This window comes from Herbiconiux sp. VKM Ac-1786 (assembly GCF_015350805.1).
Classification (GTDB): Bacteria; Actinomycetota; Actinomycetes; order Actinomycetales; family Microbacteriaceae; genus Herbiconiux.
Genome location: NZ_JADKSG010000001.1, coordinates 1,700,563 through 1,756,714 on the forward strand (window position 1 = coordinate 1,700,563; position 56,152 = coordinate 1,756,714).

Annotated in this window: 48 protein-coding genes (2 of these 48 running past the window's edge); 26 read left to right on the forward strand and 22 right to left on the reverse strand. The window is 72.8% G+C overall.

Annotated elements, in window-relative coordinates; genetic code table 11:
• The 3 genes in view from ITJ64_RS08400 to ITJ64_RS08410 are tightly spaced (at most 29 nt apart) and all read right to left on the reverse strand, a layout consistent with a single transcriptional unit that may run on beyond the window.
• Positions 1–907 carry the 5' portion of a DUF4190 domain-containing protein gene (locus ITJ64_RS08400; protein ID WP_194680199.1) on the reverse strand. Its footprint begins 20 nt before the window's first position, so 907 of the gene's 927 nt are visible here — the first part of the coding sequence; the start codon lies at positions 905–907; its stop codon lies off the left edge, out of view.
• A 29-nt stretch (positions 908–936) separates the two neighbouring features.
• Positions 937–1,959, reverse strand: a complete 1,023-nt coding sequence (locus ITJ64_RS08405) for an LLM class flavin-dependent oxidoreductase (protein WP_194680200.1) — start codon at positions 1,957–1,959, stop codon at positions 937–939.
• 9 nt (positions 1,960–1,968) lie between these two features.
• Entirely contained in the window at positions 1,969–3,252 is a 1,284-nt protein-coding gene (locus ITJ64_RS08410; RefSeq protein ID WP_194680201.1) for a polysaccharide pyruvyl transferase family protein, read from the reverse strand.
• A 153-nt stretch (positions 3,253–3,405) separates the two neighbouring features.
• On the opposite strand from ITJ64_RS08410, the gene ITJ64_RS08415 reads away from it, so the two are divergent.
• The 4 genes from ITJ64_RS08415 to ITJ64_RS08430 are packed head-to-tail and all read left to right on the forward strand — an operon-like array spanning position 3,406 to position 8,442.
• Positions 3,406–5,559, forward strand: a complete 2,154-nt coding sequence (locus tag ITJ64_RS08415; RefSeq protein WP_194680202.1) for a glycosyltransferase — start codon at positions 3,406–3,408, stop codon at positions 5,557–5,559.
• Positions 5,556–6,911 carry a glycosyltransferase gene (locus ITJ64_RS08420; RefSeq protein WP_194680203.1) on the forward strand — a complete coding sequence of 452 codons (1,356 nt, stop codon included), beginning with the start codon at positions 5,556–5,558 and terminating at the stop codon, positions 6,909–6,911. Before ITJ64_RS08415 ends, ITJ64_RS08420 begins: the two co-directional genes overlap by 4 nt.
• A gap of 18 nt (positions 6,912–6,929) precedes the next feature.
• On the forward strand, positions 6,930–7,478 hold the full coding sequence (locus ITJ64_RS08425) for a hypothetical protein (RefSeq protein WP_194680204.1): 549 nt from the start codon (positions 6,930–6,932) through the stop codon (positions 7,476–7,478).
• A 46-nt stretch (positions 7,479–7,524) separates the two neighbouring features.
• Entirely contained in the window at positions 7,525–8,442 is a 918-nt protein-coding gene (locus tag ITJ64_RS08430) for an SDR family oxidoreductase (protein ID WP_194680205.1), read from the forward strand.
• Positions 8,443–8,522: 80 nt separating this feature from the next.
• Here ITJ64_RS08430 and ITJ64_RS08435 read toward each other — a convergent pair whose 3' ends face one another.
• From ITJ64_RS08435 to ITJ64_RS08460, 6 genes are all read right to left on the reverse strand, one after another.
• The gene (locus tag ITJ64_RS08435) at positions 8,523–9,887 is read right to left on the reverse strand and encodes an MFS transporter (RefSeq protein WP_194680206.1); all 1,365 of its coding nucleotides are present in this window, start codon (positions 9,885–9,887) and stop codon (positions 8,523–8,525) included.
• Positions 9,874–11,448 (reverse strand): sugar ABC transporter ATP-binding protein, encoded by a 1,575-nt coding sequence (locus ITJ64_RS08440; RefSeq protein WP_194680207.1) that lies wholly within the window; start codon positions 11,446–11,448, stop codon positions 9,874–9,876. Before ITJ64_RS08440 ends, ITJ64_RS08435 begins: the two co-directional genes overlap by 14 nt.
• Positions 11,445–12,476: an ABC transporter permease gene (locus ITJ64_RS08445; protein WP_194680208.1), complete on the reverse strand. Its 1,032-nt coding sequence runs from the start codon at positions 12,474–12,476 to the stop codon at positions 11,445–11,447. Before ITJ64_RS08445 ends, ITJ64_RS08440 begins: the two co-directional genes overlap by 4 nt.
• On the reverse strand, positions 12,473–13,513 hold the full coding sequence (locus ITJ64_RS08450; RefSeq protein WP_370545099.1) for an ABC transporter permease: 1,041 nt from the start codon (positions 13,511–13,513) through the stop codon (positions 12,473–12,475). The genes ITJ64_RS08445 and ITJ64_RS08450 overlap by 4 nt, the downstream gene beginning before the upstream one ends.
• Positions 13,510–14,598, reverse strand: a complete 1,089-nt coding sequence (locus ITJ64_RS08455; protein WP_194680209.1) for a mandelate racemase/muconate lactonizing enzyme family protein — start codon at positions 14,596–14,598, stop codon at positions 13,510–13,512. Before ITJ64_RS08455 ends, ITJ64_RS08450 begins: the two co-directional genes overlap by 4 nt.
• A 108-nt stretch (positions 14,599–14,706) precedes the next feature.
• On the reverse strand, positions 14,707–15,801 hold the full coding sequence (locus ITJ64_RS08460) for a substrate-binding domain-containing protein (protein ID WP_228507754.1): 1,095 nt from the start codon (positions 15,799–15,801) through the stop codon (positions 14,707–14,709).
• Between the two features lie 69 nt (positions 15,802–15,870).
• Between ITJ64_RS08460 and ITJ64_RS08465 the strand changes: the two genes are divergently transcribed.
• Positions 15,871–16,551, forward strand: coding sequence for a GntR family transcriptional regulator (locus tag ITJ64_RS08465; RefSeq protein ID WP_194680210.1), 681 nt, complete (start codon positions 15,871–15,873; stop codon positions 16,549–16,551).
• Here the strand turns inward: ITJ64_RS08465 and ITJ64_RS08470 are convergent.
• Both ITJ64_RS08470 and ITJ64_RS08475 read right to left on the reverse strand, forming a co-directional pair.
• The gene (locus ITJ64_RS08470; RefSeq protein ID WP_194680211.1) at positions 16,548–17,759 is read right to left on the reverse strand and encodes an ROK family transcriptional regulator; all 1,212 of its coding nucleotides are present in this window, start codon (positions 17,757–17,759) and stop codon (positions 16,548–16,550) included. The two genes, ITJ64_RS08465 and ITJ64_RS08470, sit on opposite strands and share 4 nt — an antisense overlap.
• A 54-nt stretch (positions 17,760–17,813) precedes the next feature.
• Positions 17,814–19,997: an alpha-galactosidase gene (locus ITJ64_RS08475; RefSeq protein WP_194680212.1), complete on the reverse strand. Its 2,184-nt coding sequence runs from the start codon at positions 19,995–19,997 to the stop codon at positions 17,814–17,816.
• A 95-nt stretch (positions 19,998–20,092) separates the two neighbouring features.
• Here ITJ64_RS08475 and ITJ64_RS08480 point away from each other — a divergent pair, with 95 nt between their 5' ends.
• From ITJ64_RS08480 to ITJ64_RS08505, 6 genes are read left to right on the forward strand one after another with little or no spacing between them, the layout of a single operon-like run.
• Positions 20,093–21,046, forward strand: coding sequence for a carbohydrate ABC transporter permease (locus ITJ64_RS08480; protein ID WP_194680213.1), 954 nt, complete (start codon positions 20,093–20,095; stop codon positions 21,044–21,046).
• Positions 21,046–22,011 carry a carbohydrate ABC transporter permease gene (locus ITJ64_RS08485; protein WP_194680214.1) on the forward strand — a complete coding sequence of 322 codons (966 nt, stop codon included), beginning with the start codon at positions 21,046–21,048 and terminating at the stop codon, positions 22,009–22,011. The genes ITJ64_RS08480 and ITJ64_RS08485 overlap by 1 nt, the downstream gene beginning before the upstream one ends.
• Positions 22,008–24,548, forward strand: coding sequence for a glycoside hydrolase N-terminal domain-containing protein (locus ITJ64_RS08490; protein ID WP_194680215.1), 2,541 nt, complete (start codon positions 22,008–22,010; stop codon positions 24,546–24,548). The genes ITJ64_RS08485 and ITJ64_RS08490 overlap by 4 nt, the downstream gene beginning before the upstream one ends.
• Positions 24,548–25,504, forward strand: coding sequence for an acetylxylan esterase (locus ITJ64_RS08495; protein ID WP_194680216.1), 957 nt, complete (start codon positions 24,548–24,550; stop codon positions 25,502–25,504). Before ITJ64_RS08490 ends, ITJ64_RS08495 begins: the two co-directional genes overlap by 1 nt.
• Positions 25,505–25,542: 38 nt before the next feature.
• Positions 25,543–26,889 carry a sugar ABC transporter substrate-binding protein gene (locus ITJ64_RS08500; RefSeq protein WP_194680217.1) on the forward strand — a complete coding sequence of 449 codons (1,347 nt, stop codon included), beginning with the start codon at positions 25,543–25,545 and terminating at the stop codon, positions 26,887–26,889.
• Entirely contained in the window at positions 26,886–28,076 is a 1,191-nt protein-coding gene (locus ITJ64_RS08505) for an ROK family protein (protein ID WP_370545100.1), read from the forward strand. Before ITJ64_RS08500 ends, ITJ64_RS08505 begins: the two co-directional genes overlap by 4 nt.
• Positions 28,077–28,088: 12 nt before the next feature.
• Here the strand turns inward: ITJ64_RS08505 and ITJ64_RS08510 are convergent, their stop codons facing one another.
• Together ITJ64_RS08510 and ITJ64_RS08515 are read right to left on the reverse strand one after the other, a co-directional pair.
• Entirely contained in the window at positions 28,089–28,607 is a 519-nt protein-coding gene (locus ITJ64_RS08510) for a LysM domain-containing protein (protein WP_194680218.1), read from the reverse strand.
• Between the two features lie 29 nt (positions 28,608–28,636).
• Entirely contained in the window at positions 28,637–29,335 is a 699-nt protein-coding gene (locus tag ITJ64_RS08515; RefSeq protein WP_194680219.1) for a hypothetical protein, read from the reverse strand.
• Positions 29,336–29,573: 238 nt separating this feature from the next.
• Between ITJ64_RS08515 and ITJ64_RS18895 the strand changes: the two genes are divergently transcribed.
• Positions 29,574–29,882: a hypothetical protein gene (locus ITJ64_RS18895; RefSeq protein ID WP_228507756.1), complete on the forward strand. Its 309-nt coding sequence runs from the start codon at positions 29,574–29,576 to the stop codon at positions 29,880–29,882.
• A 2-nt stretch (positions 29,883–29,884) separates the two neighbouring features.
• Here the strand turns inward: ITJ64_RS18895 and ITJ64_RS08525 are convergent, their stop codons facing one another.
• Entirely contained in the window at positions 29,885–30,226 is a 342-nt protein-coding gene (locus tag ITJ64_RS08525; RefSeq protein WP_194680221.1) for a DNA-binding protein, read from the reverse strand.
• Between the two features lie 61 nt (positions 30,227–30,287).
• On the opposite strand from ITJ64_RS08525, the gene ITJ64_RS08530 reads away from it, so the two are divergent.
• The 5 genes from ITJ64_RS08530 to ITJ64_RS08550 all read left to right on the forward strand — a co-directional run bounded on the left by ITJ64_RS08530 (position 30,288) and on the right by ITJ64_RS08550 (position 34,260).
• A complete protein-coding gene (locus ITJ64_RS08530) occupies positions 30,288–30,857 on the forward strand; it encodes a 2'-5' RNA ligase family protein (protein ID WP_194680222.1) in 570 nt (189 codons plus the stop codon).
• Positions 30,858–30,880: 23 nt separating this feature from the next.
• Positions 30,881–31,168: a hypothetical protein gene (locus tag ITJ64_RS08535; protein ID WP_194680223.1), complete on the forward strand. Its 288-nt coding sequence runs from the start codon at positions 30,881–30,883 to the stop codon at positions 31,166–31,168.
• Positions 31,169–31,275: 107 nt separating this feature from the next.
• The gene (locus ITJ64_RS08540; protein ID WP_194680224.1) at positions 31,276–32,427 is read left to right on the forward strand and encodes an outer membrane lipoprotein carrier protein LolA; all 1,152 of its coding nucleotides are present in this window, start codon (positions 31,276–31,278) and stop codon (positions 32,425–32,427) included.
• Positions 32,424–33,416 carry an ATP-binding cassette domain-containing protein gene (locus ITJ64_RS08545; RefSeq protein WP_194680225.1) on the forward strand — a complete coding sequence of 331 codons (993 nt, stop codon included), beginning with the start codon at positions 32,424–32,426 and terminating at the stop codon, positions 33,414–33,416. Before ITJ64_RS08540 ends, ITJ64_RS08545 begins: the two co-directional genes overlap by 4 nt.
• Positions 33,403–34,260, forward strand: a complete 858-nt coding sequence (locus tag ITJ64_RS08550) for an ABC transporter permease (RefSeq protein ID WP_194680226.1) — start codon at positions 33,403–33,405, stop codon at positions 34,258–34,260. Before ITJ64_RS08545 ends, ITJ64_RS08550 begins: the two co-directional genes overlap by 14 nt.
• Positions 34,261–34,308: 48 nt before the next feature.
• Here the strand turns inward: ITJ64_RS08550 and ITJ64_RS08555 are convergent, their stop codons facing one another.
• Positions 34,309–35,301, reverse strand: a complete 993-nt coding sequence (locus ITJ64_RS08555; RefSeq protein WP_194680227.1) for a glutathione S-transferase family protein — start codon at positions 35,299–35,301, stop codon at positions 34,309–34,311.
• Between the two features lie 389 nt (positions 35,302–35,690).
• On the opposite strand from ITJ64_RS08555, the gene ITJ64_RS08560 reads away from it, so the two are divergent.
• Positions 35,691–36,878, forward strand: coding sequence for an MFS transporter (locus tag ITJ64_RS08560; protein ID WP_370545101.1), 1,188 nt, complete (start codon positions 35,691–35,693; stop codon positions 36,876–36,878).
• Positions 36,879–36,915: 37 nt separating this feature from the next.
• On the opposite strand, the gene ITJ64_RS08565 is transcribed toward ITJ64_RS08560, so the two are convergent.
• From ITJ64_RS08565 to ITJ64_RS08575, 3 genes are read right to left on the reverse strand one after another with little or no spacing between them, the layout of a single operon-like run.
• The gene (locus ITJ64_RS08565; RefSeq protein WP_194680229.1) at positions 36,916–38,808 is read right to left on the reverse strand and encodes a prolyl oligopeptidase family serine peptidase; all 1,893 of its coding nucleotides are present in this window, start codon (positions 38,806–38,808) and stop codon (positions 36,916–36,918) included.
• Positions 38,805–40,595, reverse strand: a complete 1,791-nt coding sequence (locus ITJ64_RS08570) for an N-acetylglutaminylglutamine amidotransferase (protein ID WP_194680230.1) — start codon at positions 40,593–40,595, stop codon at positions 38,805–38,807. Before ITJ64_RS08570 ends, ITJ64_RS08565 begins: the two co-directional genes overlap by 4 nt.
• Position 40,596: 1 nt before the next feature.
• Positions 40,597–43,200: a carboxylate--amine ligase/circularly permuted type 2 ATP-grasp protein gene (locus ITJ64_RS08575; protein WP_194680231.1), complete on the reverse strand. Its 2,604-nt coding sequence runs from the start codon at positions 43,198–43,200 to the stop codon at positions 40,597–40,599.
• 132 nt (positions 43,201–43,332) lie between these two features.
• Between ITJ64_RS08575 and ITJ64_RS08580 the strand changes: the two genes are divergently transcribed.
• Both ITJ64_RS08580 and ITJ64_RS08585 read left to right on the forward strand, forming a co-directional pair.
• Positions 43,333–44,358 (forward strand): ketopantoate reductase family protein, encoded by a 1,026-nt coding sequence (locus tag ITJ64_RS08580; RefSeq protein WP_228507758.1) that lies wholly within the window; start codon positions 43,333–43,335, stop codon positions 44,356–44,358.
• A gap of 61 nt (positions 44,359–44,419) precedes the next feature.
• On the forward strand, positions 44,420–46,129 hold the full coding sequence (locus ITJ64_RS08585) for an AMP-binding protein (RefSeq protein WP_194680232.1): 1,710 nt from the start codon (positions 44,420–44,422) through the stop codon (positions 46,127–46,129).
• Here the strand turns inward: ITJ64_RS08585 and ITJ64_RS08590 are convergent.
• From ITJ64_RS08590 to ITJ64_RS08600, 3 genes are read right to left on the reverse strand one after another with little or no spacing between them, the layout of a single operon-like run.
• Positions 46,126–46,572: a MarR family transcriptional regulator gene (locus ITJ64_RS08590; RefSeq protein ID WP_194680233.1), complete on the reverse strand. Its 447-nt coding sequence runs from the start codon at positions 46,570–46,572 to the stop codon at positions 46,126–46,128. The genes ITJ64_RS08585 and ITJ64_RS08590 overlap by 4 nt on opposite strands.
• Positions 46,569–47,246 (reverse strand): GntR family transcriptional regulator, encoded by a 678-nt coding sequence (locus ITJ64_RS08595; protein ID WP_194680234.1) that lies wholly within the window; start codon positions 47,244–47,246, stop codon positions 46,569–46,571. Before ITJ64_RS08595 ends, ITJ64_RS08590 begins: the two co-directional genes overlap by 4 nt.
• A gap of 22 nt (positions 47,247–47,268) precedes the next feature.
• Positions 47,269–47,793: a VOC family protein gene (locus ITJ64_RS08600; protein ID WP_370545102.1), complete on the reverse strand. Its 525-nt coding sequence runs from the start codon at positions 47,791–47,793 to the stop codon at positions 47,269–47,271.
• 137 nt (positions 47,794–47,930) lie between these two features.
• Here ITJ64_RS08600 and ITJ64_RS08605 point away from each other — a divergent pair, with 137 nt between their 5' ends.
• Entirely contained in the window at positions 47,931–50,171 is a 2,241-nt protein-coding gene (locus ITJ64_RS08605; protein WP_194680236.1) for a thiamine pyrophosphate-dependent enzyme, read from the forward strand.
• A gap of 19 nt (positions 50,172–50,190) precedes the next feature.
• Complete coding sequence (locus tag ITJ64_RS08610; RefSeq protein ID WP_228507760.1) at positions 50,191–51,546, forward strand: dihydrolipoamide acetyltransferase family protein; 1,356 nt, start codon at positions 50,191–50,193, stop codon at positions 51,544–51,546.
• 60 nt (positions 51,547–51,606) lie between these two features.
• Here ITJ64_RS08610 and ITJ64_RS08615 read toward each other — a convergent pair whose 3' ends face one another.
• Positions 51,607–52,365, reverse strand: coding sequence for a helix-turn-helix domain-containing protein (locus tag ITJ64_RS08615; RefSeq protein WP_370545152.1), 759 nt, complete (start codon positions 52,363–52,365; stop codon positions 51,607–51,609).
• 148 nt (positions 52,366–52,513) lie between these two features.
• Here ITJ64_RS08615 and ITJ64_RS08620 point away from each other — a divergent pair, with 148 nt between their 5' ends.
• The 4 genes in view from ITJ64_RS08620 to ITJ64_RS08635 are tightly spaced (at most 59 nt apart) and all read left to right on the forward strand, a layout consistent with a single transcriptional unit that may run on beyond the window.
• The gene (locus tag ITJ64_RS08620) at positions 52,514–53,302 is read left to right on the forward strand and encodes an SDR family NAD(P)-dependent oxidoreductase (protein WP_194680239.1); all 789 of its coding nucleotides are present in this window, start codon (positions 52,514–52,516) and stop codon (positions 53,300–53,302) included.
• A complete protein-coding gene (locus ITJ64_RS08625) occupies positions 53,299–54,774 on the forward strand; it encodes a Xaa-Pro peptidase family protein (RefSeq protein WP_194680240.1) in 1,476 nt (491 codons plus the stop codon). The genes ITJ64_RS08620 and ITJ64_RS08625 overlap by 4 nt, the downstream gene beginning before the upstream one ends.
• Positions 54,771–55,691 (forward strand): NAD(P)-dependent oxidoreductase, encoded by a 921-nt coding sequence (locus ITJ64_RS08630; protein WP_370545103.1) that lies wholly within the window; start codon positions 54,771–54,773, stop codon positions 55,689–55,691. Before ITJ64_RS08625 ends, ITJ64_RS08630 begins: the two co-directional genes overlap by 4 nt.
• 59 nt (positions 55,692–55,750) lie before the next feature.
• Positions 55,751–56,152: the 5' portion of an alpha/beta hydrolase gene (locus ITJ64_RS08635; protein WP_194680241.1), read on the forward strand. The gene runs 294 nt beyond the window's last position; the window shows 402 of its 696 coding nt (coding positions 1–402); it begins with the start codon at positions 55,751–55,753; its stop codon lies beyond the right edge, outside the window.

Below are 56,152 nucleotides of genomic sequence, written 5' to 3' on the forward strand. Positions count from 1 at the left end.
TGCTGTCGGCGCCTCCACCGGTGCCCGCGCCGGCCCCCTCGAGCGACCCCGTGGTCTTGCCCGCCGGGTCGGTGATGATGCAGGTGATCAGGCGGTCGTCCGACTCGGTCCAGGAGTCGGCGGTGGGCACGAGGTAGCTGTAGTCGTAGACCGTGTCGGCGTAGGAGGCGCCGAGGAAGGTCTCGAAGGCGGTCAGGCAGCCGTCGTCGGCGGCGACGTCGACCTTGTCCTCACCGGGGAAGGCGCCGTCGGCGGTGTCGGGCACCTCGAAGTCGCTGTAGACCTCCCAGTCGTGCGGGGTGGCGCAGTCGACGACCGGCACCTCGTAGACGGTGTCGCCCGACCACTCGTCGAAGCAGTCGCCGACGACCAGGTCGAAGACGTCGGTGCCGGTGCCGTCGCCCGGCTCGCCCGACTCGCTCGGCGTGGGCTCGGGGCTCGCGAACGGCTCCGATGTGGAAAGAGGCTCGTCGAGGGGGTCGTCGGATGCTCCGCCGCCCGCCCCCGCGGCCACACCGATCACGGCGAGACTGGTGGTGACGCTGATGATGATCGACACCACGACGAAGATCACCACGAGGCCCGAGAGCACCGAGCCGATGATCACGCCGGCCAGCGCCGGACCGTTCTTGTAGCCGGCCTTCTTGGACTGGCTGAGCGCGATGGCCGAGATGATCAGGCCGACCAGGGTCGTGAAGAACGACAGGATGAGGCCGACGATGCCGAGCGTGCGGCCCGGGAAGTCGCCGTTCTGCGGCGGACCGTAGTACGGAGGCTGGCCGGGGGACTGCGGCGGCTGGCCACCGTACGGCGGCTGCGGCGGCTGGCCGTAAGGAGGCTGGGGCGGCGGCGTGCCGTACCCACCGGTCGGGGGCACCGGGGGTGGGGTGCTGCCGCTGTCGCTCATGGTCCTCCTCGTTCAGCCGTGCTCCGACGCTACCGCGCCGCGGGCTCCCACCCCAGTGCGGGCCCGAGCCGTTCCGCCATGTCGGTGATGATCTGCGCGTAGTCCTCGGGTTCGAACGAGAACGGCAGCGCGAAAGCCACCTCGTCGACGAGCTGGAAGGCCGGGTCGGCGTGCAGGGCGTCGGCGAGCTCGGCGGAGGTGCCGACCAGATCGGCGGCGAAGAGCATCCGCTTCGGACCCATCGGCACGCCCACACGCCCGGCCCGGCTCGCGGCGTAGGCCTCGTAGCGCGCTCGCTGCGAGGCGCTCGCCGAGTCGGTGGGGATGACGACGAGCCCCTGCGAGACCCGTGCGGCAGAGCCCAGCGGATGCGCGGCCCGGTACGCGAGGATCTGAGCACGCTGGTTCGTGGCGAAGTCGTCGCCCTCCTCGCCCTGCACCACGCTCGAGGTGAGGAAGTGGAACCCGTTCTCGCCCGCCCAGGACGCCGACCGGCTGCTGCCCCCGCCGTACCAGAGCCGGTCGGCGAGCCCCTCGGCGTGCGGCTGCACGGTGTCGGCGAACTCCTCGATGCCCTGGCGGCCCGAGAAGTCGCTGACGACGTCGCCCCGCACGAAGTCGCGGAAGCGCAGCAGGCGCTCGTAGCCGAAGTCCTCCTGCTCGCTCGTGTGCGGGTAGATCGCGTCGCGGTAGTGGTCGAGGTTCATCGGCACCCCCGCCGAGAAGCCGGGGTTCAGCCGACCTCGGGTGAGCACGTCGACGGTCGCGAGGTCTTCGGCGAGCCGGAACGGGTTCTCGGCCCCGATCGGGATGACCGCCGTGCCGAGCTCGATGCGGCTGGTGCGCTGCGAGGCGGCCGCGAGCACCGCCGTGGGCGAGGAGATGCCGTGCTGCAGGTGCCGCTGCCGAAGCCAGGCGCTGTCGAAGCCGAGCTGCTCGCCGCGCTCGATGATGCGCAGCGTGGTCTCGTGGCCGCCGGCGGGATCGGCCGGGTCGAACAGGCCGATGGTGAGGAAGCCGAGGCGCTTCAGCGGGGTTCCGGATGCGGGCATGCGTCGAGGCTACGCGGTGCGTCCGACGTCGGGCTGCTTCGTGACGCCGCCGAGCAGGGCCGCGAGCTCGTCCCACCAGGCGGCCGACGACGCGCGGGCGACCTCGGCCCGGGCGAGGCCGCGCGAGCGGATGCCCGCCCGGTCGGCCCACACGGCAGCCACCCGGTCGGCGGCCACCCGCGAGGCGCCGCCCGCCCCGTCGAGCACCGCGCCGCCCGCCCCTCCGAGCACCTCCCCGAGCTGCAGCACCGCGTCCTGCCCCAGGTTGCCGAGCGCCCCCGTCAGCTTCACGGTCGTGTAGTCGTCGACCGCGATCCCGATCGTGGGCACCCCGCCCGACACCGCGAACACGGCGGGGTGGTAGCGGCTCGTGACGACGAGCGAGGCCTGCCGCGCGAGGCCGGCGGCGGCCACCGAGTCGGGGGGCACGACGGCGGAGGAGGGCACGCGCATCCGCTCGGCCACCGCCTCGTGCAGCACCGAGTCGCCCCGTACCTCGTCGGCCAGGAGGCTGCCGAAGTGGGCGACGAACACGATCGCGAGTCCGGTCGACAGCGCGACCTCGTCGAGCAGCCGGGCCGCGGCGTCGGCGAACAGGTCGCGGGAGGCGCCGTTCAGGTGCGTCGAGAAGGTCACCGCGCAGTACGGGGCGGCTGCCGAGTCGACGGATGCCCGGTCCCCCACGAAGCTCGCGTCGTCGACGGTCGCCCGCAGCAGCCGCTCGGGCACCCCGAGCTCGCGGCAGAGCCCGTAGGACGACGGCTCCCGCAGCCCGGTCACGGCCGTGGACGACAGCAGCGAGGCCACGAGCGACGCGTCGGCCGCCGTGAGCTCGGGCCCGATCGTCTGCCCGCTCACCACGAGCGGCCGGCCGAGCGCCTCGGCCACCGCGCCGAGCGTCGCGCGTTCGAAGATGTGCAGCGGCCAGGTCGAGGCCATGTTGCCGCCGCCGCAGACCAGCACGCCGTCGCTCGCGCGCACGGCCTCGATCACCGCGTGGGCGGGGTCGCCGGGGGCGAGGAGGCCGCCCTGCCCGCGGGCCGTGTCGAGGACCCGGCGCATCCGCTCGCCGTCGGCGGCCCGGTCGAGGGAGGCGCCCGCGCTGAAGCCGATGCGCGCGACCGCGTCGACACCGTAGCGCGAGGAGGTCTCGGCCGGGTTCGCCGAGATCGCGGTGACGGCGGTCGCGCCGCGCTGCCGCAGCTGGTGCAGCGCCTCGTCGAACATCGCCTCGTCGCCGATGTGGATCATGTCGTCGACGACGCCGACGTCTCCGATCAGGACGAGACGCATCGAGGCTCCTAGGGGTCGGTGAGGGCGGCGGGAACGCCGGATTCACGCTAGCGGAATCGCGCCCTGCTCCCAGCCGCCGCGGCCTAGGATCAAGGGTGGTCCACCGCCCCGTCGGGCGGATCCTGCCCGGGCCGCCCGACCGAGGGAGGCCCCATGGGAATCCAGACTTCGCTGGACGCCGTCCGCGACGCCGAGCACATCGTCGACGCGCTGCGCCTGGCCGACGACCTGGCCTTCGAGGCCAATCGCGACCAGGGTGCGCGCACCATCCGCATCCTGTCCGCGGCCCTCCGCGACGACGACCAGCTCGTCGCCATCGCCGCCACGCACGCCCTCGCGCAGGTCTTCGACGAGCAGGCCGACCGGGCCCTGTCGCAGCTGCTCTCGAGCGAGCGCCCCTTCCTGCGCGAGCACGCGGCGTGGGCGATCGGCTCGCGCATCCCCCGGCTCGACGCCATCGGCCGGCTGATCGCCATGGTGGTCGGCGGCGGCTTCGGTGGGATGCTCGCCCAGCGCACCCTCGAGCAGTGGGCGTTCCCCGTCCCCGAGAACATCGCCATCGGTCTCGAGGGCGCCCTGCTCGGGGTGCGCGGCAGCGAGGAGCGCTACCGCCTCGTCGAGACCCTCGGCCTCGTGCGCGGACGGATCGCCACGCGCCCCCTGCTCACCATCGCGGCCGACGAGACCGAGGACGAGCAGGTGCGCGTCGCCGCCGTCTCCGCCCTCGGGCAGCGCCGCGACGAGGCCGCGACGGCCGAGATCCGCGCCTTCCTCGACGGCCTGACCGCGGGCGGCGGTTACCTCGCCGACGTCGCGCGGCTCGGCCTCGTCGACCTCGCGGGCGGCACCGCCGTGCGCGAGGAGCCGCACGACGACCTCACCGTCGCCCAGCTCTTCCTGCACGCCGACATCGACGCAGACCTCAGCCACGCCGGTTCCGGCGACAACGGCGGCATCGCGACCCTGCTCGTGCGCCTCGGCGACGCCCTCGTCGACGAGGGCTCCGAGCGGCGGGTCGAGCGGGTCATCACGATGTCGCGCGGTTCGGTGCAGGGCGCGGTCGAGAGCGTGGCCTCGATCCGGGCGACCACCGAGGGGCACGTCTACGGCCGCATCCCGCTGCTCAGCGCCCCCGTGAACAGCGCCTCGGCGTGGCCGCTGCGGGTGGCGGCCCGGCGGGGCATCCGTCGCATGCTGCGTGCCGCCGGCGGGGTCGACCTGCTGCACCTGCGCATGGCCGACGTGGGCTCGCTGGCCGCGGCCGACGTGGCGCGCGAGCTCGACGTGCCGGTGGTGTTCACGGTCGCGCCCGACCCGCACGCCGTCATCCGCTCGATGGACCTCGCGGGCCAGCTGACCCGCGCCAACTTCGGCGAGGTCGACGAGAACGAGCACTTCTGGTTCCGCACCCGGCTGGTGCAGCGGCTCGCCTCGAACGCCGCGCACAGCGTGCTCTTCCCGCGGCCGCAGCTCGAGAAGGACATGCGGGAGCTCGTCGGCATCGACGTCACCTCGCACCCCGAGCGCCACACGGTCGTGCCCGAGGGCATCGACCTCGGCGTGGTCGACCGCGGGGTCGCCGAGGCCGCCGCGCTCGCCTCCGGGCTGCCGGCCTCGCCCGCGCTGGCCGAGCTCTCGGCGCTGCTCGAGGGGCTTCCGGATGCGCGGCGGGGCCTGCCCCTGCTGGTGAGCGTCGGGCGCTTCCACCGGGTGAAGGGCATGGCGTCGATCGTCGAGGCGTGGGCCACCGGTCCGCTCCGCGACCAGGCGAACCTGCTGCTGATCGGCGGCGACCTCGAGAACCCCTCGGTCGACGAGCGGGAGCAGCTCGCACTGATGGACGAGCTGGTGCCGGCCGCGCTGCGGCTGGAGCACGGGCTGCTGCTGCCGGGGCACCGGCCGAACGACACCGTGGCCCGCTGGGTCGCGGCGGCGCGCTTCGGCGTGCCGGGGCTCGCCACCCCGCGCGGCGTCTACGTCTGCGGCAGCGTGAAGGAGGAGTTCGGCATCGCGCTGCTGGAGGCGATGGCCTCCGGGCTCCTCGTCGTGGCACCCGACGGCGGCGGGCCGGCGACCTACGTGGAGCGCGGGGTCACGGGCATCCTGACGCAGACCTGGAACGTCTCGTCGCTCGCCCTGGCGATGTGGGACGCGTTCGCGCTCGCGCAGTCGGGCACGAACCCCGGGCAGGCGGAGGCCTCGCGGGCGACCGTCGAACGCAGCTTCACGGTCGAGGCGATGGCCGACTCGCTGGTCGGGGTCTACGACGGCGTGCACGTCGAGTACTCGGCGGCGGGCGTCGCATGACGCTGCTGATCATCAGCCCCGACTACGCCTCGCACCTGCTGCCGCTCGCGACCCTCGGCACCGCGTGGCAGGCGGCCGGCGAACGGGTCGTCGTCGCGACCGGGCCGGCGACGGATGCGATCGTGCGCTCGTTCGGCTTCGAGCGCGTCGAGCTGCAGCTCGGCAAGGGGTCGAACCCGGGCGTGATCCGGGCGGAGGAGCAGCCTGCGGGGGAGGATGACGCGCTGCGCGGCTTCTTCGACGCGACTCGGCGCGGCATGGTCGCCGCGCTGTCGTTCCAGGCCTCGGCGCGGCTGTCGGATCTGATGTGGGAGCCGGTGCGCACCGCGCGGCGGGTGCAGGAGGTGGTCGCGGCCGTGGCGCCCGACCGCATCCTCGTCGACCATCTCGCGTTCAGCGCCCGGCTGGCGCTGGTGGCGGCGGGGATCCCGCACGTGGACGTGGTGCTCGGGCATCCGTCGGCCCTGCCCGTGCCCGGATCGGGAGAGGTGTACGGGTTCCCGCCGGCCTGGCCTTCCGTGTTCTCGTCGTCGCTGCTGTCTTCTGAGCTGCAGGATCTGCGGGCGCTCTGCGAGCAGGTCGACGCGAACTTCACCGCCGAGTGGAACGCCGCGCTGCGGGAGCTGAACCCGTCGGCACCGCCCGCGTCGAGCGCCTTCGAGGAGCACGGCCAGACGCTGCTGTTCAACTACCCCGTCGAGCTGGCGGACGCCGGCCGCCGGGCCCTCTACCCCGCCTCGTCGTTCATCGGCTCGTCCGTGCGCTCGGAGGACGCGGACGAGGTCAGGGCGGTGGAGGCGTGGATCGCGTCGTCGCCCGAGCCGATCGTGTACGTCAGCTTCGGCAGCTTCCTCTCGGTGCGCGACGACGTGCTGGCGCGGGTCGTCTCGGCGCTGCGGTCGCTCGCCGCCACGACCCCGCTGCGGGTCGCGCTGGCCGTCGGCTCGGCCGACCGCGCGGTGCTCGGGGAGCTGCCGTCGTCGTGGCTGGTGCAGGAGTTCCTGCCGCAGGTCGCGCTGCTCGGGGCGGCCGCCGCCGCCGTCACCCACGGCGGCAACAACAGCGTCACCGAGGCGATGACCGCCGGGGTGCCCTTGCTCGTGCTGCCGTTCTCGACCGACCAGTTCGCGGGGGCCGCCGCCCTCGTCGACGCGGGGTTCGCGCGGGCGCTCGACCCGAACGCGGCGACGCCGTCCGCGCTCGCGGAGGCGCTCGCCGCGCTGCTGCCGCTCGCCCCCGAACCCGCCGCGCGCCTCGCTGCGCTGTCGGCGTCGCTCCGCGCGGCGCCGGGCCCGGCGCGGGCGAGGGCGGCAGCATCCGCCGCCCCGCCCCTCGTGACCCCGCCGCACTGATCGACTAGCGTCGAGCCCATGATCGACGTGACCTTCCCGCGCGACCTCCTCTTCACCGGCGCGCTGTTCGGCCTGGTCGCCTTCGTCTGGGCGGGGTGGGCGCACGAACGCCCGCCGCGGGGCGTGCTCTGGCGGGTCGTGCTGGTCGTGATCCAGGCCGCGGGGCTCGCGCTCCTCGGCATCGGCCTGCCGCCGCTCCTCCGGAACTGGGACGCGCCCTCGGCGCTCGTCTCGGGCTCGCCCGCCCTCGTCTGGTACATCGTCGTCGCGTGGATCGAGGTCGTCGTCATCGCCGCCGTCGCCGTGTGGCTGATGCGCACGAAGCGCGCCGAGCTGGTCGCGGCCCCGGCGATGGTCGTCGTCGGGATCCATTTCGTGCCGCTCGCCGTCGTGTTCGGTCAGCCGATCCTGATCGTCGCCGCCGTGCTGCTCACCGCAGTCGGCGTGGTCGCGTTCTTCCTGCCGCGTCGGGTCGCGGCCCCCAGCTTCTGGTGCGGCGTGCTGGGCGGCCCGGTCTTCCTCGCGGTCGGCGCGACGCCCCTCGTGGCCGGGCTGGGCGCGATCTGACGGGAGCCCGTCGCCGGGGTGGGGCGGGCGGCGTACGGTGGGCCACATGAGCCCCACCAGCAGCGACGACGCCCGCGACCAGTACAGCTTCGACAACCCCGTGACGCGGTACGCGCGGGTCGAGCCGCCGCTGCAGCACCAGCCCGAGCCCGGCGTGCAGGGCCCGATGCAGCCGGTGCCCGACCTCGGCGAGGAGAGCTACCGCGGGCTCGGCCGGCTCGTCGGCCGCAAGGCGCTGATCACGGGCGGCGACTCGGGCATCGGCGGCGCCGTGGCGATCGCGTTCGCGCGCGAGGGCGCCGACGTCGCCATCTCCTACCTCCCCGACGAAGAAGCGGATGCCCGCCACGTCCTCGAGCTCGTCGAGGCCGCCGGGCGCCGCGGTGTCGGCCTGCCGGGCGACATCACCGACGCGGCGCACTGCCGGCAGCTCGTCGCGGACGCGGTGGAGCAGCTCGGCGGCCTCGACATCCTGGTCAACAACGCGGGCAAGCAGATCGCGGTCGACCGGCTCGAGGACCTCTCCGACGAGCAGTTCGAGCAGACCTTCCGCACCAACGTCTTCGCCAACTTCTGGATCACCAAGGCCGCCCTGCCGCACCTGCCGGCCGGAGCATCCATCATCAGCACCGCGTCGCTCGAGGCCTACCAGCCCTCACCCGAGCGGGTCGACTACGCCGCCACGAAGGCCGCCATCAACAACCTCTCGAAGGGGCTGGCGCAGCAGCTGGCGCCGCGGGGCATCCGCGTGAACGTCGTGGCACCGGGCCCGACCTGGACCGCACTGCAGGTCTCGGGCGGCGTCAGCGACGAGCAGATGACGGCCTTCGACGACGAGAGCACCTACCAGCGCGCCGGTCAGCCGGCCGAGCTCGCGCCCGCCTACGTCTTCCTCGCCTCGGCCGAGTCGAGCTACGTCTCGGGCGAGACCCTCAACGTCAACGGCGCGATGCCCACCCCCTGAGCGGATGCTCCCCGCACTCCTCGGGGCCTTCGAGCCCGTGACGAGGTCGGCGCCCGCGAGGCGTGCGCGAACCGGCCGGGTCAGCGGGGGAGGGGGCCGCGGGGCGGGGTCGAGGCCGCCAGCTCGACCGGCGTGAGCGCCTCGAGCGAGCGGCCGCGCGTCTCGGGGCCGAGCGCGGTGGCCGCGAAGCCGACGGCGCAGGCCGCGATGACGAACAGCGCCACGAGCCACGACGCCCCCGAGGCCGCCGCCACCAGCGCCACCGCGATCAGCGGTGTGAGGCCGCCCGAGAGCGCGCCGGCGACCTCGCGGCTGAACGCGAGGCCGGTGAAGCGGGCCCGGGCGGTGAACAGCTCGGAGAAGTAGGCGCCCTGCGGCCCGAACATCGCACCGACGCCCACGCCGAGACTGACGACGACGGCGAGGGTGATGCCGAGCGGCGATCGGGTGCCGTCGATGATCGCGAAGTAGGGGAAGACGAACAGGGCCGAGAAGCCGATGCCGAACAGCACCACGGGCTTCCGGCCGACGCGGTCGGAGAGCGCGCCGAACAGCGGCAGCGTGATCATCGTCGCGAAGGTGGCCGCCGTCACGGCGATCGGGCCGACGGAGTTCGCCAGCTTCAGGGTGCCGACGAGGTACGCGGTGAGGAAGGTGAGGTTCACGTAGGCGAGCACGTTCTGCGGCGTCTGCGCCCCGATGAGCACGAGCGCCGCCTTCTTCTCGAAGCGGAAGACCGAGCCGATCGGCGCCGCCTTGACGGTCGGCTGGGCGGCCGCCCGCTCCTGCGCCTCGAGGAAGGCCGGGCTCTCGGCGAGCTTCAGCCGGATGAACAGCGCCACCGCGATCACCACGACGCTCGCCGCGAACGGGATGCGCCAGCCCCAGCTGAGGAAGTCGTCCTCGGGCAGCTGCGTCACGAGCGCGAACGCCCCCGACGCGAGCAGCAGTCCGAGGTAGACGCCGACCGCCGGCCACGCCCCCTGCAGCCCGCGCGAGCGCGCCGGGGCGCTCTCGACCGAGAGGATCGCGGCCCCGCCGAACTCGGCGCCCGCCCCGATGCCCTGCACCGCCCGCAGCAGCACGAGGATGATCGGCGCCCAGACGCCCACCTGCTCGTAGGTCGGCACGAACGCCATGGCGACCGTCGACACCCCCATCACCAGCAGCGTGATGACGAGCACGTTCTTGCGGCCGACCGTGTCGCCCAGCCGTCCGAAGATCAGCCCGCCGAGCGGCCGGATGAAGTAGCCCACGGCGAGCGTCGCGAAGGCCGCGAGGGTCGCCACCGTCGGATCGGCGTCGGTGAAGATGATCCGGTTGAACACCAGCGCGGCGGCCGTGCCGTAGAGGTAGAAGTCGTACCACTCCAGCGCCGACCCCACGAGCGCGGCGGCCGCCACCCGCCGGTTCACGCCCGTCGTCGTCACCTCAGCCCGCGACATCGATGCCCTCCTCCTCGCCGACCGGCCCCGCCTCCGCCCCGTGCGAATGGATCAGCCGGATGATCTCCTGGCTCATGCTGTCGTACTCGTGGGTGTTCGTGCGCTCACCGGTGATGGCGAAGCGGTCCATCACGGCGATCCGGTCGGCCAGGGTGATCATCTCGGCGAGGTCGCTCGAGATCAGCAGGATCGCCATGCCCTCGTCGGCGAGCCGCCAGATCAGCTCGTAGAACGACCGCTTCGTGCGCAGGTCGATGCCGATCGTCGGTTCGTCGATGATCAGGATGCGCGGCGAGGCCGCGAGCCACTTCGCCAGCGAGACCTTCTGCTGGTTGCCGCCCGAGAGCCGCCCGGCCAGCTGGCTCTGCGACGAGATGCGGATGTCGAGGTCGTCGACGAAGCGCGCCACCAGCTCGCGTTCGCGCCGGGCGCTGATCAGCCCCGGCCCGCGCTGCAGCTCGGGCCACACCGTCACGGCGATGTTCCGCGTGATGCTCTGCTCGAGGAAGACGCCCTCCTCCTTGCGGTTCTCGGTCACGTAGCCGATGCGATGCCGGTGCAGCGCCTGACGCACCGAGCGGATGCGCGCCGGCACCCCCTCGACCCGCAGCTCTCCCGCGGTGATCCGCTCCAGGCCCACGATCGCGCGGGCGAGCTCGGTGCGGCCGGCGCCGACCAGGCCGTACAGGCCGACGATCTCGCCGGGACGCACGCTGAGCGACACCCCGTGGTGCCCGGCGGTCGTCGTCACCGACGACAGCTCCAGCGCGGGGGCCTCGCTCCGGGGTGCCGGCCGCGAGGGCACGGTGAGCGAGCCGAGCGCCCGCCCCACCATCGTGTCGACGATCTCGTCGTGCGAGTGCGCCGACAGCGGCTGGGACTCCAGCACCGAGCGGCCGTCGCGGAGCACGGTGACCGTGTCGCAGTGCGCGTAGACCTCCTCGAGCTTGTGGCTGACGAACAGGATCGCGGCCCCCTCGTCGCGCAGCCGGTCGACCACGCGGAACAGCCGGTCGCTCTCGGCGCCGCTGATCGACGCGGTCGGCTCGTCGAGCAGCAGCACCCGGGTCTCGGTGAACAGCGCCCGGGCGATCTCGACGAGCTGCATCTGGGCCGACGAGAGCTCGGCGATCGGCGTCGCGGGGTCGAGGTCGACCTCGAGCTGCGCGAGGCAGGCCGCCGCCTCGTCATGGGCGCGGGCCCAGTCGATGCGGCCCGCCCGCCGGGGCATGCGGCCGAGCACGATGTTCTCGGCCACGGTGAACCCGCGGATGACGTTCCGCTCCTGATGCACCACGCCGATCCCGGCGTCGCGGGCGGCGGCCGGATCGGTGAGCTGGACCTCGGCGAGGCGGCCGTCGGCGCCCGGCAGCAGGATGCGTCCGCCGTCGGGCCGGTGCACGCCCGTGAGCGCCTTGATCAGCGTCGACTTGCCGGCGCCGTTCTCGCCGAGCAGCGCGTGCACCGAGCCGGGCAGCATCGTCAGCGACACCTCGTCGAGCGCCTTCACGCCGGGGAAGGACTTCGAGATCGTGCGGGCCTCGAGGGCGGGGACGGTCATCGGGCGGCCTCCAGGGTGTCGGTGGCGGGAGCATCCTGAGCCCGGGCGGCGCCGCGCCGCCGCTCGGCGCGCACCTGCCGCACGCGGTCGAGGGCGACGGTGCCGAGCACCACGGCGCCGATCACGAAGTTGACCCAGGCGGGCGCGAGCTGGAACTCGGCGCGCGCGGTGTCGACGAGCCGCACGACCGTGGCGGCGAGCACCGTGCCGAGCACGGCGACCGTGCCACCGGTCAGCGCGACGCCGCCGATGATCGGGGCGGCGAAGCTCGGCAGCAGCCAGTCGCCGCCGACGCTCTGGTTCACCCCGGGCAGAGCGGCGAGGCTGACCAGCGCGGCGACGCCGCAGAGCAGGCCGGAGGCGGTGTGGGCGAGCACGACGCTGCGGTCGTTGGAGATGCCGAGCAGCCGGGCCGCCTCGGGGTTGTCGCCGCTCGCGAGCAGCCGGCGGCCCGACCGGGTGTACCGGAACGCCAAGGCGACGACCACCGCGACCGCGACGGCGGCGAGGAAGATCAGCGGAACGCCGAGCACGGTGGCCCGGCCCACGGCGGCGAGCGGCTGCCAGTTGTCGGCCGAGACGGTGCGCGTGCCGACGAGGGCGTACTGGGCGCCGAGCAGGATGGTCATGGTCGCCAGCGTCACGATGAAGCCGTTGATGCGGGTGAGCACCACGAGCCAGCCGTTGGCGAGTCCGGCCAGGGCGCCCACCACGAGCGGCACGAGCGCCCCGATCAGCGGCGGCACGCCGACGTCGGCCATCAGCACGGCCGCGAGGGCCGCGGCCACCCCGCCGATGGCGCCGACCGCGAGGTTCAGCTGGCCGACGGCGACCGTGATCATCTGCGCCAGGCCGATCAGGATGGGCACGGCCAGGAACTGGAAGAAGGTGCGGATGCCGACGGGGGAGAAGAGGTCTCCGCCCGAGGCGATGCCGAGCAGCACGGTGCCGGCGACGACGATGGCGATCAGGGTGATGCTCTGCGACCGCAGCACCGGGCGGCGGCCGGAGCGGCGCACGCGGCTCATGCCGGCACCTCCTCGGCGTCGGGGGTGCGGCCCCGCCGGAGCCGGATCTCCCGCACCCGGTCGGCCGACAGCGCGACGAGCAGGATGACCCCGAGCAGCACGTTCAGCGTCTCGATGCCGACCCCGAACAGCTCGAGCCCCTTGCGGATGACGAGCGTCAGCGTGATGCCGAGGAAGGTGCCGACCACCGAGACGTAGCCGCCGGCCAGCAGCGTGCCGCCGAGGATCGGCCCGACGAACGACTGCAGCATGAACTCGTCGCCGATCGAGGGCGTGAACGAGCCGATGCTGGTGGCCAGCAGGATGCCCGCCAGCGCCGCGAGCGTGCCCGAGAGCGTGTGGGCCAGCACGATCCGCCGCGAGGTCGGGATGCCCGACAGCTCCGCGGCGGTGACGTTGCTGCCCGTCAGCAGCAGCTCCCGGCCGTAGCGCGTGCGCTGGTAGAGCAGCCCGATCAGGGCCATCACCACGAGCACCGGCACGACCATCAGTGGGATGGCGGCCGGCCCGCACCAGCCGGCGAGGCAGACGGAGGCGAAGGAGCTGCGCCCGAGCAGGTCGAAGCCCTCGGGCTTCACCACGAAGGCGGAGCCGGTGCTGAGCGCCGAGTAGACCGTGGGCACGAGGCCGAGCAGCGCGAAGCTCATGGCGAGCGTGACGATGAAGGAGTTGACGCCGGTGCGGGCGATGATCCAGCCGGTCAGCGCCCCGATGGCGGCGCCGGCGACGAGGCCGAGCAGGATGCCGGCCACCAGCGGCAGGGCGAGCAGGTCGAACGAGATGCCCGAGACCATCGCCCCGAACGCCGCCATCTGGCCGACCGCGATGTTCATGTGGCCGATCGAGAGCACCGTCATCTGGGCGAGCCCGACGACCGTGAAGACCGCGATCGAGGTGATCAGGGGGGCGAGCACGAAGGCGCCGTTCAGGAACGACGGCTTGAGGACGATCAGCACCGCGACCAGCACGACGATGATGGCGATCAGCACGAAGCGCGGGGTCGCCAGCCAGCGCAGCACGGCGGGGCGGGATCTCACGCGACGATCCGGTCGTCGATCGCGTCGAGGTCCCAGCAGATGCCGAGACCGGGCTGCAGCGGGGCGAGCGCCCGCCCGTCGACGATCTCCAGCTCCCCGTGGGTGATGGCGCGCAGCTGGGGGATGTACTCGACGTAGCGGCCGTTCGGCACCGCTCCGACGAGGCTCACGTGCAGCTCCATCAGGAAGTGCGGGCAGACCGCGACGTTGAAGGCCTCGGCGAGGTGCGCGACCTTCAGCCACGGGGTGATGCCCCCGACCCGGGCGACGTCGACCTGCACCACTCCGGCCGCACCGCGCTCGAGGTACTCGCGGAACTGGGCCACCGAGTACATCGACTCGCCCACCGCGATCGGGATGCTCGTGCTGCGCGCCAGCCGGGCGTGCCCCTCGATGTCGTCCGCCGGCAGCGGCTCCTCGAGCCAGAACAGGTCGAGCGGCTCGAAGGCCCGCGCCCGCCGCGCGGCCTCGGCTCCCGTCATCGACTGGTTCGCGTCGACCATCAGGTCCATCCGGTCGCCCACGGCGTCGCGCACGGCCCGCAGCCGCTCGACGTCGTCGGCCACGTGGGGCATGCCCACCTTGATCTTCAGCCCCGCCCAGCCGGCCGCGCGGGATCGCCGCGCGCCCTCGACGAGCTCGTCGGTCGAGAGGTGCAGCCATCCGCCCTCGGTGTCGTAGAGCGGGACGTCGCGGCGGAACCCGCCGGCCGTCTGCCAGAGCGGCGCACCGGCTCGGAGCGACTTGAGGTCCCAGAGCGCCGTATCGACCGCGGCGAGGGCGAGCGAGGTGATCGCCCCCGTCGTGGTCGCGCGGGTCGAGGCGAAGAGGCGGTGCCAGATCGCCTCGACGTTCGCCGCGTCCTGGCCGGGCAGGAGGTCGAGCAGGTGGTCGCGCAGCATCGACAGCACCGCCCGGCCGCCCGTGCCGATCGTGTACGAGTAACCGGTTCCGGTCAGGCCGTCGTCGGTGTCGATCTCGACGAAGACCGTCTCCTGCTTGACGAAGCTCTGCACGGCGTCGGTGCGCACGGTCTCGACCTCGAGGTCGACGAGGCGGGCGCGGGCGGTGGTGATGGTCGGCATCGGTGCCTCCGGGACGGCGGCCGCGGGCGGCCGGAAGGACGGGCCGCGAGCGCGGCGGGTCAGTAGGTGCGGCGGGTCAGTGGGTGCGGCGGGTCACGGTGCGGCGGGTCAGGAGCAGGCGAGGTGGTCGGCGTCGAAGTCCTTCATCAGCTGCTCGCTCGCGGCGGTGCGCTCGTCGTCGTAGCTCGCCACGTTCTCCTTCGTCACCACGAACGAGCCGGAGTCGATGATCGCGCCCGGGTCGGACATCGTGCACTCCTTGCTGGCCAGCTTCGCCAGGGCGTAGCTGCCGACGTAGGCCTGCCCGGTCGGGTTCTGCGCGATGGTGGCGTAGACCGAGCCGTCCTCGATCGCGGCCAGGATCGTCTCGTCGTCGTCGATGGCGACGAGCGTGATCGGCAGGCCCGACTCCTTCACCGCGGTGGCCGCGGCGACCGCCGGGTTGTAGGCGGTCGAGACGATGCCGGTGATCTCGCTGCCCTTCGAGGCGAGCAGGTCGGCGACGGCCTTCTGGGCGGTGGTGATGTCGGTGTCGATGTCGGTCACGTCGGGCAGCAGCGTGACCGCGCCGTTCGTCTCCTCGACCGCCTTCTTCACGCCCGCGATGCGGCGCTGGGTGTTGGAGTCGACGTTGACCCCGGTGAGGTGCGCGAGCACCCCGCTGCCGCCCATCGCCTCGATGGTGGCCTGGGCCGCCTTGTAGGCGGCCGCCTCGGTGTCGGTCGAGAGGCAGAAGTCGGCGTCGTTGGTGTCGCCGGCCGGGCACGAGCCGAGAGCGGCGGTCGCGATGCCGTTCTGCTTCAGGTTCTGGAACGTCGAGTTGATGTCGGTCGGCGAGACGCCGAACACGCCGAAGGCGTTGTAGCCGTTGGCCACGAGGGAGTTGATGACGTCGTTCTCCTTCGTCTGGTCCCACCCGGCGGTTTCGTTGAAGGTCGCGTCGCCCAGGCCGAAGTCGGTCTTGGCCTGGTCGGCCGCCGCGATCCACGGCTGGAAGTAGGGGTGCGGGCCGCCCGGCACGAGCGCGACCTTCACGGTGTCGAGTCCGGCGGCCTCGCCGCCGCCGCCCGTCGACGCCTGGGGGGTGCAGCCGGACAGCAGCAGCGCCGCGGCCGTGATCGCCGTGACGGCGAGGGGAAGGGTGGTGCGTCTCATCGTTGAGCCTCCATCGGTGCGGGCCATCAGGTCATCATCGGTCGTCATTCGAATCCTATAGGATTTCCGCCATGCTCCACGATAGATTGGGTCCTGTCAAGCAGGAGGGAGCGACGGATGCTCGAGGGGCAGTATCTCGACTCGCTCGGCGCCGTGCCCGGCGCTCCGCGGCCGACCGAGGTGCATCAGCACCTGCGCGGGCTGATCATGTCCGGCGCCATCCCGCCCGGTGCGCGCATCAACATCGACGACGCCGCCCGGCAGCTCTCCGTCTCGCCCACCCCGGTGCGCGAGGCGCTCGCCGGGCTGGAGTCGGAGGGGCTCGTCGTGAAGGTGCCGTTGCGGGGCTACCGCACCACCGAGCTGCTCACCCGCGACGAGCTGATCGAGCTCTACGAGCTGCGCATGCTGCTCGAGCCGGCGGCCGCGGCCTCGGCGGCCCGGCGCCGCGACGACGCGGCGCTCCAGGCCTTCGACGCGGAGCTGGCGACGCTCAACGGGCATCCCGCCGCCCTGCCGGCCGGGGCGCTGTCGGCGCACGACGAGCGGCTGCACGGCCTGGTCTTCGACACCGCGGGCAATCGGCTGATCAGTCGCACCTACGCGCGCACCCACTGCCACCTGCACATCTTCCGGCTGTCGTACGCGGGCAGCTACGGGCACGGCACGCTCGACGAGCACGTCGAGATCGTGCGGGCGATCCGCGACTCCGATCCGGAGCGGGCCGCCGAGGCGATGCGCGAGCACCTCGACCTCTCGCTCGGCCGGGTGCTGGGTACGGAGGCCGCGGCTCACTAGACCCTCGGGTGCCGCTGCTGCACGATGCCCTGCAGCACCGCGGCCGCCGCGCCACGCGCCCAGTCCTCGAAGGCGTGCGGGCGCAGCACGATCCGGCAGCGCCCCGCTGCGCCGAACGCGTGGGCCTCGAAGGCGGCGCGCAGCCGCTGGTCGTAGAGGTCGTAGTCGGCGACGGCCTCGCCCGTGATCAGCACGATCTCGGGCCCCGTCAGGTTCGCGACCGTCGCGATGGCCGTGCCGATGACGGTGCCGGCCCGGTCGAACACCTCGACGGCCGCGGGGTCGCCCTCGTGGGCGAGCGCCACGGCCTCGTCGATCGAGGCGACCGGATGCCCGTCCCGCACCCCGCCCGCCTCGGCCACCGCGCGCACGATCGCGCCGGTCGACGCCACCGCCTCGACGCAGCCGCGCCGGCCGCAGGTGCAGACGAACCGCTCGGACGTCAGCGGCAGGTGCCCGATCTCGCCCGCCACCCCGAAGGCGCCCTCCACGACCTCGCCGTTGACGTGCAGGCCGCAGCCGATGCCGCTGCCGATCGTGATGATGGCGAACGAGCTCGTGCCGACGCCCTCGCCGAACCAGTGCTCGGCGACGGTCAGCGCCCGCACGTCGTTCTCGATCAGCACGGGCAGGCCGAGCCGCTCGGTGAGAGCGGCGCCGAGGGGCTCCCCGGTCCAGCCGAGCAGGGCCGACTCCCGCACGACGCCGTTCCGGGAGTCGACGTCGCCCGACACCGAGACGCCCACCCCGGCCAGCCGCTCGCGCCGGTCGCCGAGCAGGGCGCAGAGCCGCTCGGCGATCTCGGCGACGCCCTCGACCACGGCGTCGAAGGAGCGGCCGACCGGCTGATGGGCCGAGACGAGCAGCCGTGCCCCCAGGTCGGTGGCGACCCCGATCACCTCGCCGGGGTTCACCTTGATGCCGAGCACCACGAGCGACGCCGGGTCGACCTTGATCGGGTTCGCCGGCCGGCCGCGGGGGCCGCCCCGCGGTGCCGGGTCGTGGTCGACGATCAGCCCGGCCGCGATCATCGGCGCCACGGCCTTGGTGACGGCGGCCTGCGACAGCCCCGTGGCCCGGGCGACGTCGGTGCGCGAGAGCGGGCCGTGGGTCAGGATGCCCGTGAAGATGTCCACGGCGGCCGGCGACGCGGCCCCGAGCACGCGCAGCGCCTCGTCCGCCCGCTGCCCGATCCGCACGCTGCTCATCGCGACCCTTCCGTCGTGCACCCCATTCTGCCGGTCGCGGGGCCGCGACGCCCGCTAGTCGTCGATCCTCCGGAGATCGAGCAGCACGGCCTGCGCCGGATCGAGCGTGGGCAGCGGCACCCCGGCCACGGCGAGCACCGTGCCCGGCAGCTCCACGCCGCCCGCGCGGGCCGCGTCGAACCACTCCGGCCCCTCGCCCTGGTGCAGCGCCACGGCCCCGAGCTCGTCGCGCACGGCAACCCGGTAGCTCGCCGAGGCGTCGAGCCCGGGCATCCGCACCCGCCCCGACTGGCCGGCGGCCGAGGTGTCGAGCCGGGCCCAGACGTAGAGCGCCCGGGAGCCGTCGGCGGCCACGCTGCCGTGCAGCAGGGTCTCGTCGTCGGGCAGGTCGGCGTGCACCCGGCGGCCCGTGGCGACGAGCTCGCGGATCTCCTTGTAGAGCCCGCCCCAGCGGCGGAGCGCCTCGAGCTCCTCCGCGGTGCAGCGTGTGATGTCCCACTCGATGCCCGCCGAGGCGAACAGCGCGGTGGCGAGCCGGAACGACAGGTCGGCCGAGCGGTGCGTCGTGTGCGAGCGCTCGGCGCCGACGTGCGAGCCGAGGAGCTCGGGCGGCAGCAGCAGCTCCGACCAGCGCTGGATGCGCTGCCGCTCGATCGGGTCGTTGCAGTCCGAGGTCCAGACGCGGTCGGTGCGCGCGAGCACGCCGAGGTCGACGCGGCCGCCGCCCGAGGCGCAGGACTCGATCTCGAGCGCGGGGAAGCGGCCCCGCAGCGCGTCGAGCAGGGCGTAGAGCGCGAGGGTCTGCGCGTGCACGCCGGGCGCCCCGCCGGCGGTCTGCCGGGTGGCCTCCATCAGATCGCGGTTGTGGTCCCACTTCAGGAAGTCGATCGCGTACCGCTCGACCAGTGCCGAGATGGCCTCGAGCAGGTAGTCGAAGGCCTCGGGATGCGCGATGTCGAGCACGTACTGGTGCCGGCTCGAGGTGCCGAGGCCGGCCGCCGGGCCGAGCACCCAGTCCGGATGCGCGCGCGCCAGCTCGGAGTCGAGGTTGATCATCTCGGGCTCGAACCAGAGCCCGAACTGCATCCCGTGCGATCGCACCCGGTCGGCGAACGGGCCGAGCCCGTCGGGCCAGACGCCCTCGTCGATCTGCCAGTCGCCGAGCCCTGCCTTGTCGTCGCGGCGGCCGCGGAACCAGCCGTCGTCGAGCACGATCCGCTCCACGCCGATCGAGGCGGCGCGGTCGACGAGGTCGATCAGCCGGGGGAGCTCGTGGTCGAAGTAGACCGCCTCCCAGGTGTTCAGCACGAGCGGCTGGGCGCCCGGCCGCCGGCGGTCGGCGCGCACGTGGTCGTGGAAGCGGTCGGCGATCCCGTCCAGGCCCTCGCCCGACCAGGCGAACAGCACGAGCGGCGTCGAGTACGTCTCGCCGGCGGCCAGCCGGATCTCGCCCGGCCGCACCAGCTCGCCGCCGCCGAGCACGGCCGAGGCCGCGCCGGCACCCTCGGGCAGCCGCTCGACGAACCAGCGCTGGTCGCCGCTCCAGGCGACGTGCATCGCCCAGACCTCGCCGTGGCCCGCCCCGAAGCCCGGGGTACCCGCCGCCATCAGGTACGGCGAGTCGACGCCGGGCTTGCCGCGGCGCACCTCGCGGGCGTGCAGGCCGTCGCGCACCGGGGTGCGCTGCGGTTCGCGCTCGCGGCTCCACTTGCCGGTGAAGTCGAGGATCTCCGTGGCCCGGGCCGGCAGCGGCAGCTGCGCCACGAGCCCGGCCAGGTCGTAGGGGGCGTCGCCCGCCTGTGCGATCGAGTCGATCGAGGTGGACACCCCGACGAGACCGCTGGGTTCGAGGGTCACCCGCTGCCGGATCGCGAGGCCGCTGACCGCGTCGTCGAAGCGGAACTCGATCGAGCCGCCGGCATCCTGCACATCGGCGAGAACCTCGCGCAGCACCGGCCGCGGCGTCGTCGCCCCGCCCGCGCGGTGCCCGCTCAGCCCTGGCACGCCCGACCAGTCGTGGCGCTCCCCGGGCAGCAGCGGGAACCGCCGCGCCACGTCGGGCGCGTTGTGCAGCCGGGCCGTGCCCGAGGTCAGCCGGAGGGCCTCCAGCTCCGCGTCGGAGAGCGGGCCGAGATCACGGCCCCAGTGCAGCACCGACGGGGCGTCGCCCGTCGCGTCGACGACGAGGGACACCCCCGCCGCGCGCAGGTGGGGGATGCGGTGGGGTACAGAGCTCATCTCGTCCTTCTCCGTCGAATTATTTGACAGCATCAATTATTGCTACTTATGCTGACTGCGCAACTCGTGCAAGACCTACCAGATGGGCGAGATCAATGGCGATTACAGCGTCTCGCGGCACCCGCGCCGCGAAGAGCACCCGCATCCGGGGCCGGGGGGCGATCAATTCGCACTCCCCGGCGCACCGGCACGACGGGCGGCTCGCCTGGGTGCTGATCGCCCCGGCGCTCGTGGGTTTCGTGGTGTTCTTCCTCTACCCGACGCTCCGCGGCATCTACCTGAGCTTCACCGACTTCAAGGTGCTGACGCCGCCGACCTTCACCGGCTTCGACAACTTCGTGCGGCTGTTCGGCGACCAGGTGTTCTGGTCGTCGCTCGGCGTCACGGTCTACTTCGTGCTGCTCAGCGTGGTGTTCGGCATGACGATCTCGCTCGTCACCGCCGTGGTGCTGCACCGGCTCACCTCGAACACGGTCGTGCGCGGCATCATCATCCTGCCGTTCCTGATCTCGGGCGTCGTCGCCGCGACCACCTGGTCGTGGATGCTCGACTCCCAGCTCGGCGTCGTGAACATGCTGATCGAGCAGCTCACCGGCGAGCCGATCCTGTTCCTCGGGTCGCGGGCCTGGGCCATCCCCTCGATCGCGATGATCAGCGTCTGGAAGTCGATGGGCTACAACGCGATCATCATCTTCGCCGGGCTGCAGACCATCCCGCCCACCATCTACGAGGCCGGCCGCATCGACGGGGCGAACGAGGTGCAGATGTTCCGCCGCCTGACGCTCCCGCTCCTCCGCCCCATCCTCGCCATGGTGCTCGTGCTCACCGTGATCGGCTCGTTCCAGGTGTTCGACATCGTCGCGGTCACCACCAAGGGCGGGCCCGCCAACGCCTCGAACGTGCTGCAGATGTACATCTACGACAAGGCCTTCGGGCAGTTCGACTTCGGCTACGGCGCCACGATGTCGCTCGCGCTCTTCGCGATGCTCATCATCATCACCTTCCTGCAGATGCGGCTCATGCGGGCGAGCGAATCGGACACCAACTGATGACCACCATCCTGAAGCCCACCCCCCGCGTGACCACCGAGGTGCTCACCACGCCCGAGCGGCCGAAGACGCCGCGCGGCCGCACGATCTCCCGGTTCTCACCGGGCCGGGCCGTGGCCTGGCTGTACATCGTGATCGTGCTGGTCGTCACGGTGTTCCCCTTCTACTGGATGCTCCGCACCGCCTTCTCGAACAACTACTCGCTCATCCGCGACCCGGGATCGCTGCTGCCCGTCGACTTCACCTGGGGCGCCTTCGCCCGGGTGCTCGGCATCGCCAGCCAGGAGCAGTCGCTCGCCGAGGGCGGCTCGGGCGCCTCGATCGAGATCCTGCACTTCCTGCTGAACTCGGTGATCTACGCGACCGTGCAGACCGTGGCGATCGTGTTCTTCTCCACCATCGCGGCGTACGCCTTCGCGCGGCTGCGGTGGAAGGGGCGGGATCTGATGTTCTCGATCTTCCTCGCGGCACTGATGGTGCCGGGCATCCTGACCCTGCTGCCGAACTTCGTGCTGGTGAAGGACCTGGGGCTGCTCAACACCTTCGCGGGGATGATCCTGCCGACGGCCCTGTTCTCGGCCTTCAACATCTTCTTCCTGCGCCAGTTCATGCTGGGCCTCAGCGAGGAGGTCGAGGAGGCGGCGCTGATCGACGGCGCGGGGCGCCTGCGGGTGCTGTTCCGGATCACGCTGCCGATGACCTCGGGGCCGATCATCACGCTGTCGATCCTCGGCTTCATCACGGCCTGGAACGACTACTTCTGGCCCCTGCTCGTCACGAGCGACGACTCGGTGCGGCCGCTGACGCTGGCGCTCGCCGTGTTCAAGCAGTCGTCGCCGCAGGCCTCGCCCGACTGGGCCGGGCTGATGGCGGCCACCCTCGTCGCCGCGCTGCCGATGCTGCTGCTCTTCCTCGTCTTCGGCAAGCGCATCGTCAACTCCATCGGATTCACGGGGCTGAAATGACCGAGCTCTCGCTGCACGAGCGCCCGCGCGCCGACGCGCTGCGCCTCGGCTTCACCGAACCCGCCGCCGAGTGGGTCGAGGCCGCTCCGGTGGGCAACGGCCGCACCGGCGCCATGGTCTTCGGCGGGCGCTCGGGCACCCGGCTGCAGCTGAACGACTCCTCGGTCTGGTCGGGCACGCCGTCGGCCGGGTCGACGGCCCTCGACGAGCTGGTCGCGGGCGGTGCCGGTCCCGAGCGGCTGGCCGAGGTGCGCGCCGCCATCGACCGCGGCGACTACCGCGAGGCCGAGCGGCTGCTCTACTCGTTCGAGGGGCCGTGGAGCCAGGAGTTCCTGCCGCTCGGCGACCTCGTCGTGACCGAGCCGACGGATGCGCGGGCCGCGGGTTCGGGCGCCGCCGGCGCTGCCCACGCCGCTCGCCCCTACGCCCGCGAGCTCGACCTCGACGACGCCATCGTGCGCGAGCGGGCCGGCGTCGACGGATCGCGCACCACCCGCACCGTCTGGGCGTCCGCCCCCGCGGCCTGCGTGCTCGTGCACCTCGCCTACGACGAGCCGAGCGACGTGGTGCTCGAGCTCTCGACGCCGCTTCGGCTGGAGCGCACGATCGCGGGTGCGGACTCGGGTTCGGCGTCGCTCGCCCTGGGCGTCCGGCTGCCGATCGACGGCGCCCCGCTGCACGAGGAGCTGGTCGCCGAACCGCTGGTCTACCGCGACGAGCGGCACGCCGGTGCCGCCGCCTACGACCCCTACGCCGCGATCGCGGTGGCGGTGCGGAGCGACGGGGTCGCCACGGCGGACGGAACGGGCATCCGTCTCACCGGCGTGCGCCGGGCGCTCGTCGCGATCGCCACCGACAGCACCGGCCGTCGCTGGTGGCAGGGCGACGGCTCCGACCTCACCGCCGCCGCGCGCCCGGCGCTGATCGCCGACACGCTGCGGCTCGCCGAGCGGGCCGCCGCGACCGCCCCGGCCGAGCTGCTCGCCGAGCACCTCGACGACGTGCGGCCGCTGCTCGGCGCCTCGACACTGCGCATCGGCGCCCGGCGCGCCGGGCTGTTCGACGTCGGCCGCGACGTGCTGCGCGGCGGCGACGACGCCCTCACGGCGACCGTGCTCACGCAGTTCGGGCGCTACCTGCTGGTCGCGGCCTCGCGCCCGGGCTCGCCGCCGGCGAACCTGCAGGGCATCTGGAACGACCAGCTGCGCCCGCCGTGGTCGTCGAACTACACCATCAACATCAACACCGAGATGAACTACTGGGCCGCCGAGTCGAGCGGACTCGGCGTGTGCCACCGGCCCCTGCTCGACCTGGTCGAGCGGCTCTCGGTGACCGGGGCCGAGACCGCGCGCCGGCTCTACGGCACCCGCGGCTGGGTCGCCCACCACAACACCGATCCGTGGGGATACTCGCTGCCGGTCGGCGCCGGACATGGCAACCCCTCCTGGGCAATCTGGATGATGGGCGGGCTCTGGCTCACCGACCACCTCTGGCAGCACTGGCGCTACTCGCTCGACGAGCGGTTCCTGCGCGAGCGGGCGTGGCCGGTGCTCGTCGGCGCGGCCGAGTTCGCGCTGGACTGGCTGGTCGAGGACGCCCGGACCGCTGACGGCGCCGACGGCGCCGGGGACGGCAACCGCGGGCTCCGCACCATGCCGTCGACCTCGCCCGAGAACCTCTTCCGCGGGCCCGACGGCCACGCCGAGTCGCTCGCGCAGTCCTCCACCATGGACATCGCCCTGATCCGGGCCCTGTTCGGACGCGTGACGGAGGCGGCCGGGGTGCTGGGGCTCGAGCATCCGGTGCTCGCCGAGATCGCCGCCGCGCTGCCCCGGCTCGTGGGGTTCGCGGCCACCGCGGACGGCCGGCTGCGCGAGTGGGGCGCCGACCTCGTCGAGGTCGACCCCGACCACCGGCACATGTCGCAGATGATCGCGGTCTACCCGCTCGGCCTGATCGACCCGGCCACCACACCCGAGCTGGCCGAGGCCGCCCTGGCGACCCTCGACCGGCGCGGCCCCGGCGCGATGGGCTGGTCGTGGGCCTGGAAGATCGCCCTGCGCGCCCGCCTCGGCGACGGCGAGACCGCCCGCGAGCTGCTGCGCGAGGCGAGCGCCCCGTTCGAGCGCGACCACCAGCGGCTCGCGCCCGTCGACGGCTCGGAGTGGGGCGGGCTGCTGCCGAACCTGTTCTCGACGCATCCGCCCGTGCAGCTCGACGGGAACTTCGGCTTCGCGGCCGCCGTGCGCGAGCTGGTGCTCGGCACGGCCGAGGGAGCGGTGCAGCTGCTGCCCGCCCTGCCCGAGGCGTGGGCCGACGGCGAGCTGCTCGGCGGGCGGCTGCCCGGCGCCCTCACGGTCGACCTCCGCTGGGCGCACGGTCAGCCGGTCGAGGTGGTCGTGCGGCGCCTGGCCGAGGCCTCCCCGCGCGTCGTCGACGTCGAGCTGCGGGGCCGGCGGATGCGCGTGCCGCTGGAGAGCCACGCGACCGTGCTCGACCTCTCCGCGCTCGTGCCGACCGGGGCGGGAGTGCGCTGATGCTCGTCGACGCCCCGCTCGAGGTGCTGCGGGAGTACCGCAGCAGCCAGACCGTGCCCGAGGACTTCGACGAGTTCTGGGCGGGCACGATCGCCTCTGCCCGGGACACGGGCGGAACGGTCATCCGCACCCCCGTCGACACCGGCCTCGTGGGGGTCGACGTGTTCGACCTGACCTTCCCCGGCTTCGGCGGCGACCCCGTGCGCGCGTGGCTGCGACTGCCCAGGATGCGCGACCGCCCGCTGCCCGCCGTCGTGCACTTCACCGGCTACGGAGCCGGGCGCGGCGCCCCGATCGACGACCTGCTGTTCGCGACCGCCGGCTACGCCCACCTCGTGATGGACACCCGCGGACAGGGCGACGGCGGTACGGTCGACCCCGGCTTCGAGCCGATCGCGCCCTCGGGCTTCCTGACCCGCGGCATCACCGACCCGCACTCCTACTACTACCGTCGTGTCTTCACCGACGCGGCGCGGGCGGTCGACGCCGTGCGCGGGCTCGACGAGGTCGACCCCGACCGGGTCGCCGTCGCCGGCAACAGCCAGGGCGGCGGCATCGCGATCGCGGCGAGCGTGCTGTCGGAGGGCGTGCGGGCCGTGCTCGCCCAGGCCCCCTTCCTCGCCGACCTGCCCCGGGCCGTCGGCGCCACCGACCGCTACCCCTACCGCGAGATCGCCGACCTGCTCACCCGGGCCCGCCACCTCGAGGCGCCGGTGCTGCAGACGCTCGCCTATTTCGACACCGTCAACCTCGCCACCCGTGCCCGGGTGCCGGCCTGGTTCTCGGCCGGGCTGATGGACGACATCACCCCGCCCTCCACCGTGTTCGCGGTCCACAACGCGTGGGCCGCCGAACGTCACATCGTCACCTGGCCGTTCAACGGCCACGACGCAGGCGGGTCGCACGACCTCGCGGGTGCCCTCCGGGTGCTCGCCGAGACCGTCGGCCGCGCCTGACACCTCACCGCCCTGCACATCATGATCGAAGAGGAACCATGAGAACGAGAAGACTGATCCCCGCCCTGGCCGTGCTGGCCCTGGCCGCACCGCTCGCCGCCTGCTCCGCGGGAGGAGGCGGGGGAGACTCCGCCGGCGGCACCGTGAACTGGTGGACCTGGGACGAGAAGCAGGCCGTGTCGTACAAGGAGTGCCTGGCCGGCTTCGAGGAGGAGAACCCCGGCGTCACCGTGAACATCTCGCAGTACGGCGTCGATGACTACTTCACCAAGCTCACCGCCGGCTTCGTGGCGGGCAACGCGCCCGACGCCTTCCAGAACAGCGTGCAGTTCTTCGACGCCTACGCCAAGCAGGGGCAGCTCGAGCCGCTCGACGACTACATCTCGAAGAGCGACTACGACCTGGGCGTGTTCAACGTGGGCGTCGAGAACTGGAAGTACACCGACGGCAAGCAGTACGCCCTGCCGCTGGACTGGGCAGCCAGCGCCATCTACTTCAACGAGGACATGGTCACCCAGGCCGGCTACACCGCCGACGACATCGCCTCGATGACCTGGAATCCCGACGACGGCGGCACCTTCGACCAGATCGCCACCCACCTGACGATCGACGAGAACGGCGTGCGCGGCGACGAGCCCGGCTTCGACAAGACCAAGGTCGCCACCTACGGCGTCGGCAACCTCGGCACCGAGGACTACATCGGCCAGACCACCTGGAACCCGTTCATCTCGACCACGGGCTGGAAGATCGGCGACCCGGCCGCCTGGGCCACGCAGTTCCGCTACGACGACCCCGAGTTCATCAAGACGATGGACTGGGTGCGCGGCCTCTCCGACCGCGGCATCGCGCCGAAGCTCGGCGAGTTCACGATCGGCGACACCGAGCAGCTCGGCTCGGGCAAGGTGGCCATGTCCTCGGGCGGATCGTGGTCGGCCAGCACCTTCGCCCAGCTGCCGGGCCTCGAGGTCGGCATCGCGCCGACCGTGCTCGGCCCCGACGGCACCACCCGCTCGATGATGTCGAACTCCAACGGCAACGAGATCTGGGCGGGCTCGAAGAACAAGGACAACGCCTGGAAGTGGATCTCCTACATGGGCTCCGAGGACTGCCAGACCAAGGCGGCGCTGCAGAGCGGCTCGTTCTTCCCGTCGATCCCCGGCGCCATGGACGCGGTCGCGGCCGACCAGCTGAGCAAGGGCGTCGACCTCGGCGTCTTCGTCGACGCGGCGAAGAACGGCTGGATCTACCCGGCCTACCCCTCGGCCAACGGCTCCGAGATGGGCACGACGATCCAGCCGCTGATGGAGGCGTTCTTCACGCACGAGCGCGACGACGACGTCTTCCCCGAGATGGCGGCGACCTCGAAAGAGATCCTGGCCGGGTGATCGCCACCGGCACGGGTGAGGATGCGCGGCTGACGCTGAGGACGCCGGCCTCGGTCGACATCTTCACGCGCATCCTCACCCACGGTCCGATCGGCCGGATCGACGTCGGCCGGCAGACCGGCCTCTCGCAGGCGGCCGTCACCAAGACGGTGGCGCCCCTGCTCCTGGACGGCATCGTCGCCGTCGACCGCCCCCTGGCCGGCACCGTGCCGGCCGGGGCGGCGCCTGGCCGCCCGGTGCACCCCCTGCGGGTCGTGCCCTCGGCGCGGCTCGTGCTGGGGGTCAAGGTCAACCCCGACGAGGTGATCGGGGTGGCCACGGGGATGACGGCGGGCATCCTGCACGTGGTGCGGCGCCCGCTCGCCTCGACGTCGCCCGCCGCCGTCATCGGGGCGGTCGCCTCGGTCGCCGAGGAGCTCGGGCTGCTGCTCGGCGACCGGGCCTCCCGGCTGATCGGGCTCGGCGTCGCCGTGTCGGGCGACGTCGACACCGCGACCGGGATCGTGCGGGACTCACCGCTCCTCGGCTGGCGGGGCGTGCCGCTCGCGCATCCGCTCGCCGCCCGGCTCGGGGTGCCGGTGCGGGTCGACAACGACGTGCGCGCGCTCACCATCGCCGAGCACTGGTTCGGCGTGGGCCGCGACTCGGGCTCGTTCGCGGTCGTGACCATCGGCTCGGGCATCGGCTGCGGGCTCTACCTCAACGACGACGTGGTGTCGGGGGCGCACGGCGTGGCCGGCGAGCTCGGGCACCTGCCGCTCGCGTCGCTCGACGCGGTCTGCGTCTGCGGGCGGCGGGGCTGCGTCGAGGCGGTGGCCTCGTCGGGGGCCGTGCTGCGGGCGGTGCGGGCGGCGACGGATGCTCCGCTGCTCACCCTCGCCGAGGCCGCCGGCCTGGCGCGGGAGGGCGTGCCAGGCGCCGTGGCCGCCTTCGATCGCGCGGGCACCGCCATCGGCGCCGCGCTCGCCATCGTGGCGAACCTCACCGGGCCGGACACGGTGCTCGTGGCGGGCGAGGGCATGCAGGAGTTCGAGCTCTACGAGCGCACCATCCGCACGACCTTCGCGGCCCACGCCTTCGGGGCGGCGGCCGACTGCGTACTCGTCACACGGGCGCACACCTTCGAGGACTGGGCCCGCGGGGCGGCGGCCTCCCTCATCCGCGCGGCGGTCCGCCAGGAGTTCTGACGGGGCGGGTGCTCAGCAGCCCGGGCCGCTGCCGAGCACCTCGGTGTCGAGCGGCCAGCGGATGTCGAGGACGTCGCCCGGCTGCACCGCGAGCGGGTCGGTGCAGGGGAAGTTGACGCGGACGACGTCGGCCGTCTGCAGCTGGAACCGCGAGGCGATCGCGAGGACGGTGTCGTTGTCCGTCACGGTGTAGCGGTACTCGTAGTCGTTGACCTGCTCGGCCGGTCCGTCCGCGTAGGGCGCGGGGCCCGTGTCCTCCACCCAGGGGGTGTTCGGGGTGTTGCCTCCGTCGGTCTGGCCGCCGGCATCGTTGGGCCGGGTCGGCGGCAGCGGTTCCGGGGGCGTCGTCGGAACCTCGGGAACCGGCGCAGGCTCTTCCGTCGGCTGCGGGGAGGGGGTCGGCGTGGCGGTCGCCGTCGTGACGACCGTGGCCGTGACCGTCACCGGCGCCGCCTGCGGCGACAGCAGCGTGCATCCCGACAGGAGGACGACGCACAGCACGGCGCCTGCCGCAGGAAGTAGGCGAGTCATCCCCGAATGCTACCGACCCGACCGCCGCGCTACTCGACGGGTTGCGCCTGCGAGCGGGTCGGCAGGTGCGGGTCGACGCTGAGGAGGCGGCGCATCTCGGCCGGGAGGGTGGCAGCCGCGCGGTAACGGGCCATCAGCGCCGCGTTGGCCTCGTAGTTCGGGCCCTCGCGGAGCTCGGCCACGTGGTGCAGCGCGAAGACGCGGCCCTCGTGCCGGCGCGGCGGTTCGCCGAGCAGGGTCTCGTGGGCGACGTGCCAGGCCGCATCCTCGAAGCCCCAGCCGCGGAACCGCTCGTCCTGGCCGCCGTGGCTCGCCCAGGTGGCGGGCGTGGTGACGTAGACGCCCGAGCACGCGCCGCGCACGACCTCGTGGTCGCACTCGGCGAGCGGCACGCCGGCGGCGTGCTGCGCCGTGCCGGCCGCGCCGAGCCAGCGGTACTCGGTGTACGGGAGGTGCACCCGCCCCGAGGTGGCGGCCGCGGCGATCGCCTCGCGCAGCGCTCCGCCCTCGGGGATGGTGTCGGCGTCGCCGATCACGACGACCTCGTCGGGGTCGGCCAGCCGCCCCACGCCCAGGTTGCGGCAGCGCGCCAGGTTGAACACCTCGTCCTCGGAATCGACGATCAGCACCGGCACGTCGCCGAGCTCCTCGCGGTACCAGGCGACCACCGCGTCGAACGCGGCGAGGCGGGAGGGCTGCGGCCTCCACGGGATGACGATCGTAACCATCCTCCGACAATAAGGCCCCCCGCCCCCTCCTCGCGCCGAGTAAGGTGAGGATATGTCGTATCGCTCGAGGGGTCGGGACTCCATCGATCCCGCACCGGCGCGAACGCGCCCGTCGGCCGGCGATCCGCACGCGATCGCGTACTTCCGACGTCACCGTGACGACGATCCGGCGGAGTCGATTCCGGCCCGCGAGCAGATGGCGGGATGGCCGGTCGGAGTGAGGGCGAAGGTCGCCGCGGTGCTCGTCGCGGTTGCCGCCGCACCGCCATCGCGATTCTCCGGCGGCGGCTACTGGCAGGCGATGCACGGGGCGATGTCGGGCTGGTTCGAGGTGCGGGTCGACGGGCCCGGGCGAGAGCACTTCCGCGTGTTCTGCCTGCTCGACCTGGAAGGGATCTCGCCGGCTGGGGACTCTGCCGGAGCGCGACTCGTCATCGTCGATGCGCGACGCAAGGCGTTCCGGACGACGCTCTCCGACGCGGACTACGAGCGGGTGAGGGCCCTCGGGCGTGAATACCTGCGCCGCAACCCGAGGAGCTGCGTGTAGCGCTAGGCCGCAGGGGTGCGCATCGGTACCGTGATGGATTCGCGCTCCGCGGCCGTCAATGGTTCGAGGGTCAGGCGAAGTCCCAGGGCGCCGGCGAGCTCGGCCACGGTGCCGATGGTCGGGTTGACGTTCGGCGCCGAGAGCAGGCGACGCACGGCGGCTGCCGACATGCCCGTCGCGCGCGCGAGCCCCGCCTTCGAGAGCCCCTCGGTCGCCGCGGCGTCGTTGAGGGCGTTCACGATCGCGTCGATGGTGGCGATGCGGGCGGATTCCGCCGCGTAGGCCCGCGCGTATTCGGGGTCTTCGAGGTCGGACCGAAGGTCGGACCAGAACTGCTCGGTCATGGTGTGAGCGTAACATAAAAGGTACACCACGGTGCGACTTGATGCGGGATACGGTGGGCGGATGGCGGCGGTCGTGAGCGTGGAGGCGGTGTTCGGGGCGGGCGTCGAGGCGGCCGTGCGGGGCGAGTGGGAGGCGCTCGCCGGTGCCGGGATGTCGAGCCTCGCGGGGCACACCTCGGCGAGCAACGCGCCGCACCTGACGTTCGCGGTGCGGCCCGCCGAGGGCGGGTTCGGGCCGTTCGCGCTGCCCGCGGCGGTGGCCCGGGCGCTGCCGCTGCCGGTAATGCTCGGGGCGCCGATGCTGTTCGGGGCGGGGGAGCGGCGGGTGCTCGTGCGGTCGGTGCTGCCGACCGCTGGGCTGGTGGCGCTGCACGCGGCGGTGCACGAGACGCTCGCATCAGGCGGGGGCGAGGATGCTCCGCACACGCGACCCGGGGAGTGGACGCCGCACGTCACGCTCGCCCGCCGCATCCGGCTCGAGCAGGTGCCCGCGGCCCTGGCGCTGCTCGGCGGCGACATCGCGGGCGAGATCGTCGGCCTTCGCCACTGGAACGCCGACACCGCCACGGTCACCCCGCTCCGCACGACGGGCGGCGCGGCGTTCGACGCCGGCGAGTTCACCCGTTCGTAACCGGAGGGTGCGAGCATCCGGTCATGTCGACTTCTGAGCCCTTCCTGCCCGTCGGTGACCCGCGCGACGCCGAGGCCGACGAGGCCCTGCGCGAGCGCGATCTCGCGGGCGACCCGCAGGACGACACCGCGTCCGACGTCGACGACGAGGCGGCGGTGGCGGCGGTCGACGATCCCGACGCCGACCGCGCGGCCGGTGAGCAGCGGATGCACGCCGAGTCGACCCCGTTCCGCCGCCCCGAACCGGGCGAGCGTCTGAGCGCCGACGAGCTGGCCGCCGACCTCGGCGACGACGCCGGCGACAGCGCCTGAGACCTTCGCGAATCGGAGCCAACTCTCGGTTCCGCGGCGTACCGTTGCTGCAACCGGAGCGGCTGCGCAGCAAACGGCCGTCGGTTCGTCGGAAGAAGTGATGCCAGATGGCTCGTAACCAGAAGCGCTGGGCGGTCGCGATCGCGGCCCCTGCCGTCGTCGCCGTGGTCGTCGCGGGTGGGGTGCTCGCCACCTCCGCGTCGGCCGACCTGCCCGAGAAGACGCCAGAGCAGGTGCTCGAGCTGGCGGCTCAGGCCGACGTGCAGACGTTCTCGGGAACGGTCGAGCAGAGCTCCGACCTCGGTCTCCCCGACCTGTCGGGCTTCGGCGGCGCAGGCGCGGGCAGCGGCAGCGGCGGGTCCGGCAGCAGCAGCGACGGCAGCGGCACCGCCGCCGATCAGGGCCTCTCGCCCGAGTCCGCCCTCGAGCTCCTCACCGGCAGCCACGAGGCCCGCGTCTACGCCGACGGCTCCGACAAGCTGCGCGTGCAGGTGCTCGACCAGCTGGCCGAGCGCGACGTCGTGAAGAACGGCGACGACGTCTGGCTCTACGACTCCAGCGACGACTCGGCCGTGCACACGACGCTGCCGGCGCGCGGCGACGCGAGCGCCGACGCCAGCTCCGGCGAGGCCACCCCCGGCGCCGTCCCCACCCCCGCCGACATCGCCCAGCGCTTCCTCGCCGCGGTCGACCCCTCCACCGACGTCTCGCTCGGCGCCGACACCACGGTCGCCGGCCGCGACGCCTACGACCTCGTGCTCACCCCGCGCACCGACGCCACCCTCGTCGGCTCGGTCTCGATCGCGGTCGACTCCGAGACCGGCATGCCGCTGCAGGTCGAGGTGCTGGCCCGCGGCGAGTCCAGCCCGGCCTTCGAGATCGGCTTCTCCGACCTCTCCCTCGACATCCCGTCGGCCGAGCTGTTCGACTTCACCGCCCCCGAGGGCACCACGGTGACCGAGAAGGCCCTGCCGACCAAGGGTGACGTGCCCGAGGCGTCGGCCGCGCATCCGGAGCCCGTCGTCACCGGCGAGGGCTGGGCCAGCGTCGTCGAGCTGCCGATCGGCACCGACACCGCCGACCTCACCTCCTCGCCGATGTTCTCGCAGCTGACTACGAAGGTCGACGGCGGAAGCCTGCTGCAGACCACCCTCGTGTCGGTGCTCCTGACCGACGACGGCCGCGTGTTCGCGGGCGCCGTGCCGGCCGAGGCGCTGCAGAGCGCGGCCGCGGCGACCCCCGCCAGCCCGGCCGAGTGACCGCGGCGCCGGCCGCCATCCAGACGAGCGGCCTGACGAAGCGCTTCGGCCGCCAGACGGTGGTCGACGGCGTCGATCTCGACGTCCCGGCCGGCGCGGTGTTCGGCTTCCTCGGTCCCAACGGCTCGGGCAAGACGACGACGATCCGCATGCTGCTCGGGCTGGCGAATGCGACGGCCGGCGAGATCACGGTGCTCGGCGAGCGGATGCCCGGCACACTCGGCACCGTGCTCCCCGACGTGGGCGCGCTGATCGAGGGCCCGGGCTTCTACCCCTTCCTCTCGGGCGCCGCGAACCTGGCCCGGCTCGACGCGGCCGACGGCTGGGCGCCGCGCGCGACCCGCCGCACCCGCGTGGCCGAGGCGCTCGACCGCGTCGGCCTCACCCAGGCCGGCGGCAAGAAGGTGCGCGCCTACTCGCTCGGCATGAAGCAGCGCCTCGGCATCGCGAACGCTCTGCTGATGCCCCGGCAGCTGATCGTGCTCGACGAGCCCACCAACGGCCTCGACCCGCAGGGCACCCGCGAGGTGCGGGGGCTCATCCGCTCGCTGGCCTCGACCGGCACGACCGTCTTCGTCTCGAGCCATCTGCTCGCCGAGATCGAGCAGATGTGCACCCACATCGGCGTGATGCGCGGCGGGCGCCTGGTGGCGCAGGGCACCATCGACGAGCTGCGCGCCGCCGGTCAGGCGACGCTGCACCTCACGGTGGCGGCTCCGGATGCGCGGCTCGCCGTGCGCACGCTGGCCCCCCTCGGCATCGTGGTGACGACGGCGGCCGCTCCCGAGGCGCAGGCCGCCGAGGTCGCCCCCGAGGCTGCCGGCGACACCGCCCTCGCGGCCCCGTTCCCCGACGGACTCCCGCCCGAGCACGTGGTGGCGGCGCTCGTCGGCGCCGGAGTGCGCGTGCGCGGGGTCGCCGTCGACCGCCCCTCGCTCGAGGACAGCTTCGTCGCCCTCACCGGGGAGGGCTTCGATGTCGTCCAGTGACCCCACCGCGGCGACCGTCCGCTCTCCCCGCCGCGCGCTCGGCTGGGGCTTCTTCCTCAGCGAGCTCGGCGTCCTCTTCCGCCGGCGCCGCACCCAGGCCATGCTCGGCGCCCTGGCGGCCGTGCCGATCCTGATCGCCGTGGCCATCCGGGTGACCGGCGGCGACGGCCGCGGCCCGGCGTTCCTCGACCGCATCAGCCAGAACGGCCTGTTCGTCGGCATGACCGCGCTCGTGGTCTCGATCCCGCTGTTCCTGCCGCTGACGGTCGGCGTGGTCGCCGGAGACTCGGTCGCGGGAGAGGCCTCCACCGGCACGCTGCGCTATCTGCTGGTCTCGCCGGTCGGGCGCATCCGGCTGCTCGTCGTGAAGTTCGCCTCGGCGGTGGTGTTCTGCCTCGCCGCGACCCTGACGGTCTCGCTCGCCGGCATCCTGGCGGGCGCCGTGCTCTTCCCGATCGGCCCGGTGACGCTGCTCTCGGGCAACACGGTCGACGTGGGCGAGGCGCTGCTGCGCGCCCTGCTCATCTCGGTCTACGTGGCTCTCGGCCTCGTGGGCCTCGCGGCCATCGGCCTGTTCATCTCCACGCTGACGGATGCCCCGGTCGGCGCCATGGCCGCCACGGTCGTCGTGGCGATCCTCTCGCAGGTGCTCGGCCAGCTCTCGCAGACCGAGCTGCTGCACCCGTTCCTGCCGAGCTACCACTGGCTCGACTTCGCCGACCTGCTGCGCCAGCCGATCGACTGGAGCTCGTTCGCCGGCAACGCCTGGCTGCAGCTGGCCTACGTGGCGATCTTCGGGACGCTCTCGTACGCCCGCTTCGCCACGAAGGACGTGCTCTCCTAGGAGCCGGGCCGGCCGGGCCGCCGCCGGTCGCGGACGCGGACGCGGGCGCTACGCCAGCGCCGGCACGCGTTCGCCCGCGGGCGGGTCGGCCGGGGCCGTACCGTCGCCGAAGGGCCGGCCGCCGAGCTCCTCGCGGTGGTGGGGAGTCAGCCAGCCCCGTGCATCCGGCCCCTTGGGGATGATGCCCGTCGGGTTGATGTCGCGGTGCACCACGTAGTAGTGCGCCTTGATCTGCGCGAAGTCGATGGTGTCGCCGAATCCCGGCGTCTGGAAGAGGTCGCGGGCGTAGGCCCAGAGCACCGGCATCTCGGCGAGCTTCTGCCGGTTGCACTTGAAGTGCCCGTGGTAGACGGCGTCGAAGCGGGCGAGCGTGGTGAACAGGCGCACGTCGGCCTCGGTGATCGTGTCGCCGACGAGGAAGCGCTGGCGCGACAGCCGGTCGCTGAGCAGGTCCAGCCGCTCGAACAGGGCGTCGTAGGCCCGCTCGTAGGCCTTCTGCGACCCGGCGAAGCCCGCGCGGTAGACGCCGTTGTTCACGTCGCGGAAGATCTCGGCGTTCAGGGCGTCGATCTCGTCGCGTAGGCGCTCGGGGTAGAGCTCGGGGGCACCCGGGCGGTGGAACTCCGTCCACTCGGTCGAGAAGTCGAGCGTGATCCGGGGGTAGTCGTTGGTCACGACCATCCCGCTCGCCACCTCGACGATCGCGGGCACCGTGATGCCCTTGGGGTAGTCGGGGAAGCGGGCGAAGTACGCCTCCTGCAGGCGTTCGATGCCGAGCACCGGGTCGCGGCCGTCGGGGTCGAGGTCGAAGGTCCAGCTGCGCTCGTCGTGGGTGGGGCCGGGCAGGCCGAGCGAGATGGCGTCCTCGAGGCCGAGCAGGCGGCGCACGATCACCGTGCGGTTCGCCCACGGGCAGGCGCGGGCGGCGACGAGGCGGTAGCGGCCGGCCTCGACGGGCCAGCCGTCCCGTGCGTCCCGGGTGATCCGATCCTCGATGTAGGCGGTGTCGCGGGTGAACTCCCCGGGCTGAACGTAGCTCATGCTCGAACCCTAGCCCCCGCGGCCCGTGCCGCCACCGACCGCCAGGAGTGCCTCAGTTTTCGATCAAGAACTGCCCAGTTCGAGGGCCGGATCCGAGGTCGATACGGCGTAATGGAAAAGCCGAAAGGCCTGGTCAGCACTAACGAACCCGGGGTGGGGGGAGGTGCCCGTGGGGGTCCGACGGGCCGATCCGGGGTCTCTGGACATCGTGTCGGGGCGTCGGTAACGTGCTCATCACCCCCGAAACCGGACGTGCCGCCCCATCACCCAGGGCGCCGTCCCCGGCATCTCCCCGGATGCCGACGAGGTGGTGTGGACGGCTCTTACCCTGGCAGACCCGATGCCGCTGTCCGCACCACCTCCCCTTCCGGGGCGATTACGCTTCTGGAGTGACACGCACCTCCGATCGTCCCCGTCTCGCCCGACTTCCGCGGGACGTGATGGTGCTCGGTGTCATCGCCTTCTTCGTGATGCTCGGCTTCGGCGTCGTCGTGCCCGTGCTGCCGGTGTACGTGCGGAGCTTCGGCGTCGGCTACCTCGAGGTCGGGGCCGTCGTGTCCGCCTTCGCCGTGATGCGCCTGGTGGCGAACCCGTTCGTGGGCAAGCTGATCGACCTGCTGGGTGAGCGCGTGGTGCTGGCGGTCGGCATCGGCATCGTCGCCCTGTCGAGCGCTCTCGTGGGGCTCGCCGACAACTACCCCGCCGTGCTGTTGCTGCGCGGGGCCGGCGGCATCGGCTCGGCCATGTTCTCGGTGGCCGCGATGACGCTGCTGCTCGCCACCACCGAGCCCGCCGTGCGCGGCCGGGCGGTCGGCTTCTACCAGGGCGGGTTCCTGATCGGCGGGATGGCCGGTCCGGCCGTCGGCGGGCTGCTCTCGGGCATCTCGCTGCATGCCCCGTTCTTCTTCTACGCCGGGACGCTCGTGGTGGCCGGAGCCGTCGGGCTCGCCCTGCTGAAGCGCCGCACGCACGACCCCGACGTGGTGCCCGAGCCGCCGCGGCCCTTCCGGGAGGTGCTCCGCGACCGCGGCTACCAGTCGGCGCTGCTCGCGAGCCTCGCGCAGGGCTGGTCGGCGATGGGCGTGCGCAGCGCGCTCGTGCCCGTGCTGATCGTCGAGGTGCTGCACGAGAAGCCGGCGATCACGGGCATCGCCTTCGCCGTGGCGGCGGTGGCGCAGACGCTGGCGCTCGCCCCGGCGGGCCGCTTCGTCGACACGGTGGGGCGGAAGCCCGCCATCATCGGCGCCTTCGCAGTGGGCGCGCTCGTGATGCTCGCCATCCCGCTCGTGTCGTCGATCTGGCTGCTGATCGTGCTGCTGTCGGTCTACGGGGTCGCGGCCGCCTTCATGGGCACCGCTCCGGCGGCGGCCGTCGGTGACGCGGCGGGGGCGCGCGGCGGCCAGCCGGTCGCGGTCTTCCAGGCGGTGGCGGATGCCGGTGCCATCGTCGGACCGCTGGCCGCCGGGCTGCTCGTCGACGCCTTCGGCTACGAGGCGGCCTTCGCCTCGGCCGCGATCCTGATGGGGGCGGCGGCTCTGTTCGCGCTGCGTATGCCCCGACGGGCATCCATCGCCTGACGGGACCGGATGGCGCCTCTCGAGTCGCCGCCGGAGGTCAGAGCGCGCGCAGCAGGAACTCGCGCATCCGCTCGATCAGGGCGAGGCGGGACGACTCCCGTCGGTACTCGTGCCCTTCGCCCGCGAGCTCGAGGTACTCGACGGGCCGCTCCAGCTCGCGCAGGGCCAGCACGATCCGGTGCGCCTCGCCGATCGGCACGTTGGTGTCGAGCTCGCCGTGCACGACGAGCAGCGGCACGTCGATGCGCTCGGCCTTCCCGAGCGGCGAGATGGAGCGCAGGAATTTCTTGTCGTGGTCGGGATGCCCGTACTTCGTCACGGCGGCCGCGGCGATCCACGGCTCGGTCTCGGCGTAGAAGGTGAGCAGGTGCGACATGCCGCAGATGTCGACGCCCGCGGCGAAGACCCCCGGCGTGAAGGCGAGGGCCGCGAGCGTGAGGTAGCCGCCGTAGGAGCGCCCGGTGACGGCGATTCGGTCGGCCGAGGCGACGCCGATGCCGATCAGGTGCTGCGCCGCCGCCGTCACGTCGTCGAAGGCGCCCTGGCGCTTCTGCACGTCGTCGGCGTGCACGAACTCGCGACCGAAGCCGGAGGAGCCGCGCACGTTCGGGGCGAAGACGGTGATGCCCGCCGCCGCCATCACCTGGTGCTGCGGGCTGAAGGTGGGCCGCTCCTGCGACTCGGGGCCGCCGTGCAGGTGCAGCATGGCGCGACCGGGCGAGGCGGCCCCGGCCCCGGTGCCGGCCCCGGTGGCCCGGTACAGCCACCCCGTGATCTCGAGCCCGTCGAGCGACCGGAACCGCTCGAGGCTCGGCTGCACGAGCGGCACGGCGGGCAGCGCCGGCACGTCGCTCACCCGCGTCCAGGCGAGCGTCGCGGTGTCGAGGTGCCAGAGCTCCCGCGGTCGCAGCGGGCCCTCGACGGCGAGCAGCACGCTCGAGCCGTCGCGGCTGAGCACCGGGCTCGTCGCCACCGCGCCGGGCAGCCCGGGCACCGGCACCGAGGTCTCCGTGTGCGTGTCGAACAGCTCGAGCTCGCTGCGCCCGGCCACGTTCCAGACGAGCAGCAGCAGCCGTCCGGCGTCGTCGCCGTCGAGCCCCTCGAGCTCGGCGTCGTCGCGGGCTGCCAGGGTGCGGGTCGGTCGCGACCAGTCATCGGGATCGACCGGTGCGGCCACGAGCTGCAGCCGGGGCAGCCCCACCTCGGTGGCGGCGTAGACGACGGCCGGCGCCGCCGCTCCGGGAGGGGAGGGCCGGATGAACGCCCGGTCGGTCGCCCCGCGCCCCGGATGCGGCAGAACGGGGTGGTCGGTGTCGGTCTCGCGGTCGACCACCACGCAGAACTCGTGCCCCCGGCGCCCGTCGCGCACCACGAGCATCCGCTCGAAGGCCGAGAGGTCGAGCACGTGGATCAGCTCGCCCACCGCGAGCAGGTCGAGCTCCCCGGTGGAGGGGTCGGCGAGGTAGGCGCGCGTCGGTTCACCCACCTCGGTCGAGGGCACGGTGAGCACGACGCGGTGGCCGCTCCTCGTCCACGGCCCGAGCTCGACGTGCCGCTCGGGCGGGCCGGAGATGCGCCGGGCGTCGCGGCCGTCGGGGCGCACCACCCAGACCTGGGTGCGCACGCCGCCGTCGGTCGCGACCGCGCAGGCGAGCCAGGCGCTGTCGGCCGACCAGCTGACCGAGATCACGGGGTCGTCGGTGAAGCGGATGCGCGTGGCCGGCGCTCGCGGCCCCTCGAGCACCACGTCCTGCACCCACACCTCGGGCGCCCCGCCCCGGTCGCTGATGAACGCGACCCGGGCCGCGTCCGGCGTCATGGACGGGCCCCAGCTGCCCCACGCGCCCACAAGGGCCGCCGCGAGGCCGGCCGAGCCGCCGGATCCGCCGGGTCCGCTCGATCCGCCGGCGGCGGGAACCGCCCCCGTCATCGGATGCCGTGCTCCTGCAGCCACATCTCGAGCAGCGCGAGCTGCCACAGGGCGTTCGAGCCCAGGGTCGTGCGGTCGGAGTTGGGGTCGGCGAGCATCCGTTCGACCCTAGCCGTGTCGAACAGCCCGCGCTCCCGGGCGGCCGGATCGTGCAGCGCCGCCCGCACGCGCTCGAGGTAGGGACCCTCGAGCTGCCGGATGGCCGGCACCGGGAAGTAGCCCTTGGTGCGGTCGATCACCGCGTCGGGCACGAGGCCCCGGCTGGCGCGCTTCAGCACCCCTTTCCCGCCGTCGGAGAGCTTCAGCTCCGGCGGGATCTGCGCCACCAGCTCGACGAACTCGTGGTCGAGGAACGGCACGCGCGCCTCGAGGCCCCACGCCATGGTCATGTTGTCGACCCGCTTCACCGGGTCGTCGACCAGCATGGTCATCGTGTCGTTGCGGAGGGCGGCGTCCACCGAGGTCTCGGCCCCGGGCCGCGCGAACTCGGCGGCGAGGAACGCCGTGGCGCTGTCGGGCCGGGTCGCATCGCGCCAGGCCGGGCCGAGCAGCTGCTGCAGCTCGGCCCAGGGCCGGTCGACGAAGACGCGCGAGTAGGCCTCGACGGCGCCCTCTCGCGGCACACCCGCGAGCGGCGGGTACCAGTCGTAGCCGCCGAGCACCTCGTCGGCGCCCTGCCCCGACTGCACCACCTTGACCGACTTCGAGACGTCCTCCGAAAGCAGGTAGAAGGCGACGCAGTCGTGGCTGACCATCGGCTCGCTCATCGCCGCGACCGTGCCGTCGATGCCGGGCAGCAGGCGCGAGGAGTCGATCGAGATGCGGTGGTGGTCGGTGCCGAAGTGCCGCGCCACGAGGCTCGAGTACTCGAACTCGTCGCCCGACTCGCCGCCGGCCGAGTCGAAGCCGATGCTGAAGGTGGCGAGATCGGTCTGTCCGGCCTCCGCGAGCAGGGCCACCACCAGGCTCGAGTCGATGCCGCCCGAGAGCAGCACGCCCACGGGCACGTCGGCGACCATCCGCCGCTCGACCGCGGTGCGGAGGCTCGCGATCAGCGCCTCCTGCCAGTCTTCGTCGCTCCAGCCGGCCTTGTCGGGGTCGCGCTCGAAGGCGGGCTGCCAGTAGACGTGGTCGGATGCGCGGCCGTCGGGCTCGATCATCCGCACCGTCGCCGGCGGCAGCTTGGTCACCCCCGCGAGGATCGTGCGTGGCGCCGGCACGACCGAGTGGAAGCTGAGGTAGTGCTCGAGGGCAGTGCGGTCGATCGAGCTGTCGACGTCGCCCGACTCCAGCAGCGCCGGCAGCGTGGAGGCGAAGCGCAGCCGCCCGGGCCGCTCGTCGAGGTACAGCGGTTTGATGCCGAGGCGATCGCGGGCGAGCATCGCGCGGCCCGAGGCGTGCTCGACGACGACGAAGGCGAACATTCCGAGCAGGTGCTCGACGCACTGCATGCCCCACTCGGCATACGCCTTGCCGATCACCTCGGTGTCGGAGGTGGAGAAGAAGCGGTGGCCCTTGCCCTCGAGCTCGGCGCGCAGCTGCCGGTGGTTGTAGATGCAGCCGTTGAACACCACGGTGAGGCCGAGTGGGGCGTCGACCATCGGCTGCGCGCCGGCGGCCGAGAGGTCGATGATGGAGAGCCGACGGTGGCCGAGGGCGACCCGGCCGTTCGACCAGAGCCCGGTGCCGTCGGGGCCGCGGTGCACCTGGCACGCGGTCATCCGGTCGACCGCGCCGAGGTCGGCGCTCCGGCCGTCGAAGCGCAGCTCGCCCGCGAGGCCGCACATCTCAGTCGCTCCCCGGTGCCGCGGTGATCCAGGTGTCCTTCGACCCGCCGCCACGGGAGGAGTTGACCACCATGCTGCCGGCCGGGGCCACCCGGGTCAGCGCGAGATCGGCGACCTCCAGCCCGTACTCGCCCTCACCGGTGGCGTAGACGAAGACGCGCAGGTCGACGTGCCGGGGTTCGAGGGCCGCGCCGGGCACGCCGGCCGCCTCGGCCCCGGGCATCGGCGGGGCGCCGTCGGCGAAGGTCGGGTGCGACGACAGCGGCACGACCTCCTGCGCCACCCAGGTCTCGGGGTCGGCGGCGATCGCGGCCCGCCGCTCGGCCACCGCGGCGGCACCGGCCGCGGGTCCGATCAGCACACCCTCGCCCCCGTGCCCGTCGACCGGCTTCGTGACGAGCTCGCCGACCCGTTCGAGCACGGTGCGCCGCTCGGCCTCGTCGCTCGTGCGGTAGGTCGGCACCTGCTCGAGCAGCGGCCGCTCGTCGAGGTAGTAGGCGATCAGAGCGGGCAGGTGGCAGTACATCGCCTTGTCGTCGGCGATGCCGTTGCCGGGGGCGTTGGCGAGGAAGACCCGGCCGGCGGCGGCCACGTCCAGGATGCGTGCCCCGATCGGTTCGCCGTCGACGGCGGCGTCGGGCAGCTCGACGTCCAGGCGCAGGTAGAGCGCGTCGAGCACGGTGCCGTCGGCCGCGACGACGACCCGGCCGTCGCGCACCGCGAGCTCGGACAGTTCGAGGAGGGCGAGGCCGGAGGTCTCGGCGAGCATCCGGTGCTCGAACCAGGCGCCGCTGGCCGGGCCGCTCGACACGAGGGCGGCGGCCGGCACCCGGTGCGAGTCGGCCGCGAGACCGGCGGCGACGCGACCGCCGGCGAGCAGCGTGCGGCGCAGCGAACCGAAGACGCGCTCGGGATCGAGCATGGCCTCGGGGCGGGGAGCCCCGTCGGCGACCTCGTCCATCAGCCGCCGGATCGCGACCGCGTAGGCGGCGCCGCTGGGATTCCGCACGTTGTCCTCGAGCACGCGCCAGCCGCCGAACTCGTTGCGCACGAGGTCGAAGCCGAACACGGCCGAGCGGGTGACGTCGGCCGGGAGGGCGCGGGCCGCGGGCATCCAGCCGGGGCTGCCCTCGATGACCGCGCGGGGGATGACGCCGTCGTCGACGATGCGCTGCTCGCCGTACACGTCGCGGAGGAACGCCTCAATGGCCCGGGCGCGCTGGGTCAGGCCGGCTGTGATCTGGGACCACTCGTGGGCGTTGATCACGCGGGGCACGAGGTCGACCTCGAAGGGGCGCTCCTCGCCGTCGACGCGGAAGGTGAGACCGTGCTCGCGCGTCCAGTCGCGGGCCGCCGAGCGGGCCGAGTCGACCTTCTCGGGGCTGAGGCCCTCGAAGTAGGCGATCAGCTGCTCGTAGGCGGGGCGGGGCCGCGAGCCGGGGCCGACCGCCTCGTCGCCGGCCCGGGTGCGGTAGGTGCGCAGGGCGGGCACGGCGGGCGGGATGCCCCCGGCCGGGCCGTGCGTCTCGTCGACCACGAGCTTCACCACGGCGTCGATGTCGCCGCGCTCGGCGAAGGCCGCGCGCTGCCGGTCGGCGGAGTTGCCGCGGGCGAGCAGCGTCTCGGCGAGGCCGACGACCTCCTCGTAGTCCCCTAGCTCCTCGAGCTGCGGGCGCAGCCGCCGGATGAGGTGCCGCACGGCGTGCGCGGCGGCGGTGGGGCGCGGATGCGGGCCGTCGTCGAGCAGGTCGCCCGACAGCCCGCCGCGGGCCGCCTGCCACATGGCCGCGCGGTGGATGGGCGCCGGCACCGGGTGGTAGGGTCGGCCCTGCTCGATGTCGACCTCGGCGGCGCGCACGGCGGCGCGGAAGAGCCCGGCGATCAGCACCGCGTCGTCGACGATCGGGCAGGCGTCGCAGACCCGCAGCTCGAGCGTCGGGGCGTGCGAGGAGGGGCGCACCTCGAAGTAGGCCATCTTCGAGTCGGCGATCACCCCGGTGGCGATCAGGTCGGCGAGCAGTTCGTCGTACTCGGCGGCCGAGCCGAGGTCACCGGTGGCGCCGGCACTCGGCCAGCGCTGCCAGATGATCGAGCGGATGCTCGAGTAGCCGGTGTCGAGGCCGTTCCAGTACGGGGAGCTCGCCGAGATCGCGAGCAGCACGGGCAGGTCGCGGGACACCCGCTGGGCGATGTCGACGGCGAGGTCGCGGTCGCTCACCCCGACGTGGATCTGGGTTCCGCAGATCAGCTGCTCGTCCACCAGCAGGCGGTACTGCTCCTGCATCCGGCCGTAGCGTCCGGTCGTGGTCAGCTCGAAGTCGGCGAACTCCGAGCGGGGGGCCGTGCCGACGCAGGCGATGCCGACGCCGTCGGGGGCCGCCGCCTCGATCACGCCCCGGCGCAGCCGCAGGATCTCCTGACGCAGTCCGTCGAGGGTCGAGACCACGTCGGTGTTCGTCTCGACGGTGGTGCGCTGGATCTCGGCGGAGTAGTTCTCGGCCGGCAGCCTCGACAGGATCTGCGGCGCACGGGCCGACAGCTTCCCGCTCTCGAGATCGATGAGGTGGAGCTCTTCTTCCGCACCAAGCGTCAACTCCGCTGCCATGGGCTCACCCTACGAGGGTCTCCGGCCCGCGGACCGAATCGTCGACTGATCGAAACATGGGGCCTTCCGGGACGGAGACGCTGTAGTAGCGTTGAACAACGTGCAGTCCAGCTGAACAAATGGAGCAGATCAATGTCGATCGACACCCCCCGCATCGCCTTCGTCGGCACCGGCGCCAACGGCGCGGCGATCGCCGCCGACCTCACCCGCGCCGGCCACGACGTCACCTTCATCGAGCAGTGGCCGGCGCACGTCGCGGCCATGCGCGAGCACGGCATCACCGTGAAGATGCCCGACCGCACCGAGAACACGGCGGTGACGGCCTACGACCTGTTCGAGGTCGCCACCCTGCGGGAGCCCTTCGACCTCGTCTTCATCGTCGTGAAGGCCTACGACACCCGCTGGGCCTGCGAGCTGATCAAGCCGCTGGTGAAGCCGGACGGCCTGGTCGTCGGGCTGCAGAACGGCATGTCGGTCGACGACATCGCCGACGTGATGGGCCCGGAGCGCGCGGTCGGGGCCGTGATCGAGGTGGCGTCGAACATGTGGGAGCCGGGCGTCTGCAACCGCGAGACCCCGCCCGAGGAGGCGTGGTTCGCGATCGGGGGCATCCACCCGGCCGTGATCGGGCGGGAGCAGGAGGTCGCCGAGGTGCTGCGGCACGCCGGAACGGTCGAGATCTCCGACGACATCCGCTCCTCCAAGTGGGGGAAGCTGATCGTCAACGCGGCCGAGCTGGTGCCCTCGGCGATCCTCGACCTCGAGCTCGCGAAGGCCATCCAGGTTCCCGGCATGTACGAGTTCATGCTGCGCTGCGGCACCGAGGCGGCCCGGGCGGCCGTCGACTCCGGCTCCGCCCTGCGGCCGATCTTCGGCATGACCGACGCCGACCTCACGAACCCCGAGGTCTTCGCCGAGCAGCTGTTCGAGCAGGTGCTGCGGCGCTTCTCCTCGCCGACCACGCGCACGACGTCGCTGCAGGACTGGATGAAGGGGCGCCGCAACGAGGTGCACGAGATCAACGGCCTCGTCGTCGACGTGCAGCGCGAGCGGGGCGGCAGCGCTCCGGCGAACGAGCGCGTGGTCGAGCTGGCCCGGCGGATCGAGGCGGGCGAGCTGGAGCGCTCGCCGGAGAACATCGCCCTGCTGCTCGCCTGAGGTCGTGACGCCCTGACGCCGTGACGCCCTGACGCCCGGGCGCGTGGGCCAGACTGGATCCATGAACCCGACCGAGAGCTTCCGGGCCGCCCGCGACACCCTGCTCGCGCACCGCACCGACGTGGCCGCCGCCCGCGCCGCCTTCCGCTGGCCCGACGTCGGCCCGCACTTCAACTGGGCCGTCGACTGGTTCGACGAGATCGCGATCGGCAACGACCATCCGGCGCTGCACATCGTCGAGGAGGACGGCAGCGAGACCGTCGTCAGCTTCGACCTCATGCGCGCCCGCTCCGACGAGGTCGCCGCCTGGCTGCACGGCGAGGGCGTCGAGCAGGGCGACCACGTGATGCTCATGCTGGGCAACCGGGTCGAGCTGTGGGAGTCGATGCTCGCCGTGATGAAGCTCGGCGCGGTCATCCTGCCCACCACCACCCTGCTCTCACCGGCCGACCTCGCCGACCGGATCGAGCGCGGCGGCATCGCGCACGTCATCGTCGACGTCGCCGAGGTCGCCAAGTTCGACGAGGTCGAGGGCGACTTCACGCCGATCGTCGTCGGCGCCGACCCCGAGGCGGTGCCCGAGGGCTGGATCGACTACGCCGAGTCGGTCGACGCCCCCGGCATCAGCCCGACCGTGGTCGTCGACTCGGGCGACCCGTGCCTGATCTACTTCACCTCGGGCACCACCTCGAAGCCGAAGATGGTGGTGCACAGCCACGAGTCCTACCCGGTGGGCCACCTGAGCACCCTGTACTGGCTCGGCGTGCAGCCGGGCGACACGCACCTCGCGATCAGCTCCCCGGGCTGGGGCAAGCACGCCTGGAGCTGCTTCTTCGCCCCGTGGAACGCCGAGGCCACGGTCTTCGTCTACAACTACGGTCGCTTCGACGCGGCCGCCCTGCGCGCCCAGCTCGATCGCGCGGGCGTCGACACCTTCTGCGCCCCTCCGACGGTGTGGCGGATGCTCATCCAGAGCGAGCTCGGAAAGAAGCCGCGGGCGCTGACCGAGATCCTCTCGGCCGGCGAGCCGCTGAACCCGGGCGTCATCAAGGCGGTCGAGGACGCGTGGGGCCTGACCATCCGCGACGGCTACGGCCAGACCGAGACCACCGCGATCATCGCGAACCCGCCCGGGGCTCCGGTGGTGCCCGGGGCGATGGGCCAGGCCCTGCCGGGGGTCGCGATCGCGATCGTCGACCCGGTCTCGGGCGAGCCCTCCCCGGCCGACGACGGGGTGCAGCTCGGCGAGATCTGCCTCGACCTCACCCAGGAGCCCGCGAACCTGATGTCGGGCTACTACGGCGACGAGGAGCGCACGGCCGCCGCGCGGGCCGACGGGTACTTCCGCACCGGCGACGTGGCCGAGCGCGCCGGAAACGGCACCATCACCTTCGTCGGCCGCACCGACGACATCTTCAAGTCCTCCGACTTCAAGATCTCGCCGTTCGAGGTCGAGAGCGCGCTGCTGCAGCACGCGGCCGTGGCCGAGTCGGCGGTGGTGCCGGCTCCGGATGACCTGCGGCACAGCATCGTCAAGGCCTACGTGACCCTCGCCGCCGGCTGGGAGCCGAACGCCGAGACCGCGGCGGCGATCTTCGCCCACTCCCGCGAGACGCTGTCGTCGTTCGAACGGGTGCGGCGGGTGGAGTTCGCCGAGCTGCCGAAGACCATCTCGGGCAAGATCCGCCGGGTCGAGCTGCGGCAGCGCGAGGACGAGGCCTTCGCGCGCGGCGAGGAGCTCGCGGAGGAGTTCCGCGAGGACCGGCTCTAACGCCGGGTGCGCCCGTCGGGGCCGCCCGGGGCCGGTGCCTCGAGCAGCGCCCGCGCGAACGGAGCCAGCCCGGGCGACGCCTGGGCGAGGGCGAAGGCCCGCTCGATCGCGGCGGCGTGCACGGGCCGGGCGCGATCCAGCAGCAGTCGCCCCGCCTCGGTGAGCTCGAGCGCGACGCCGCGGCGATCGTCGGGGCTCGGCCCGCGGCGCACCAGCTGCCGTTCCTCGAGCCGGTTCACCAGCCGGGTGGTGGCGCTCCCGGTCAGCACGGCGACCTCGCTCGCCACCTGCATGCGGAGCGGATGGGCGTCGGGTGCCCCGACGGCGTCGAGCACCCGGTACTCCACCACCGACAGGCCCACGCTCCGGGCGAGCGCCTGCTCGAGCTCGGCCTCGACGCACGCGTGCAGCGCGGCGAGGCCCTGCCAGGCGCGCTCGCTCACGCGAACAGCTCCGGGTGCTTCACGAGCTCGAGCCGGGTGCGCCGGATATGGGTGACCAGCACCCGCTCGGCGTCATCCGGATCGCCGCGCCGCAGGCAGTCGACCAGCAGGTGGTGCTCGAGGTGGGTCACGCCGATGCCCGAGACGCCGACGAGCGTGGCGTAGGCGCGGCGGTAGTGCTGGGTGGTGTTCCAGAGCCGGTGGATGATCTGCCAGAGCTCGCCGGTGGCCGCGCCGGCGTAGCTCAGCAGATGGAACTCGCGGTCGTCGGCCATGAAGGCGTCGACGTCGGTGTTGGCCTCCATCCGATCCGCCAGCTCGGAGAGCCGGTCGAGCTGCTCGGCCGAGAGGTGCTCGAGGCTCCGGCGCAGCAGCAGAGGCTCCAGCCGCTCGCGGATCGAGTACGCCTCGACGCACTCCTCGAGGCTCAGCCGCGAGACCCAGGCGCCCGAGTTCGCGACCAGGGTGACGAGACCGTCGGCGGCGAGCATCCGGATGGCCTCGCGCGCGGGGATGCGGCTCGCCCCGAAGCGCTCGGCGAGGTCCTCCTGCCGCAGTCGCGTGCCGGGCGCCAGCGTGCCGCCGAGGATCTCGCGGCGGAGGCTCTCGGCGATGCGGTGGCTCGCGACGTTGTCGCGGTACGCGGAGTCGCGGGTGACGCTGGTGTCGGTCATCGCCTCGAATACTAACCGCGGGTCATTCCGCCGGGCGAGCGGGGTGCCACAGGCGCACCTCCGCCTCCTGCTCGTACTGCTTGCCGTGCGGGTAGCTGACGAGCTCGAACTGCATGCCCCAGGGGCTGAGGAAGTAGACCCAGCGCTGGCCCTCCGAGGCGTTGCGGCTCGCGGTCGGTGCACCGAGCACCCGGATGCCCGCCTCCTCCAGCGCCGCCACGGCCACGTCGAGGTCGTCGACGTAGAACGCGACGTGGTGACCCCCGAGGTCGCTGTTGCGCGGCTGGGGCCGCTGGTCGGCGGCGGGCTCGTACTCGAAGACCTCGAAGTTCGGGCCGTGGCCAGAGCGGTAGAAGCGGATCTCCCGCACCACGCTCCGCGGGTCGACGTTCAGGTGCTCCCGCATCCAGTCGTCGTCGCGGCGCATCGCGGGCAGCGTGTAGACGTGCGTGCAGCCGATCACGTCGACGAAGAAGCGGTGCGCCTCCTCGAGGTCGGGAACGGTGAAGCCCAGGTGCTCGGCACCTCGGAGTCCGGGTAGGGCCACGGTCGCCTCCTCGCGATCAATGTATCCAGTAGCCACGATAGCCGCGCTCGATTGTCGGCGGAAGGCTTGCAATGGATCCATTCGGGATCTAGTCTGCTGAGCAACCGGCTTCACCCCCGTGCAAAGGAGCACCTGCAATGCCTCGCGAGAAACGCCTCCAGCCCGGCTCCCCCTGGGTCGAGCTGAGCACGACCGCCGCCGACTGGAAGGCCGCCGATCCGGCTCTCCTCGACACGATGCTCGGTCAGCTGCACCTCATCCGCGCCTTCGAGGAGGCGGTGCTCGAGCTCGCCGGTGCCGGGCTCGTGCACGGCCCCGCGCACTCGAGCATCGGCCAGGAGGGCGGCGCGGTCGGATCCATCGTCGGGCTGCGCTCGAGCGACGGCGTGAACGGCTCGCACCGCGGGCACCACCAGTTCCTCGCCAAGGCGCTCGCGCACGTCGCCCCCGAGGGGCTCGACCCGACGGCGCTCGTCACCCCCGCGGTGCAGGACGTGCTGCAGAGGACGCTCGCCGAGATCCTCGGCCTCGCCCAGGGCTACTGCCGGGGGCGCGGCGGATCGATGCACCTGCAGTGGCACGAGGCGGGAGCGCTCGGCACGAACGCGATCGTCGGCGGAGGGGTGCCGATGGGCGCCGGGAACGCCTGGGCGCAGAAGCACGCGGCCGAGGCACAGGCGGGCTCCGGCTCGTCCGACGCCGACGCCGACGCCGCCGGCGGCTCCGACCTCACCGTCAGCTACTTCGGCGACGGCGCCGTGAACATCGGCTCGGTGCTCGAGTCGATGAACCTCGCCGCCGCGTGGAAGCTGCCGTTCTGCTTCTTCATCGAGAACAACCTCTACGCCGTCTCCACGCACGTCAGCGAGGTGACCGCCGAGCCGCGGCTCTCGGCCCGAGCGCTCGGCTTCGACATCCCCGCCTGGCGGGTGGACGGCATGGATCCGCTGGCCGTGCACCTCGCGATGGAGCGGGCGAGCGAGCGGATGCGCGCCGGCGACGGCCCCGCCGTGATCGAGGCCGAGGTCTACCGCTACTTCCACCAGAACGGCCCGTACCCGGGCAGCGCCTTCGGCTACCGCAGCAAGGAGGAGGAGCAGTCCTGGCGCGACCGCGACCCACTGCTCCGGATGGCGCGGGAGCTCACCGCCCTCGGCCGGATCGACGAGGACGGGCTCGCCGCCGTGCGCCGCCAGGCCCAGGAGGCCGTGCGCCTCGCGGTCGACGCCCTGACCGAGCCCGACCCCGACGGCAAACCGGGGGTGACGCGCATCCGCCCCGAGCTCTGGCCCGACCCGGGCTTCGTGGACGTGGGCATCCGCGGCGACCTCTCGGAGATCGCCGACGCCGACACGCTCGAGCAGGCCGACTACACGGGCGGCACCACGAAGGGCAAGTTCGTCGACGCGGTGGCCGCGGTGATGGACCGCCGGATGGGCGAGGACGACCGCATCGTCGTGCTCGGCGAGGACATCCACCGCCTGAAGGGCGGCACGAACGGCGCCACCAAGGGCCTGTCGGAGAAGTACCCCGGGCGCGTGCTCGGCACCCCCATCAGCGAGAACGCCTTCGCCGGCCTGGGCGGCGGGATCGCCCTCGACGGCCGCTACCGGCCCGTCGTGGAGTTCATGTACCCCGACTTCATGTGGGTCGCCGCCGACCAGGTGTTCAACCAGATCGGCAAGGCGCGGCACATGTTCGGCGGCGACAACCCGGTGCCGCTCGTGCTGCGCACCAAGATCGCCATGGGCTCGGGCTACGGCTCGCAGCACCTGATGGACCCGGCGGGCATCTTCGCCACGAGCCCCGGCTGGCGCATCATGGCCGCCTCGACGCCCTTCGACTACGTCGGGCTGATGAACGCGGCCCTCGCGATCGACGACCCGGTGCTGATGATCGAGCACGTGGACCTCTACGCCGAGTCGGGCGAGATCCCGGACGACCTCGACCACCAGATCCCGTTCGGGAAGGCCGCGGTGCGGCGCTCGGGCTCCGACGTCACCGTGATCAGCTACCTGTCGATGGTCGGCGAGAGTGCCAAGGCCATCGAGCAGACGGGCATCGACGCGGAGCTGATCGATCTGCGCTTCCTCGACCGTGCTTCGCTCGACTGGGACACCGTGGGCGAGTCGATCCAGAAGACCAACGCCGTGCTGATCGTGGAGCAGGGCGCTCAGGGTACGTCCTACGGTGCGTGGCTCGCCGACGAGATCCAGCGCCGGTACTTCGACTGGCTCGACCAGCCCGTGCAGCGGGTCACCGGCTCCGAGGCCTCGCCGAGCATCTCCAAGGTGCTCGAGCGGGCCGCCATCGCGAAGGCCGACGACGTGGTCGTCGGGCTCGAACGGGTGCGCGCCGCATTCGGGAAGGGGGCCTGAGATGGCGACGATCATCCGCATGCCCAGTGTTCTGGCGGGCTCCGAGGAAGCAGCGATCGCGAGCTGGCTCGTGACGCCCGGGCAGACCGTGGCGGTCGGCGACCCGTTGGCCGAGATCGAGACCGAGAAGGCAGTCGTGGAGTACAACTCCGAGGACGCCGGCGTGGTCGGGCGCGTGCTGCTCGAGCCCGGCGAGGCCGGGGAGATCGGGGCACCGATCGCGGTGCTGATCAGCGAGGGCGAGACCGACGCCGACATCGACGCGGCCCTCGGGCAGGCGCCGGCGGCGGCGGTCACCGGGCCCGACTCGGCGCCGGATGCGACCGAGCGCGACCCCGACGGCGGCACGCCCGTGGTCGAGGCCGAGTCGCTCGAGGCGGCGGCCGAGGAGGCCGCGCCCGCGGCCCCCAGCATGCCCGCTGCGGCTTCCCCGGCGTCGGAGGAAGCACCTCAGGGTGACTCCGCGCGCCTGTTCGTGAGCCCGATCGCGCGGAAGCTGGCGAAGGAGCGCGGACTCGATCCGGCGGCGATCACCGGCACGGGCCCCGGCGGCCGCATCGTGCGGCGCGATGTCGAGGACGCCGTGGTGCCCGCAGGAGTGGCCTCAGGGGCGGTGCCCTCGGCGGCCGCACCGGCTGCGGCCTCCGCCCCGGCGGCGGAACGCGCATCCGTCGCCCCGGAGACCACGTCGCCCGACGGCGTCGAGCTCGTGCCGCACACCGCGATGCGCAAGGCCATCGCCCGGCGGCTCACCGAGAGCAAGTCGACCGTGCCGCACTTCTACCTCACGGCGGAGTGCCGGGTCGACGAGCTGCTCGCCCTGCGCGCCCGGGTCAACGAGACCTCGAGCGTGCGCGTCTCGGTGAACGACTTCGTGCTGAAGGCGGTGGCCGCCGCGTTCCAGGCGGTGCCCGAGGCCAACGTCACCTGGAGCGACGAGGGGATGCGCGTGCATCCCTCGGTCGACATCGCCGTCGCCGTGGCCACCGACGGCGGCCTCGTCACCCCCGTGGTGCGCGGGGTCGACGCGCGCAGCCTCAGCTCGGTCAGCACGGCCGTCGCCGACCTGGCCGGCCGGGCGAAGGCGAAGAAGCTCAAGCAGAGCGAGCTCGAGGGCGGCAGCTTCTCGGTGTCGAACCTCGGCATGTACGGCACGCTGGAGTTCGCGGCGATCCTGAACCCGCCGCACTCGGGCATCCTGGCCGTGGGAGCCGCGACGCCGCAGCCGGTCGTCGTGGACGGCGAGCTGGCGGTCGCGACCGTGATGCGCTGCACGCTGTCGGTGGATCACCGGGCGGTCGACGGGGCGCTCGCCGCGCGTTGGCTGGCGGCGTTCCAGCAGGCGGTCGAGAACCCGCTGTCGATCCTGGTCTGAGCCAGGCTCTGCGGAACCGGCGGGGCGGGCGGTCGCCGGTCGCCCCGCCGACCGCCGGCGTCAGGCCAGGCGGTCCATCGCCTGCAGCACGTCGACGGCCGACGCGAGGTTCTCGCCGGCGCGCTCGGGCTGGCCCGACGGCGCCATCTCCTGCGAGAACTCGCGGCGCCCGACGACGAACCAGAGGCCCTTCGCGGGCACCGAACCCTCGTTGAGGTAGAGGTGCGGGCGCACCGAGTCGAAGCTCAGCGAGTCGCCCGCGCGCAGCACGAAGGTGTCGAAGTCGAGCTTCACGGTGAGCTCGCCCGAGAGCAGATAGGCGTACTCGACGCCGCTGTGCCGCATCATGCGGCCCTCGATCGAGCTCGACGCCCCCGGCTCGTAGGTGACGAGCAGCGGATCGACCGCGCCGTCGCGGCTCGCGGCGAGACGCTCCCAGCGCACGCCGTTCTCCATCTCGAGCACCGGGTTGTCGGTGCCGCGCTGGAGCGGCGGCACGGCGATGCCCAGGTGCTCCACGTTCAGCGGGAGTGCCGGCGGGGCATCGGCCGGCACGGGCGCGGGCGAACCGGCGGGCGAGCCGACGGGCGCCGCCGGAGCCGGGGCGGAGCCACGGGCGCTGCCGGCCATGAGGTCGTCGAACGACATGCCGAGGTGGTTCACGAGCGCGTAGAGCGTGCTGACCGAGGGCTGGGTCTTGCCGGTCTCGACCTGCGAGATCAGGCTCGCCGACACCCCGAGGGCGGTGGCGACGCTGCGGAGGCTGAGGCCCTGGGAGATGCGCGCCGCGCGGAGGCGGGGGCCGATGTCGTCAGTGATGGTCGCACTCCTCGCTCGCGGACTTGTGCAGCAAGAGTATACGACCGGCCTCCGCTCGGACGAGCGCTTTCGCGCACCGGCTCGACGAAGTGTGTTGCTATGGTGAACACTGTGACAAGCTAGACTGAACACCGAAGGGGACGAATCAATGGCGAATCGTGTATCGGACACCGTGGCGGTGGTCACCGGAGCCGGCAGCGGCATGGGCCGGGGCATCGCCCGTGCGCTGGCGCTGGAAGGCGCATCCGTCGTCATCGCCGACCTGAACGGGGAGGCCGCCGAGGCCACCGCGCAGGCGCTGCGCGACGAGGGCTTCGCGGCCGCGGGTGTGCGCGCCGACGTGTCGAAGCGGGACGAGGTGCGCAGAGTCGTCGAACGCACCGTCGCCGAGTTCGGCCGGCTCGACGTCTGGTTCAACAACGCCGGCTTCAACGCGCCGATGAAGTTCCTCGACGTGACCGAGGAGAACTGGCGCTCGATCATGGAGGTCAACGCCCTCGGCGTGCTGATCGGCACCCAGGAGGCCGCGAGGCAGATGATCGCCCAGGGCGGAGGCGGCAAGATCGTCAACACCACGTCGATGGCCGGTCGCCAGGGCTTCCCGGCGTTCGCCCCCTACTCCGCGGCCAAGGCCGCCGTCATCTCGCTCACCCAGTCCGCGGCCAAGGCCCTGGCCGAGCACGACATCACCGTCAACGCCTTCGCCCCGGGGGTCGTCGACACCCCGCTCTGGGTGAAGCTCGACGAGGACCTGCTCGCCATCGGCGAGACGAAGACGGCCGGCGGGGCCATGGACGAGTTCGCCGCGGGCATCATCCGCGGCCGCACGGCCACCGTCGACGACATCGTCGGAACGGCGCTCTATCTCGCGTCGTCCGACTCCGACTACCTCACCGCCCAGGTGATCATGATCGATGGAGGGATGGTCCTCGTATGACCACACAGCTCGACGGCACCCACGCCGGAACCGACAGCGGCGGCGCCCGTTCCCCGCTGCAGCCGCCGGCCGGCGGCTACGCCACCATCCCCACCGCCACCCGCGGCACCAACGCGGTCGACTGGGAGCAGCGGATCGACTTCGACCGCCTGCGCAGCGAGCGCCTCGCCCGGCTGAAGGCCGAGCTCGCCCGCAGCGAGCTGGGGGCGGTGCTCGCGTTCGACTTCTCGAACATCCGCTACATGACCTCGACCCACATCGGCACCTGGGCGATGGACAAGCTGATCCGGTTCAGCCTGCTCACCCGCAACACCGACCCGATCATGTGGGACTTCGGCTCGGCGGCGAAGCACCACGGGCTGTTCAACCCGTGGCTCGACACCACGACGGCCGAGGCCGACGCCGATCCGCACGCCCCCCATCATGGTGCGGTGCGACCGCGGGCCGAGAGCGGTTCGCGGGCCGGCATCTCGACCCTCCGCGGCGCGTTCAGCCCCGACGCCGAGATCGCCGACCGGGTCGCGTCCAAGATCAAGCGCGAGCTCGAGAAGTTCGGCGTGGCCGATCAGCCGCTCGGAGTGGACGTGATCGAGCTGCCCGTGCTGTTCGCGCTGCAGAAGCAGGGCATCCGCGTGGTCGACGGCCAGCAGCTGTTCATGGAGGCCCGGCGCATCAAGACCGCCGACGAGATCGGCCTGCTCACCCAGGCGGCCTCGATGGTGGATGCCGCCTACGAGGACCTTTACGAGTTCCTGCGGCCGGGCGTGCGCGAGAACGAGGCCGTCGGGCTCGTCTCGAAGAAGCTCTACGACCTCGGCTCGGAGTACGTCGAGGGCGTCAACGCCATCTCGGGGGAGCGCTGCTCGCCGCATCCGCACGTGTTCTCCGACCGGCTGATCCGGCCGGGCGACCCGGCGTTCTTCGACATCCTGCACAGCTTCAACGGGTACCGCACCTGCTACTACCGCACCTTCGCGGTCGGTTCGGCCTCGTCGGCGCAGCGCGACGCGTACAAGCGGGCGCGCGAGTACATGGACCGGGCGATCGCGTTGGTGCGCCCGGGTGCGACGACGGCTGACATCGTGAAGGTGTGGCCGACGGCGCAGGAGTTCGGCTTCCCCGACGAGGAGGCCGCGTTCGCCCTGCAGTACGGGCACGGCGTGGGCCTGTCGATCTGGGAGAAGCCGATCTTCTCGCGGCTGGTCTCGCTCGAGCACCCCGAGGAGCTGAAGGAGGGCATGGTCTTCGCCCTCGAGACCTACTGGCCGGCCGCCGACGGGTGGGGCGCCGCGCGCATCGAGGAGGAGGTCATCGTGACCGCCGACGGGTGCCAGGTGATCACCAAGTTCCCCGCCGAGGACCTGCTCGTGGCCGGCAAGCGGTACTTCACCGTGGGCGGCAGCCTGCCGACGCTGCGCGACTCGCAGTCGCACCTGAACACGGCGGCCGGGCGCGGGGAGCCGGGGGCGTGAGCGACGCGGGCGCTTCGGGCCCGGGTGCTTCGGCCGCGGGCGGGCGGGTCGGCTTCGTCGGCCTGGGCTCGATGGGCTCGGCGATGGCCGGGCGGCTGCTCGAGCAGGGCCACGAGGTCGTGGTCTGGAACAGGTCTCCGGATGCGGTCGCCGACCTCGTCTCCCGGGGTGCCGTCGAGGCCGCCTCCGTGGGCGAGGCGCTGGCCGTCGGCACGGTGTTCTCGATGCTCTCGAACGAGTCCGTCGTCTTCGACCTGTTCGACGACGAGGCCCTGGCCTCCGCGCCCGACGGCGCGCTGCACGTCAACATGGCCACCGTCGGAGCGGCGGCGGCCACCCGCCTCCGCGAACGGCACCGGGCCGCGGGGGTCGCCTACGTCGCCGCGCCCGTGCTCGGCCGCCCGCCGGCGGCGGCCTCCGGGGCGCTCACCGTGCTCGCGGCCGGCGACCCCGCCGACGTCGAGCGCGCCCGCCCCGTGCTCGAGGCGCTCGGCCGGCGCGTCTGGCCCATCGGCGACGACCCGAGCCAGGCGAACGTGGTGAAGATCGGCGTCAACTACCTGATCATCCACGCGCTGCAGGCGCTCGCCGAGTCGATCACGCTGCTCGAGGCCCGCGACGTCGACACCGGAATGTTCGTCGAGCTGCTCGGCGACAGCCTGTTCCCCGGGGTCGTGTACTCCGGCTACGGCGGGGCGATCGCCCGCGGCAGCTACACGCCGGCGGGCTTCACGACCGAGCTCGGGTTCAAGGACCTGATGCTCGCGCTCGACGCGGCCCGGGCATCCGGAGTCTCGTTCCCCTCGGAGAGCGCCCTTCGCGGGGTCTTCGAGAAGGCCCTCGACGACGGGCAGGCCGAGCTCGACTGGGCGTCGATCGCCGAGGTGACCCGGGGCCGCACCCGCCCGGTCGGGTAGGCGTCTGCCGACAGCAGACGGCCTCCCCGTGGCCCAGTGAGCCGGCGTACCGTCGGGGCATGGACCTGATCTTCGTGCACGGCGCCCTGGTGCGCGACGGCGAGTGGTGGTGGCGGCCGACGGCGCGCCTCCTCGAGGAGCGGACGGGCATCCGGAGCCGAGCTCTCGCCTTGCCCTCGTGTGGAGAGCAGCATGAGGGGGCTCGCGGGCTGGTGGCGGATGCCGCCGCCCTCCGCCGCGCCCTCGACGACGTCGACCGCGCCGTCGTGGTCGGCCACTCCTACGGCGGCACCGTCATCACCGAGGCCGGACACCACCCCGCGATCGCGCACCTGGTGCTGATCTCGTCGTATCTGCCGGAGGTGGGCACCACCCAGGCGTCGATCCTGGCCGACGAGCCCGACCCGGTCGCGATCGCCCCCGTCGGCGACGGCTCCCTCGCGCTGGACGGCTACGACGAG

Coding starts and splice junctions, on each gene's coding strand:
- ITJ64_RS08485 (WP_194680214.1), top strand. CDS start 21,046: ATGACCACCATCCTGAAGCCCACCCCCCGCGTGACCACCGAGGTGCTC.
- ITJ64_RS08470 (WP_194680211.1), bottom strand. CDS start 17,759: ATGAGCAGCGTGCGGATCGGGCAGCGGGCGGACGAGGCGCTGCGCGTG.
- ITJ64_RS08435 (WP_194680206.1), bottom strand. CDS start 9,887: ATGTCGCGGGCTGAGGTGACGACGACGGGCGTGAACCGGCGGGTGGCG.
- ITJ64_RS08415 (WP_194680202.1), top strand. CDS start 3,406: ATGGGAATCCAGACTTCGCTGGACGCCGTCCGCGACGCCGAGCACATC.
- ITJ64_RS08475 (WP_194680212.1), bottom strand. CDS start 19,997: ATGAGCTCTGTACCCCACCGCATCCCCCACCTGCGCGCGGCGGGGGTG.
- ITJ64_RS08535 (WP_194680223.1), top strand. CDS start 30,881: ATGTCGACTTCTGAGCCCTTCCTGCCCGTCGGTGACCCGCGCGACGCC.
- ITJ64_RS08510 (WP_194680218.1), bottom strand. CDS start 28,607: ATGACTCGCCTACTTCCTGCGGCAGGCGCCGTGCTGTGCGTCGTCCTC.
- ITJ64_RS08565 (WP_194680229.1), bottom strand. CDS start 38,808: ATGACGGGGGCGGTTCCCGCCGCCGGCGGATCGAGCGGACCCGGCGGA.
- ITJ64_RS08580 (WP_228507758.1), top strand. CDS start 43,333: ATGTCGATCGACACCCCCCGCATCGCCTTCGTCGGCACCGGCGCCAAC.
- ITJ64_RS08555 (WP_194680227.1), bottom strand. CDS start 35,301: ATGAGCTACGTTCAGCCCGGGGAGTTCACCCGCGACACCGCCTACATC.
- ITJ64_RS08425 (WP_194680204.1), top strand. CDS start 6,930: ATGATCGACGTGACCTTCCCGCGCGACCTCCTCTTCACCGGCGCGCTG.
- ITJ64_RS08625 (WP_194680240.1), top strand. CDS start 53,299: ATGACCACACAGCTCGACGGCACCCACGCCGGAACCGACAGCGGCGGC.
- ITJ64_RS08455 (WP_194680209.1), bottom strand. CDS start 14,598: ATGCCGACCATCACCACCGCCCGCGCCCGCCTCGTCGACCTCGAGGTC.
- ITJ64_RS08550 (WP_194680226.1), top strand. CDS start 33,403: ATGTCGTCCAGTGACCCCACCGCGGCGACCGTCCGCTCTCCCCGCCGC.
- ITJ64_RS08445 (WP_194680208.1), bottom strand. CDS start 12,476: ATGAGCCGCGTGCGCCGCTCCGGCCGCCGCCCGGTGCTGCGGTCGCAG.
- ITJ64_RS08525 (WP_194680221.1), bottom strand. CDS start 30,226: ATGACCGAGCAGTTCTGGTCCGACCTTCGGTCCGACCTCGAAGACCCC.
- ITJ64_RS08490 (WP_194680215.1), top strand. CDS start 22,008: ATGACCGAGCTCTCGCTGCACGAGCGCCCGCGCGCCGACGCGCTGCGC.
- ITJ64_RS08620 (WP_194680239.1), top strand. CDS start 52,514: ATGGCGAATCGTGTATCGGACACCGTGGCGGTGGTCACCGGAGCCGGC.
- ITJ64_RS08480 (WP_194680213.1), top strand. CDS start 20,093: ATGGCGATTACAGCGTCTCGCGGCACCCGCGCCGCGAAGAGCACCCGC.
- ITJ64_RS08430 (WP_194680205.1), top strand. CDS start 7,525: ATGAGCCCCACCAGCAGCGACGACGCCCGCGACCAGTACAGCTTCGAC.
- ITJ64_RS08495 (WP_194680216.1), top strand. CDS start 24,548: ATGCTCGTCGACGCCCCGCTCGAGGTGCTGCGGGAGTACCGCAGCAGC.
- ITJ64_RS08610 (WP_228507760.1), top strand. CDS start 50,191: ATGCCCAGTGTTCTGGCGGGCTCCGAGGAAGCAGCGATCGCGAGCTGG.
- ITJ64_RS08440 (WP_194680207.1), bottom strand. CDS start 11,448: ATGACCGTCCCCGCCCTCGAGGCCCGCACGATCTCGAAGTCCTTCCCC.
- ITJ64_RS08405 (WP_194680200.1), bottom strand. CDS start 1,959: ATGCCCGCATCCGGAACCCCGCTGAAGCGCCTCGGCTTCCTCACCATC.
- ITJ64_RS08530 (WP_194680222.1), top strand. CDS start 30,288: ATGGCGGCGGTCGTGAGCGTGGAGGCGGTGTTCGGGGCGGGCGTCGAG.
- ITJ64_RS08540 (WP_194680224.1), top strand. CDS start 31,276: ATGGCTCGTAACCAGAAGCGCTGGGCGGTCGCGATCGCGGCCCCTGCC.
- ITJ64_RS08570 (WP_194680230.1), bottom strand. CDS start 40,595: ATGTGCGGCCTCGCGGGCGAGCTGCGCTTCGACGGCCGGAGCGCCGAC.
- ITJ64_RS08585 (WP_194680232.1), top strand. CDS start 44,420: ATGAACCCGACCGAGAGCTTCCGGGCCGCCCGCGACACCCTGCTCGCG.
- ITJ64_RS08595 (WP_194680234.1), bottom strand. CDS start 47,246: ATGACCGACACCAGCGTCACCCGCGACTCCGCGTACCGCGACAACGTC.
- ITJ64_RS08420 (WP_194680203.1), top strand. CDS start 5,556: ATGACGCTGCTGATCATCAGCCCCGACTACGCCTCGCACCTGCTGCCG.
- ITJ64_RS08605 (WP_194680236.1), top strand. CDS start 47,931: ATGCCTCGCGAGAAACGCCTCCAGCCCGGCTCCCCCTGGGTCGAGCTG.
- ITJ64_RS08460 (WP_228507754.1), bottom strand. CDS start 15,801: ATGACGACCGATGATGACCTGATGGCCCGCACCGATGGAGGCTCAACG.
- ITJ64_RS08465 (WP_194680210.1), top strand. CDS start 15,871: ATGCTCGAGGGGCAGTATCTCGACTCGCTCGGCGCCGTGCCCGGCGCT.
- ITJ64_RS08575 (WP_194680231.1), bottom strand. CDS start 43,200: ATGGCAGCGGAGTTGACGCTTGGTGCGGAAGAAGAGCTCCACCTCATC.
- ITJ64_RS08515 (WP_194680219.1), bottom strand. CDS start 29,335: ATGGTTACGATCGTCATCCCGTGGAGGCCGCAGCCCTCCCGCCTCGCC.
- ITJ64_RS08500 (WP_194680217.1), top strand. CDS start 25,543: ATGAGAACGAGAAGACTGATCCCCGCCCTGGCCGTGCTGGCCCTGGCC.
- ITJ64_RS08410 (WP_194680201.1), bottom strand. CDS start 3,252: ATGCGTCTCGTCCTGATCGGAGACGTCGGCGTCGTCGACGACATGATC.